Genomic DNA, 57,671 nt, shown 5'->3' with positions numbered 1-57,671 from the left:
TTGATCGCTTTTTCCGTACTAATCCCGGTTATGCTGTTGATTATACTCAGGACGATTTTTGGGAGCGGCGGGCTATCGCAGCACAATATGTCTCTCCTAAGCTTTTAAAACCTTTAATGACCGATCCTGATGAAGCGGTCAGGCGCGTGTTGGCCTATAGTGTGCCTTTGGAATGGTTGCCTGATTTGCTCAATGACCCTGATCGTGAAGTGAGAATAACGGTGGCCGATCGCTTACCGGAAAAGCAACTGGAGCTGATGGCTAATGATGCTGATTATTTAGTGCGCGAATATGTGGCTAGACGTTTACCGGAAGGTCGCTTGTTTCGTATGGTGGTTGACCAGGATGATCAAGTGAGAAAAGCAGTAGCAGAGCGCATTCCTACGGTAAGCCTGGGTCTTATGGCAAATGATAATGCCGTTGAAATACGCCGTATTGTTGCCAGGCGCATGGAGATAGATGAGCTGGAAATGATCAGTAAGGATAGTGACTGGACAGTTCGCTATGAAGTGGCACTGAGGGCTGGGCTATCTTTACTGCAACATATGCTGAATGATGAGGATGAAGAAGTGCGGCTAACCGTACAAGAAAGAATGGCAAGCTTAGAATTAAAGACGGCAGAATAAACTAAATGATACAAAATCAACATTACTTAACAACATTGGCTGACGTAAACATGCCGCCCTTGATATACGGCACGGCCTGGAAAAAAGAGCACACGGCAGAGCTGGTTGTACAGGCCATTCAAGCGGGATTTAGGGGGATTGATACCGCTTGCCAGCCGAAACACTATAACGAGCCCCAAGTCGGCGCAGCGCTGCAAAGAGTGAAAGGTGAGGGTGTCGAACGTAAATCACTGTTTATACAAACAAAATTTACCCCGCTTTCTGGTCAGGATGCTAAACAAATACCTTATGATCGTGATGTGCCACTTGATTTGCAGGTTGCCCAGTCTTTTGCAGTATCAAAATCGAATTTACAAACTGATTATGTTGATTCTTTCGTATTGCATTCACCGCTAGCTCCTCATGAACAGTTAATGACAGCTTGGCAAGCCATGGAGAAAATTCAACAAACGGGTGCAGCGAGTCAGTTAGGCATTAGTAATTGTTATGATCTTGAGGTATTAAAATTACTTTATAACGATGCAGAAGTAAAGCCCGCCATTGTACAAAATCGATTTTATAAAAACACGAATTACGATACAGAGCTTCGCCGCTGGTGTGCCAATCAGGGTATTATTTATCAGAGTTTTTGGAGTCTAACGGCTAATCCAGGGGTGCTATCAAGTCATAATGTACAAGCTATCGCCCAGAAATATCAGAAAACGGCTGCACAGATTTTTTTCCGTTACCTGACTTACTTAGGCATAGTGCCACTGACTGGTACTACTTCTATTACGCACATGAAAGAGGATCTAGCGATTTTTGAGTTTGAACTGACTCCTGAGGATTTAAGTGCGTGTGGGCTTTTTCTAAAAGAAACATAATTATTTCCCCAGGATTACCTGATATTACAGATCAGTTATCTCGATGTAGGAGAGATCGTCATCCCCGAAGTCTTGTATCGGGGATCTATTGTGTCAACCTGGATTCCTGCTAACAGCGTGCAGGAAAGACGGATTATTTATTGCTAAGGAGCGAGGGTTTAATAATACCCGAAAGTATGACGTAGGATTTTGGCATCACAGGCGTGCTAGGAAAACAGGCGCATAGCAGGCTACGCAACTGGTTTTCTAGCACGCCTGTGAAGTCAAAAGACAAGTCAGACTCGGGTATTATTGAATTCTCGCTCCTAAATATCTGTGGGTAATGAGAAGTTACGCCATTAGACTGAATTTGGTACTTTAATTTGCAAGTGCTCAATGACTTTCTCTATCACTTCTTCCGCCGTTAAATTGTCTAAGCGTATGCTCTGGTCATTTGCGGCTGCTTCAATCAGGTAGGGAAATTCTAAATCCAGACCGTAATGATCAATACGCTGGGCATAGCTATAGATATAAGCGGATAAATCCCGTTGCGTTGAAGGATAAATAATACGCACCGCTTTTTCATTGAGTTCGCTTTCGTTCAGTAGCATAAAGTTATCAGGACCGACTTCGTGCTGCAATAGGATAAGTATAGATTTGATCGTTGGATCTTTGTCCAGGCGCCAAATATTTTTTACTGTTTCTGTCATGGTTTGTAGTCTCGGGTTATTGCAGTAAAAAACAGTTTTTGAAGTATTATTGAAATAAGGAGGAATAGCCTTCTTCTTTTAAAACTTGAATAGCCGCGGGGCGTTTTAAAATAGTGTGATAATGAGCAAGGCAGTTATCAGGTAAATGAATGCCTATGCGTACTGCCCAAAATTCACAATAAAATAAAGCCGCATCAGCAATAGAAAACTTATTGCTAATAAAGCTTTTTCCTTCCAGTTGTTTGTTGATCAAAGCAAAGCCTTTTTTTACAATGATGTCGCCTTGTGCTTTAACGCGATCAACATCGGCTTCGTTAAAAGCATAATTGTCCGTGGTAAAAATACGTGTAAAACCTTGCATATGTAAGGTATTAACCACATAGTTCATGGTCTCCAGCACTAAAGTATCACCCTCTATATCACCTGGCATTAGCTGTGCTTTGGGGTAGGTACGTGCCAGCCAGTAAGCAATGGCACTAAACTCAGTAATCGCGGTGCCCTCTTTTGTAACCAGAGTTGGAATAGTGGATTTCGGATTAATCGCCATATAGTCGGGTTTGTATTGATCGCCCGCCGGTAAATTAACAATATGCGCTTCAAAGATCAGCTCTAACTCTTCCATTAGAATATGTATGCCTGTCGAGCAGGAGCCGGGGGTCATATATAATTTTAGATTTGCCATTTTGTTGGTTATTTGTGTTGTCGATTTAATCTGGAATGCTTATGGTTTTAAGCGGCAATGCTTCGTTATTAAACAAGCCGCGCTGCCTAATCATCGCCTTAAACGCTTTCATTACCGGGCGGGACAGTGTGGTTTCAGCTAATACACGTTTTTCATAGATAACGTCTTTTATGTCGTCAGTAAGATTATTGCGTGCATGGTTAATTAACTGGTGCATTTCTTCACCCATTAGCTTGCCCTGTTGCGTTTTTACTTGATCATAAAGTAATAACATTCTGTCTTTTTCTTCGGCTTTCATCTTACATTTACCATCCAGAATTTTAAGCATCACAGTAGTGACACAATCTACCTGTTCGGGAGATAAAGGATTATTAAGTGACCATTGAGTAATCGTGTCAGCTGTCGTCATTGCTAATTTTATTGGGGTATTAATTAAGTCAAATTCAAGTGCAGTATTAGTTTTATGGATTCAATTTGACAAGGCATATAGAATTCCCAGCAAGCTAGATGCCAATGTGCATTGTCAGTGGTTATTGAATGGGAAAAGCAAGTTATGGTACGAGGATTGCCTTATTATTGATCAGGCTTAGAGCATAGCCAAATAAGGTTATTTGTTGGCTTTACGACACTCATTTTAAAATAACTGAGTTCGCATGTCGTAAAGACGACTTAATTTTTCCAGACGTCTGAGTCATTGACAAACAAAGGAAATTTATTTATGCCAGAAAACACATTAGTCACATTTGCAGAATATCTATCAGCTTTAAAGAAAATGACACGGCGGCAATATGATCGCAATATTAATAAGGATTTATCACAACAAAAATGGCAAGAAATATTTAAACGTAATGTCACAGAATCACTAAAGCAAGCCTATCAGGAATCATTACTACAGATACAAAAGCTGGATCTTACTGATGAGATAATGAAGCCGCAGTTATTAGCATTATTTGAGGGTTTTATTGAAGAATTTATGCAATACACCTTACACAAACACCGTACTTCCTGCGCGTTGTCGAATTTTCCAGATGAACACAACCCCAGTCAGGATTATATTACTGAGGTGTTATTGCAGGTCAATGCTGATTGGCAGGGATTTTGCCAGCAAGTAGAGAAACTGCCGACTTTGGAAAAGGTTCAGATTTAAACTAGAGACCACAAAGTGCTAAGTATTTTCAAAATATTGACTGACTCAAAACAGCCAAGCGCTGGCTATTATTCGTATCTGGTTGCCTTGTAATTAATGCATGTAAACTCATTTAGCTTTAGTGCCGACCCGTCTTGTTATTGACAGAAGGTGGGAGTTAGAGTGTATGATCATTAGATTGAGACAGTAGTTTGTTATGTTTTAAAAGTAGGAGTCCAACATCATCAAACATATTGCATGTTCAGAGTGCTTTGAGGATCATGGGTTGCGCTTAGATGCGTGGCGCCTCGGTGTTGAAGAAAAAGCGAACTGTCCTAACTGTGGTGATTCTGAGGGTCGAAAACTTAGTGAAAAGTCACTGGAGCAGCTCGCGCACAGATTTTTCGTCTGGGGCTCACTTCATAAATATGATTTTGGCACAGCGCCAGTGATTCAATTCAATCAGCATCAAGAAACGTCGATTGATGTATCGCCGGGGCTAAGAAATGATATTCACCTATTTGAAAAGCTACTGGATGTAGGTTTCTTTCACTATAGTCCAAGATTGTGGATGGTAGGTGAAATAGAACCACTTAAAGACCTTCAAGATGAAAGAAATCAGCGCGCAATAATTAAACGAATATTTGCCGAGTACCCTACAAGACCCTTGGGTAACTCTCATCAGTTGTATCGCATTAGAAAATCACCAAGGTCTCCTGGATCTGATTCTGAATACGATAGTCCTCCTATAGAGTTTGCTAGTAGCGGTAGATTGGATGATCAGGCCTTTCCTGCACTATACACCTCTGAAGATTTAGATGTTTGTCTTCATGAGTGCCGAGTTACTGCTGAAGATGATATATATTTGGCCACACTTCAACCGGTTAATCAGCTGAAAATGTTGGATCTTACCGTGCTTATTAAAGAGGAGAATGTCACTGAATTTGAAAGTCTAGATCTTGCTATGCATATGCTTTTCTTAGCAGCTTCACATGCCTACCCAATAACAAGAAATATATCTCGTGCAGCAAAAGAAAGGGGCTATGACGGCATTATTTATCCATCTTATTTTAGCTTGCTACGTCTTGGTATTATGCCTTTTCAAACAACTTATGGGCTGTCACACAGAAGAATTCCTCAGTACCAAGACTATGAGCAGCATACTGCTATTCCAAACGCTGCAATATTTGGCCATCCGATTGCTGACGGTAAATTGAAGATAAAGTGTATAAACAGGCTGGTACTCAGTCAGGTGGCTTATGATATACGATTTGGGCCTGTCAGAAATTGAGTGGGCACAACCTAACAAGGCGCTGCTGTCGGACAAATTTGCCGCAGCGCTCCAAATTTGCCACAGCGCCTAGGCTGGGTTAGCAGCTCCACTGCGTAACCCAGCTTATTTGCTTTGTTTTTTTCAAGGTGAGCCCCCACTCAAGTTCATTACCAAGAATTTTGGAAAGCTTGTTGCAAAATATATTGATTATTCTCTAAATAACGGATTGCTTGATGCAAGCTACGGCCCTCATCATTTATAGCTGAAAATATGAGGTATTGATTAAAAAATAAATATTCCCAAAAAGGGAATATGCTACTATTAAACGATGAGGATTATAGCCAAATCGACATTGAGAATTTTTTGGGAAAGTAGTCCTGAGTATATTGATGCAAAAATAGCAATGACGGAATGGTATAACTACTCATTGAAAGCTGAATGGACTACTCCTCATAAAATCAAGGAAAATCTTAAAAATGCAAGTATTCTGAAAAACAATCGTGTTGTATTTAATATTTGTGGTAATAAATATCGAATTGTCACAAGAGTAGATTATCAATTCCAAATGATGTTAATTCGGTTTGTTGGAACTCATGCAGAATATGACAAAATTAAGAATATTGAAGAAATATAGGTGACAATATGAAATTAAAACTCATCAAAAATGATAAACAACTTAATGAAGCTTTAGAAAGAGTCAATCAACTTTGGGGTGCTAAAAGCGATACTATAGAACGTGATGAATTAGAGGTTTTATCGTTACTTATTGAAAAGTATGAGGAAGAGCATTACCCCATTCCTGCTTCAGAACCGATTGAAGCCATAAAGTTTTTAATGGCACAAAACAATTTAACTCGAAAAGATTTACAGCCCTTTATTGGTAGTATGGGGCGTGTATCTGAAATACTCAATCGAAAAAGAGACTTGAGCCTTAGTATGATAAAGCGCTTACATCATGGTTTAAAAATTCCATATGAATCTCTTATCAATTAATGAAATAACGTAACCCGGCTTTGTATATTAAATATACCTCATTTTATAGCCACTCTTTTAATGTGCTTTATGTTATGTCTTTTGCTCGAATCATCTTCAGATACGGCGCAAAAGAGCTAAAAGTAGCGCTTAGGCTGGGTTACGTTTTCCGCGCTCCGCTTGAAAATCTAACCCAGCCTACGAGCTTAATTAATGCATATAAGCTCGTTTAGTTACAGTGCCTACCCGTCTTGTTATTAACAGGCAGTGGGAGTTAGTGTGTATGTTCACTAGACCGAGATAATAACGCGTTAGAAATTATCACTCTGCATCAAATGGTTTTTCAGAAAATACTTTTTTACCGGTAAACATTGCGGAAATAAGCCCATTATTCTCTTTTAACTCTGATACCAATACTCCCAGTAAATGCAAAATAATGGCAGCCAGAAGCACGTAAAACACGTAATAATGAACGGTAATAAACGGTTTTCTAATATCACGCATTTCTTTATAAGCTGCTTCATTGATCCCTACTTTTGAATACGGTTGCACACTCTCCACCATCGAAGGATCACTAGCGATCCATTCTTTAATGGTATTACCAAAGGGAGGCATGTAGACATCGGTTCCGGCCAGGACCAGGCCTGTTATCGCTTGTGCAGTCATCAGCAAAAACAATAATCCGACCATTAATCGAGCAATAGGACTATGTCCCAGGAACCCCACTGGTTTAGCTGATTTTGCCCCTGTCATCATGGCCGACAATTGAGCACGATGTTCTGCATTAAACGGTACTATAGAATGCCAGCGCGCATAACGGTTACCGAAAAACCCCCACACAATCCGCCACGTTAAATTAGCTGCAAATACATAACCAAAGTAAACATGAACCGTTTTTAATATCAACTTGCCCTCATTACTCACGCCAAGGGCTTTATCATTCAATATCGCCACACCAATGGCAATCGAGGCTAATATGCAGAACACATTTACCCAATGAAAGATGCGAACAGAACGATCCCATACAGGATAAGCAGTTAGTTGTTGTGTCATGATTTCTCTCCTTGAGAAAATAGAAATGAATTAGGGGCACTGAGTCATTTAGATTTTGTCTGGCATACCTATAAAATAATCATTAGCTTAAACTAAAAGGCAGTGTTTGTTTTTTGCCGTTAATTTAGCTGAACGTAGCCATAATGATTGGCTGATCTTTTACATTTAATGCTTGCGTGAAGCTTTCCGACTGACTAAACAGCAGCATCCTTTGTTTATTGAAGTATAGAGGATTATAAAAGCTACGTTGATTATATACATTACAATCCTGTTAAACACGCTTATGTTCAGCGGGTAATAGAATGACGATATTGAACGTTTTATCTGTGACTTGAAAGAGCGCTTTATATTATCAATTTTGCTCGAATTATATTCAGATACGGAACAAAAGAGTTAAAAGCAGAATTGAAAATAAGATAGGCATCACCAGGGTCTTTTTGTTTGAGTTCTGCGATTTCATTTAGCAGGCGCGGAAGCATTTTAAAGAGGTTTTCAATCGTCATTGCTAGCCACGCATCATTAGTCACCCATTTATCGATCAATTCATCAAGGCGCACAAAAGTGCGTTTTAGTAGCGGGTATGTGGTTTTACTTTCGCGAATTCAAGCAATTAATGCAACACCCTGTGATTTATTTATATCAACCCCCGTTATTTGGCAAAATACTTCCCATGGAGTTCTGTAATTTAACCCTTTTCTTGGACGATGATTAAGTGCTGTAATTGCACTATCAACCTCATCTTGAGTTACCTTATCCAAAGGTTCTTTTTTAGGGAAGTATTGCCTTAATAAGCCATTGTGGTTTTCATTTAAACCTCGTTGCCACGAATGATACGGTTTGGCAAAATAAGTGCCGCAGTCGAGTGTTTTTGCAATGGCTTCATGCCCACAAAACTCACGTCCATTATCAAAGGTAATCGTGTGAACCCAACGTTTAAAAGGCTCAAGAGCATTGATAATCGCCTCTTTCGTTAATTCAGATTCTTTACGCTCAATTGAGATGGCGAAGTTGAGCTTTGAGACCCGTTCAGTCAGCGTCACCAATACGCCTTTATGTCCTTTACCGATAACAGTATCTGCTTCCCAATCACCTAAACGCGTTTTATCATCAACCACTTGTGGTCGCTCATCAATATCAACACGGCTGGGTATCGTTCCGCGATAATCATTTTTTCCATATCGCTTACGATAAGGTTTGGCTTGATGCCTCAAATAAGTATACAAATCGCCACCGGCTGCTTTGTTAGCTAAAATATAACGGTAAATAGTCTCATGACTGACGGAGTCCTTACCTTGTTGTTTTAAGCGTCCTGAAATACAGTCAGGACTCCATTTCTCTTTGATTAAAGGCGTTATTATCTGTTGTAACTCAGCCGTCATCTTGATGTTTTTGGGCTTATCAATATGGCGTTGTTTAGCTATTCTCTCAGCTTGCTTGTAACGATAACCACACTGACCTGTATTACGCGTAATTTCACGTCCAATAGTCGATTTATGACGCCCCAATGTGATGGCTATTTGATTCTTAGAAACGCCTTGTTTTAGTTGCGTATAAATGTAAAATCTTTCCTCTTGGGTTAGATGGTTAAACGTGTTCATTGAGCACCTCTTTTTAGTTTCAGGTTTTAGTCGACGGAAACTATACCATCTAACCCTTTAAAGAGGTGTTGCAGTTATTATATGAATTCGGGTTTCTTTTAGGGTTCTCAGCATAAGATAAGCTTCAAAAGCTTCGTCTGTATACGTTCTGGGCTTACTCGATTCTGTTAAATAGACGCTTTTGTATCGCGCAAATAAATCATCAAACCGGCTTATAAAGGCGGCTTCTGAGTTAAGCTCAAGAAAAGGGCGTAAGTTATCGCTTATTACCGCATAGCTTTTATCGAGAGGGCTGGTGACCTTATTGAGTTGTGCTATAAAATCCTTATTGCCAATTTCGCTTGTTAGAATGGCTTCAATGGAGGACAGCTCAGTATGAGTGATGCAAATATTAGCAAATTCTTTGGCGATAATTAGTTCAATACTCATCATTGCTTCTCTTGGCGGCAGAGTAGTAGACAGAAATTATTCTGCCAACATTTATATAACTATGAAAGGCTAAGGTATCCAACATAAGGAATAAGTATTTATTAACTTCGATATTTGATAAGGAGTGCAATAGCTTTAGCTGTTGCTGTGTATGACGAAAAAAGCTAAAGCTTTTTTACGCCTGCTCAAGTTATTAACGGCTTATTCCCAAGCTTATGTAAGATCTGAAATTTCAGCAATACAGGCATTGTCTTTCATAGCGTGTAAGGCATTGTCGAAAACCATTTGTGAGTTAAATAAAATGCTTTTTGCAATAATGTCACCTGCAGAATTTTTGATCACAAAGAAGCTTTCGCCTCCTGGTACTCTGCCTGCCGCGAGTAGTTCGCCCATCAATGAGCCGACTCGAGTATCTTTAATGCCTTGTTCTGCCTCTTCTTTATTATCATAATCACCACTCATCATAATAATTTCACTGTTGCTATTGAGATAATGGAAATAAAACTGTTTATCATCGTTGCATTTAAGCTCAAAAATTGCAGGCATAAGTTATTCTCCTGAGAATAAAAGTAGTTAGGGATTTTAATATTGAGACTTCCTAAGTTTTTTATTAAGCAAGCGATATGCCAGAACACTTGTTAGTATTTATAGGGGCTAGCGCCCTAAATCTGAGTAAATTGTTTGTTCTATAACAATTTAAAAGTGATTTATGTGGGTATTGTGACGGCTGAAGTCAGTCTATGAGGTTTATTGCAATATAAAATATGCTAGGCTGAGTCATAATTTCAATTTAGTCCCTTAATCAAGTTTATGCTTAATTTTAATGAAGTTACCACTCACGATGAAATTGAGCGTGTTGTCGATCTTGCTTATGAAATCTGGAATGCTCATTACTTGCCTATCATCGGACAAAAGCAAATTGACTATATGCTAGATACTTTTCAAAGTAAGGCTGCAATCAATGAGCAGATAGCTACAGGGTATAAATACTTTTTAGTACAACATAATCAACACAGTGCAGGGTACTTTGCGCTTGGCCCTGGTGGTGACCTGGCTAATAGACAAATTAGCAAATTATATATAAAGCTGGATCAGCAAGGCTTGGGAGTGGGTACTGCCACTATTTCATTTATAGAAGCTTTTTGTCGTGACCTGGGCGTCAAGAATATTTGGCTAACAGTTAATCAACATAATATTCGATCCATCCGTTTTTATGAGCAGCGGGGATATAGAAATGTCGGCTGTTTAATTCAGGATATTGGCAATGGTTTTGTAATGGAGGATTATAAAATGTTAAAAAATCTATCAGAAGTTTAGCTTGTTTTGTAAGGTTTGCTACAGTCTGTTTTAATATTTATTGTTTATAAAACAATTGGTTGTGAATACTTTATGACTGGCACTTAACTTGCTGTCACTATTGTATTAATACAATAGGGGCAGTATGAAACTTTTTCTTGATTGGTCTGCATACAAAGATGCAGGTATGGGCGATGCCTATGCTGATATACCTAAAATGGGTGATGATTTCGCTAAAGCGGTTGCCGTATGCATAGGCAGTCGCGCCTGCGAAAATAAGGACAGAGGCGTAATGTGCCCCAGCTTTCGCATTAGCGATAAAGTGGAATTATCTACCGGAGGGCGGGTTAAATTACTTAAGTCCGCTCTGAATGGCGAATTCGGAAAAATGCCGTTTAATCATTCAGAGCTAGCGGAGGCTATGGATTTATGCGTTAGCTGTAAAGGGTGTCAACGTGAATGCGAGAATGAAGTTGATATGTCGCTTATTAAGGCTGAATTCCTGGCGCAGCGTTATAGTGAAACAGGCGTTCCATTGCGTAGTCGCTTGTTTGCGGCTTTGCCAAAATTAATTGTTAACGTACCTTTCTTTGCTCGCTTAATTCAGTGGCGTAATCATTCCCCTTTCGCGGTTCGACTTGGAGAGCAGTTATTAGGTATTAGTGCTCAAGTTAAGCTGCCCGAGCTGGCAAAGCAGTCATTTATCGCCCCCACTGAAACACCTGCAGATCAAACCAAAACTGAAGTCGTTTTGTTTGTTGATACCTTTAATCGACATTTTAATCCTGCGGTTGCCGATGCGGCTGTAGCGGTTTTAAAAGCAGCAGGCTACCCAGTTTATGTGTTAGATAAAGCGCAGCATGATTTGGTTGATAATAGGCCTTTATGCTGCGGTCGTACCTATTTTGCAAATGGTATGATCGAACAAGCCAGACAAGAAGCCCGGCGTTTATTGGCTGCTTTAACACCCCACCTGGAAGCCAATCGCACCATTATAGGTTTAGAGCCTTCGTGTATTTTAAGTCTAAGAGATGAATATCTGACTTTAGGTTTGGGTGAGTCAGCAAGGCAATTAGCAGGCAAAGTTTTATTGTTTGAGGAATTTATAGCCAGAGAACAAACGGCTAAACACTGGACATTAAAATTCAAATCCCTGGGCGACCAAAAAATGTTGGTGCATGGTCATTGTCATCAAAAAGCCATGGGTGCGACTAAGTCAATGCGTAAAGTTTTGAAGTTAATTCCTGAGTTGAACAGTGCCCAGATTGAAGCGAGCTGCTGTGGTATGGCCGGGCAATTTGGCCTGGAAGCGGAACATGTTGAACATGCAAAACAAATGGCAGAGCAGGGGCTTTATCCCGCGATTCGGGCAGAGGCTGAAGCAAGGGTTATTGCAAACGGCTTTTCGTGTCAGCAACAAATAGTGAATGGTGGCTTTGCAAAACCGCTACATATTGCCGAAGTATTATATGCAGCTCTTGATCAATAAGCGTCTACTATGAAAAATATGATCCGGACGAATAGCTGGCTACAGCAGTCGGAAGCTTTTTATCAATATGTCGCACCAACGCCGCTAGCTGATCCGTATTTTGTACATTGCAATGAGCAAGTCGCGCAGTTATTCAGATTAAGTGCCGAACAATTAAACAGTGATAGCAACTTGCGCTATTTTAATGGCGATGAAATAGCCGCGCAATTATCGCCTATTGCCACTGTTTATGCCGGCCATCAGTTCGGCATTTTTACTTCAAAGCTGGGCGATGGTCGCACTATTTTGCTGGGTGAAGTGCTGGGATTTAAAGGCGATAAATACGAAATCCAGCTAAAAGGCGCGGGGTTAACGCCTTTTTCGCGGACTTTAAATGGACGTTATTTGTTGAGTGATGCGCTGCGTGAATATCTGGCGAGCGAAGCTCTATCAGGGATTGGTATTCCTTGTACCCGAGCTTTATGCCTATTGGGAAGTCGTACTGAAATAGGATCGGGCACGGCGGCTATTTTGGTGAGAATAGCCAGGTCTCATTTGCGTTTTGGTCACTTTGAGTATTTTCATCACCTAGAAGATTTCGGCGCTGTTCGGGAATTATTTAATTTTGTGCTGGAGCAGCATTTTCCTGAATTACTTAATGAAGTGCCAGCACAGCGACCGCTGAAATTTCTGGAAATCGTGATTATGCGTACAGCACGACTGCTTGCTTCGTGGCAAAGCGTGGGCTTCACACACGGCGTGATGAATACCGATAATATGACCTTGAGTGGAGAAACCCTGGATTTAGGTCCTTTTGGTTTTATGGAGGCGTATGATCCGGCTTTTTCGCCAAACCCCTCTGACGACCAAAACCGATATCAATTTGATCAACAAGCGGATATTGGGCGATGGAATTGTTTGGCATTAGCCCAGGCAGTAAGTTCCTTATTAGCTACGCCAACCATACCCGCCGGCTTACTGCGCTTGTATCGACAAACCTATCAACAGCTGTATTTGCAGATTATGCGTGAGAAATTAGGGCTGTACACTCAGCTTGATGGTGATAGGGAGTTTATCAACAGTTTACTTACCGTTTTAACGCATACACACGCTGATTATACTGACTTCTTTAGGAATCTTGCTCAATTTGAAACAGGCTGTAAAAGTCAGGATTTGTTTCCAGATATTGCTGATATGGATTTATTGCAAAGCTGGTTGCATCGTTATCAGGAACGATTAGCCGTGGAAAGGAGGCCCAACAAAGTGCGTAGGAAGGCTATGAATCAGATAAATCCAGCTTATATATTGCGTGAAAGTATATTGAATAGGGTCGTCCAGTCTGCTGAAAAAGGGGATTTTACGGAGTTGGATAGAGTGATGGCCTTGCTAAAAAATCCCTATCAAGAACCGCTCACGTGATGCGCTTCGTACCGCACCATCCTGTCGTTATTAATATTTAGAACGAGGCTGTAAGCAATGAAACTGCAGATTGAAAAAACGTATGTTAATGCGCTATTAACAGAGTTTCCGGGGTTGATTAAACTCAGGGAGCAATTACGTTTCGGTAATAAAGTAGAAATTCCATTTAATCATTTATCGAATTCAGAATTAAGTTATTTGCAAAATCTTTATCAGCAAGCTGGATCAGGAAAGCAGAATCAGGCAGCAATGATTTCTACCTTGAAAAAAGCAATGAACGATGATGAGCAAAAATATTCAAGCGATGATTTAGAGTTGCTGGTTCCAGACATTGCTCAATACTTGATTAATGGTGCTCAGAAAGGTTGGTTGTTTAGGGTGATGGCCTCTGGCAAAATCATGGCTTATTTGATTACTCGACTTGATTATACGCCACCCGGAGAGGAAGAATCAGGCAGAATCCTGATTGAATTAAAAGCCAATTCACGCGGTAAAATTGCCATAGAAAATATTATTCTGCGGCGTAAAGATATAGAGCAGCAATCCATCAGTGAAATCTTGCTTATGAAAGGCTATTTAAGGGAGACACCTGAATTAGTCGCCCATTACAATGAAAGTATAGAACTCTATTTTGATTGGCGTGCGCGCTATGGTGAGCAGTTTTCAGCGAAGGGTACAGGTATTTATGCCGAAGATCCAACCGCTAGCCACCGTAGCAGCGACTGGACTCGAAAAAATGTTGTGGTACTTTCATCCAGTGGCGGTAGTACACGAGTGGTTAATGATGAAAATATTATCAGTGATCGTGTTTTAGCACTGGATGCCTCGGGAGACATATTAGGTGGTTTTTTGCGCAGGGCAGGTAAAAGTAACCGTTATGATAGCAAGATAGAAAAACAGGCAGAAGAGACCAAAGAAACAATCCCTAAAGATTTATTTACTGAACTGCCGGTACATGGCTACATATTAATGTTCCATCTGGAGTTGCATCATCATGTCTGGGTTCATGTTGATGAACTAAAGCCCTATCAATATCAACCCGAACTGAAAGATAAACTGGTTCTTCCACCTGAGCAAATTGACTTGATTGACATTTTAACCGCAGAAATGGATGTGTTAATGGACGATATAGTCGAAGGTAAATCAGGGGGGACAACGTTATTATGCGCGGGGCCAGCAGGGGTGGGTAAAACATTAACCGCTGAAGTGTACTCAGAAATTATAAAACGACCTTTATATCGGGTGCATTCGGGGCAGCTAGGCTTGAATGTTGCCGAAATGGAAAAAGCATTACAAGAAACTTTGATTCGTGCGCAACGTTGGGGTGCAGTGATGTTAATCGATGAAGCCGATGTGTACATTCGGCGGCGTAGTGATAGTTTGTCTTCAAATGCGGTAGTTGGTGTGTTTTTGCGCGTCCTGGAATATTTTAACGGCTTGTTATTTTTAACTACAAATCGCATTGATGATATCGATGAAGCGATTATTTCTCGTTGTATTGCGATGATTAGCTATCATCCACCACACCGTGAAGACCGAATGAAAATATGGCAGGTGATGACAAAACAATTCGAGCTTAACGTTGAGGCTCAATTAATTGCAGATTTGGCGGATATTTTTTCCCGGGCAACCGGGCGAGAAATCAAAGGACTGGCAAAACTCGCTGCCAAGTTTTGTGCACAAAAACAGGTACAGCCTTCGCTGGATGTCTTTAAGCGTTGTTCAGTATTTAGGGGAATGGATAGTAAATCTAATTGATAAAAACAGAGGAAATCTCAACACACATAAAATACCGGGTATTGACTTAATATTTCATTTATGCCCTGTATTTTTGCATTATGCACAATAATGGTTCATTAAATCTTATGATTTCCCCAAATAATTTTTCCTTAATTCAGTTATAAGTCTTATACAGTAAGGCTTTCATGCATAGAGTTAAGGCTATAGATTATTTATATAAAATGGTGTGTTTATTGCTCGTTATATTTTTTATAACCTAATATTGAGGAATAAAAAATGAGTGGAAATGCATCTCGGCTACAAACTATTTATCAAATTACTAATCGTGAAACTATCGCTGTAGATACACCAGAGCCATTAAGTAAGATTTGGGCAAGTGATGTCTTTAATTTAGCAAAAATGGAAGAGTCGCTTTCTAAAAATGCTTTTAAGGCAGTCAAGAAAACAGTACAAACTGGTGTAGAGCTCGATCCAGCTGTTGCTGATATGGTTGCGGCTGCAATGAAAGAGTGGGCATTAACTAAAAATGTTAAGTTTTACTCGCATATTTTTTTCCCAATGACTAATATCACGGCTGAAAAACATGATGGTTTCATTGTTAGCGATGCTGATGGCAACGCGATTACTGAGTTTACAGGTAGCCTATTAATCAAAGGCGAACCGGATGGTTCTTCATTTCCTAATGGAAGTATTCGCACCACTAATGCAGCACGCGGATATACCGCATGGGATCCAACCAGTCCTGCCTATATTATGCAGACAGATAATGGTTCAACCTTGATGATCCCCAGTGTCTTCATGTCCTGGACTGGTGAAGCACTGGATAAAAAAATCCCCTTGTTACGTTCTAACCATGCCATGAACAAAGCAGCTCAGAAAGTGCTTTCTTTAATGGGTGAAACAGAGATTGCTACGTTAAACTCGAGCTGTGGTGCTGAGCAAGAATATTTTTTAGTGGACAGTAACTTTGCCAATAGCCGACCTGATTTGCTGCTTGCGGGTCGTACTCTATTTGGCGCCCCACCAGCAAAAGGTCAGGAGTTTGATGACCATTATTTCGGTTCTATTCCTATGCGTGTGCAAGTGTTCATGCAGGAGTTTGAAGATAAGCTCTATAAATTAGGCATTCCTGCTAAAACGCACCATAACGAAGTCGCGCCAGGGCAATTCGAAATAGCACCATATTTCGAATCTGCTAATATCGCAGCAGATCATCAGCAATTAATGATGACCTTGATGAAAAAAGTAGCTAAAAAACATGGTTTTCTTTGCCTTCTACATGAAAAACCGTTTGCTGGAATCAATGGCTCCGGTAAGCATGTTAACTGGTCTGTAGGTAACGCGACACAGGGAAATCTGCTAGACCCGGGCGATACTCCGCATGATAACTTAAACTTCTTATTATTCTGTGGTGCTGTTATTCGCGGTGTTGAGAAATTTGGCCCCTTATTACGTGCCGTTATTGCCTCGGCATCCAATGATCATCGCTTAGGTGCTAACGAAGCGCCGCCTGCTATTTTGTCTGTTTATCTTGGTGATCAATTGGAAAAAGTTTTTCAGGACATTAAAGACGGCAAAATAGCGACTTCTGCAAAGGGGGGGTTGATGGATCTTGGACTATCTCAGATCCTCAAGTTTGAGCGTGATCCAGGTGACAGGAACAGAACGTCTCCTTTTGCATTTACCGGAAATCGCTTTGAATTTCGGGCAGTAGGCTCTTCACAATCTGTATCAGGGCCTCTTGTCGCCATGAATACCATGCTGGCAGATTCGCTTAACTGGATTGCTGATAAACTGGAAGCTGAATTTGCTAAAGGAAGTGATAAAGCTGGCGCATCGATTGCTGTGCTGAAAGAGCTTATGGAAACCTATGGAAATGTTGTTTTCGGCGGTGATGGATATTCTTCAGAATGGCATGAAATGGCGGTAAAAGAGCGCGGCTTAAAGAATATCCCAAATACTGCGGATGCACTGCCGGAACTACTTGAGGAGCCTGTCAAACAACTTTTTGCCAGCACTGGAGTTTTGTCACCTGTCGAACTAAAAAGTCGCTATGACGTCTATGCAGAGCAATATATCCTGAGTATTCAAGTAGAAGCAAAACTAGTCGTAGATATGGCTAAAACGATGATTTACCCGGCAGCTATGAATTATCTTTCTGAACTAGCAACCGTTAATTCTAAAATGACTGAGATGGGCATAGAGTTAGATAGCTCAGTAGCCGAAAAAGTCGCAGTAGAAAGCAATGCTATGATGGCTGCTGTTGCAAAACTGAGTACAGCAATACAAAAACATGATTTTGCCTCGATTGAAGAGCATATGCAATTTTGTGCCAATGATATTCGTGGCATAATGGATGACGTTCGAGTACACGCAGATACTTTAGAGGTTGAAGTTGCAGACGATCTATGGCCTTTACCTAAGTATCAGGAAATGCTGTTCATTAAATAAGTAATACTAACTCAATTTAATCAAAAGCCTCGCTGGAATGATTTTTGGCGAGGTTTTTTTTGTAATAAATAAATGAGGCGTCAGTCATGAGTGAGCCAGACTATTCCACCACCTTGCCTTTTTCGCAAAGTGTTTTTATGCAGAACCTTGATAACAGCTTACATGCTTTGGTGAGTGGCATTGATATTTTAGAGGCTGTCAGTCCATTAAATTATTTAGAGCAAAAACAAAACTTCTTTGAAGGCTTGTATTCTATTGAGCCAAAATTTCTGTACAGAGAAAACCTGATTAATTCCTACAAATTAAAAAGGGATCTGTTTAATTTGCCATTAGATGAAATACAAGATGAGGACCTGGCAAGGTTATATCTAGATGTTGTTGATTCCTATGTTGATAAGATAGACCAGTTTAAATCCATAGGTAGCAGTGAGTTTCTCTACGACTCATTGCGATATTACGGCGAACCATCAGTTAAAGATCTGCGCAATGCCCACTTTATATTGCATTTGCCGGAAGAACCAGAAACGGATAACTGCCAGTTGATGGATGTCCGCTATATAGAAAGCGTACTAAAAGCCTTTGCGGATAAGGAAGGCTACGATTACGAATTAATACTAAACAGTTCGATGATCGCTAATGCTTTGGTTTCTGGACTAAAAATCAAGATAAATAGTTCTGCACAAGTAAGTGAAATTGAAGCTCAGGCTTTAGCACATCATGAGTTAGGTGTGCATCTGCTGACAACATTAAATGCCCGTAGCCAGCCATTAAAGATATTATCGCTAGGTTGCCCGGTCAACACTATGACTCAGGAGGGCTTAGCTATATTGAGTGAATATCTGGCCGGATGCATGACTATAAAAAGGTTAAAAATTCTTGCGCTGCGGGTGTTAGCCGTTGAGTCGATGATTAAAGAAAAAAACTTCAGAACGACATTCTTGTTTCTAAAAGAACAGCATCATATTGATGATAATCAAGCATTTACCATTACTGCGCGAGTATACAGAGGAGGTGGCTTCACCAAGGATTATCTTTATCTACAAGGCTTCCATCAGGTTTTGAATGCTTATGAACAGGCTCCGGATTTTAATAATTTACTCACCGGCAAAGTATCCCTGGACTATCTTGGCATGATAACGCGTCTGATTGAAAAGGGAATTCTTATTGCGCCCATCAGGTTAACACCGTCTTTTTTAAATCCGGTTAGTAACGATGATATTCAAAAATTTGTAACTCATGCAATTAAATGACATCGTAAATATTAAAAAACTCAGTTAATTTAAGCGATGCCATAAGGTGTAGAATCTACATAAAAAGTTGAAAAAGTATATTTTGTATACCCATTATTCAGGGCGTTCCTTGTATGGTCAGCTAAAGTTTCATTTATACAGTATCAGGCTGAACAGGCAAACGACGCAGATCCAGACAATAATCAGTTGCTGCATAAACGGGCAAGGTTTTTGCTTTTTGTTCGCTTTTAAAGCTGATAATCTTTGTGGTGAAACGCTCCTGACAGCGTTGCTTTGCATCGTCTATATTTTCTGGCAAGCCTGAGTAAGCAAGTCCTTCAGGGTGCCATTCGTGATAAGTGATTTCCAGCGCTTGATGCAAATCCGGGTGGGAAAGCACACAAACAATGCCACTTCTTGCAATAATACCTGGATGTAAACCAATATCGGGTTGAAAATTTCGATAGCGTAAGCCGATGATTTTTACCTGACTTTCCTGTGTTTGTTCCTGGCGTAAAGGGATCGCATAACCATCAAGCGACAGATGCCAGTCGTTCAGTTGTAAAGGGTTGTCTGGCGTCAGGCTCAAAGTTATTTGTAAGCGAGTTGTGCTGGCATCAATCAAACGCGAGCCTCCATTCTCTTGAGAGGCGACATCTCCGACTAATGGCCAAAATTCCAACGCCTGGTGTAATTCGATTTTGCAGTCGTTAAACACGGTTTGACCTATATGACGTACAGGTTCTTCTATGAGTAAAGACTTAATCGAATCATGTAAAGGTAAACCAGATTTCTCTAAATCGCTGAATACAGTCTGAAAATCTTGTTGCAGATAAAAAGGCAAGGCATATTTATCATGTAGCAATGAACTATGATGAACTAGTTCAGAGGCTTCATTTTGTTGACTTAACATCGCGACCAGACTGCGTAATAGCACAGCGATAGCTGTTGCAGACTCAGGACTACGCGACATGCTAAAGGCACGAAACTCGACTAAACCCAAACATCCTCGTCCAGGCAAATAAGGATTCCAGAGTTTTTCGATATTCAATTCGCTGCGGTGTGAGTTACCGGAAGGATCGACTAAAAAAGGGCTCAAACTGCGCCAGATAAGTTCCGGTGAGAGATTTTTCTGGGTATTTAAGTGTGCGACGGCGAGTGACAATTCGTTAAATGAATCGGCTAATCCCTCATCAGCGCGTGGCGATTGACTCGAACTACCAATTGAAGGAGGAGCAAACCAGTAGGAAAGGGCCGGATGATCATTGAGATAAGCAATCAGTTTCGGCAATAATTGTGGGTAACGGAAAAATGGACTGCTTAGCGGACTAGGTCCACCGAGAGTAAATTGCCCGCCACCGCCAGAATCTGAAATCACACCATTATAATGCAGCCGATAAGGGGTGAGGCCTTCCTCTTCTGCGCAAGCATAAAACAAATCACAATACTTATAAAAGGTCGCAGAATTATCTGCGGGCGCCTGATTGATTTCTATGACTGCCGGATCGGGGGTAATGGTGACCCATGCCACAGTGTCATCTACCGGTGGTGGAAATCCTTGAATCACGAGGGATTTAAGAGAAGCATTTTTAGCAGCTTGAGCAATGTAGCCCAATAGCTGCACAAATGATTTTATATCTGGCATTTCAGGAAGCTCAATCACCACAGAGGTACCGTTATGGTGAGCGCCGTTGGTAGAATGCAGTCCTATACTTAATAACAAGTCGCCGTTGCTTGCTAGTTCATCTATTAAACCATCTAAGGGAATTTTGTAAGTATGAATAGAAGCACAAGCCAGGTTTGGCTTTTGTTGGATGTCAGAATCCACCCGATTTCCATCAATGCGGAATAATATTCGATGGGCCAAATCATCGTTCACTTGAAAACAAGTTGATTGCCAGGGAGACTGGTGCAGCTCATTTAACAGTAACTGCCAAAAGATTTCAACAGCCTCGGGATTGGCAGTGGCATTTTTTTTTGAATCTGCAATCAGGCTAGGGTCAGGTGGACCTGCCCAGGTAAATTGCCTATTTCTGGCTTGAAAATAACCTATACTCCAACGAGGCAAGTCCTCACTGGCATATTGTCTACCAAGCGTATGCAATACGACTCCTCCCGGCTGACGTTTATGCACTGCATTAAGGAGTGCATAAGCATACTTTAATTTTTCCGGGCCCAAGGCCTCTGATAACCATTCAGGTTTCTCCATAAAGCGTCGAGTAAAGGTCGACTCCATACCGATCCAAACATCTACACCAAGATCTCGAATCAAGTCATCTTGTGCTTTGATGATCCGTTGGAATTCATTTTTATCCATAGAATGAAATATAAAATCAAATTAAGGGGCCAAGCCTAATAGTGTATAAGCAGTACGTTATGGGTGCAAACTATTATTATATTGAATGAAACAAGCAAAGTTAGGCGTAAGTATCAAACAAAGGGAAGTTTATATTGTGTCGATCGACACAAAGCCCCACAAATTGATTGTTAGGTTTATGACAAAAGATAAAGTGAAACTTCATTTATGGGTATTTTATCCTTATAAAACAAGGTTATATCAATAAATAATCAAATTGGCATAGCCCGTGCTAAATCCTCAATATATCTAAACTATTTTGAGGTGTGATTTATGGAACTGCCAGTACTTAACGACCAACCAGAAAGCAAAGGTGAAAGCGGCTGCTCAGCCGGATCATGTGGTTCAACCGATGATCAATTAGATCATTTGTCTGATGAAATACGAGAAAAAGTTCAAAACCATCCTTGTTATTCAGAAGATGCGCATCATTATTTTGCGCGTATGCACGTGGCTGTTGCTCCTGCTTGTAATATTCAGTGTCATTATTGTAATCGCAAATATGACTGTGCTAATGAATCTCGTCCTGGCGTAGTTTCGGAGCTGCTATCACCACAGCAAGCGGTTAAGAAAACCATGGCGGTTGCTGCCAATATTCCGCAAATGACTGTTTTAGGCATTGCCGGTCCTGGTGATCCGTTAGCAAACCTGGAAAGAACCTTTGAAACGTTTCAAACGCTTAGCCGAGATGCGCCGGATATTAAGCTTTGTGTTTCTACCAATGGCCTGGCATTACCTGATGCGGTTGAAGAGCTTGCTAAACATAATATTGATCACGTGACGATTACTATTAATTGTGTAGATCCTGAAGTAGGCGCAAAAATTTATCCCTGGATCTATTGGAATAATCGTCGAATAAAAGGTAAAAAAGCAGCAAAAATATTGATTAAGCAACAGCAAAAAGGTCTGGAAATGCTGGTTGCTAAAGGTATTTTGGTTAAAGTTAACTCAGTTATGATTCCTGGCGTTAACGATCAACATCTTGCTGAAGTCAGCCGTATAGTTAAAGAAAAAGGCGCTTTCCTGCACAATGTAATGCCTTTGATTGCAGAAGCTGAGCACGGTACTTTTTATGGTGTTATGGGACAGCGTGGCCCGACGGCTGATGAACTACAAGCCCTACAAGATTCTTGTTCGGGTGATATGAATATGATGCGTCATTGCCGTCAATGTCGTGCCGATGCAGTAGGTATGTTAGGCGAGGATCGTGGTGATGAATTTACCATGGATAAAATTGAAGATATGGACATCGATTATCAAGCGGCGATGGTTAAACGTAAAGTCATTCATCAAGCGATTGAAGCGGAAATGAATGAAAAACGTGCTTCCAAGGAAGAACATACAATAGCCTTACCAAAACTGAATACACGTCCTGTATTGATGGCAGTTGCAACCAGTGGTCAAGGTGTTATTAATATGCATTTTGGTCATGCCAAAGAGTTTTTGATTTATGAAGCTTCGTCTGAAGGCGCACGTTTTATAAGTCATCGTAAAACTGAATTGTATTGTAGTGGTGATGATTCCTGTGGTGAAGCTGAAACAGCGCTAGAAAAGAATATTCGTACTCTGGAAGGGTGTGAGGTTGTGTTGTGTTCAAAAATTGGTTTTGAGCCGTGGGAACAGTTAGAAGCAGCTGGTATACAGCCTAACGGTGAGCATGCGATGGAAGATATTGAAGCAGCCGTCATGGCTGTTTATCTGGAAATGGCTGAAGCTGGAAAACTCGATGAAACTACACAACAAAAACGCGCTAATGCTTAGGAGTGACCTATGTCTTTATCCATAATTGAGTCCTGTGTGAATTGTTTTGCTTGTGAGCCTGTCTGCCCTAGTGAAGCCATTTATGAAGCGAAACCGCATTTTTTAATTAATAGTAAAAAATGTACCGAATGTGAGGGAGATTTTGCCGACCCGCAATGCGCAACTATTTGCCCCATTGAGGGAGCAATACTTAATGCCTTGGGCGAGGCAATCAATCCTCCCGGTTCTTTAACCGGTATTCCGCCAGAAAAAATGGCCGAAGCGATGGCCGAGTTACAAGCGCATTAAGGTGTAAATGACATGGCGCAAATAATCTTCTATGAAAAGCCGGGCTGTATTAATAATGCCCGACAAAAAAAGTTACTGCGTGCAGCAGGGCATATTGTTGTCGCAAAAAACTTGTTAACAGAAGATTGGTCATCAAATACTGAGCTGCTGCGTGAATTTTTCACTGGGAAATCAGTGGCTCAATGGTTTAACCGTAGTGCGCCAGCCATTAAACAAGGCCTTTTTAATCCAGAGACTGTTGATGCTGAACAAGCTATTAGCCTGATGTTAGCAGATCCTTTATTAATTCGCAGGCCATTAATGCAAGTGGGCAGTAAAAAAAGTGCTGGTTTCAATGAGCAAGAGGTAGATAGCTGGATAGGCTTAATAGAGAGTCAGGTGCAAAGCGACCTTGAAACTTGCCCAAATAGAGAATTAAAGGATTGTCAGCATGGCTAATATTGCGACAATCTCAGCAGAGACTAATACGCCTATCGCCGTTCCTCTCTCTGAGCGTGTGCATTGGATTGGGGCTTTCGATCCTGATCTACGTAGCTTTGATATTATTCTGAAAACTGCAAATGGTACGACTTACAATTCTTATTTAATTCGAGGAAGTGAGGGTGTTGCCATTATAGACACGGTTAAGGAAAATTTTTCCGATGACTTTTTTGCTCGCCTGGAATCAGTTGCTGATTATTCGGAAATTAAAGTCATCGTACTGAACCATTTGGAGCCAGATCATACCGGGGCATTGCCGGAATTAATGTTACGCGCACCACAGGCGCAGTTGTATATATCACAAAAAGCACAATCCATGCTGAAGGCATTGCTAAAGCGAGATGGACTCAGTTTTACGGCTGTTCTTACGGGAGACAAAGTCTCTTTAGGTGACCGCAACCTGGAATTTCTGCATACCCCTTATCTGCATTGGCCAGATACACAATGTACATATTTACTGGAAGAGAAAATGCTATTTTCCGGTGATGTGTTTGGTTGTCATTTTTGCGATACCCGCTTATTTAACGATCAGGCAGGCGATTTCAGATTCTCTTTTGAATATTATTATGCGCATATTATGCGACCCTTTAAAGAGTATGTGATTCGTGCTTTGGCTTTGATAGAGCCACTACAGCCAGATTTAATTGCGCCCACGCATGGACCGATATTACGTGATCAACCGATGCGCTATGTGCATCGCTATCAAGAATTATCACAGCCATCCTTAGGTGTTCAAAACTTGCTACATGAAAAATCGATGTTGATTTTTTATATCAGTTCTTACGGTAATACCCGACATATGGCTGAAGCTATCTATGAAGGAGCCATGAGTATTGCAGGTGTTCGTGTGTCCTTGTATGACCTGGAGGGTGGAGAAGTTTCGCCTTTTGTTGACCTGATCGAAGATGCAGATGCGCTGTTACTTGGTACACCGACCATTAATGGTGATTCGGTAAAACCTGTCTGGGATTTATTATCTTCATTAGCCGTGGTCAATTTAAAAAACAAGCTGGGCGGTGTTTTCGGATCTTATGGATGGACCGGTGAAGCCGTCAGGCTGGTTGAAGACCGTTTACGAGGACTCAAACTACGAGTCCCAATAACAGGTATGCGAGTAAAGCTGATTCCTACGGAACAGGAGCTCGCAGACTGTACACAATTCGGGCGTGAGTTGGCAGAAGAGCTAATGGGTTTAAGTAAACCAAAAGTGATCGATTTTGCCGATTTATCTTGATTTTTTTATAAACAAAAACTTGGAGTACACACATGGCAAAAGCAAATGTTACCTTTGAAGATATTAACGTAACTGTATCTGTCCCAGCGGGAACCCGCGTTATTGAAGTTTCAGAGAAAGTAGGAGCAGGTATAACTTACGGTTGTCGTGAAGGTGATTGCGGTACATGCATCATGAAAGTCACTAAAGGCTGGGATAATTTATCTGAGCCATCAGTGCTGGAAGATAAAGTATTGCGTGAAAATATGGCTGGAAAACATAACCGCCTGGCTTGCCAGGCACAAGTATTGGGCGGCGATATTTCAGTAAAACCCGCTTAGACAATTAACTTAGAGGAAGAAAAAATGGCTTTAGTAACCTTTACCAACCCTGAATACCGAGATAAAACAGTATATGCCGTTGCCGGTAGTCATACTCAAAGTATTCTTAAAATAGCAAGAGAAAACAAGATTGCTATTAACTTTGAATGTCAAGATGGCGAGTGCGGTACCTGTGTCGTCAAAGTCACCAGTATTGAGGCTAAAGACAAGCCGTTAATGGGTGGCCCACTGACTGAAAAAGAGAAAACTGTTTTGCGCTCAATTGGCAAGTTAACCAAGGATGAAATGGAGCAAATGATTGTTGATGATCTACCTAGCCCATGGCGACTTGCCTGCCAAATGATTGTGCGCGACGAAGATTTACGCGTCGAATATTAATCGATGACCGCCGTGCTTCAGTTCTTAAACGGTAATCGGGAACATATCTATGACTCCCTGTTAGCAGATCAGGATGCAAATCCCAATCGACAATGGCTCGCAAAAATACTTGCCAGCTGGTTAACAGGGAAAAGTGTATTGCCCGATTACCTGGGACTGGAGCCGGCACAATTTGCATTAATGCAGGAAACATATTTTCCTCATGTTATTATTCCCGAGTCTGCACCATCCGGTAGCAAACTTGATTATGCCCGTATGCTAGAAAAAGAAGATCTGGTGCAATTACTGCTTTTCTTTAGTCCAAATAAAGATATAGAAAATGGCTGGATTATAGATTTAGTGGTTTCAGCCTGTTTAGGCAGTGATCACCTTTGGCAGGATATCGGGTTCTGGCAACGTAAAGACTTGTCAGCCTTTTTGGCGCATAATTTCCCGCACCTGGCAGAGCGCAATAACAAAGACATGAAGTGGAAAAAATTTCTGTATAAACAACTATGTGAAGCAGAAGGCTTATATTTATGTCGTGCACCTTCCTGTGAAGTTTGTGTCGATTATTCGGGTTGTTTTGGGTCGGAAGAGTGACAACATGAATTCTGAGACAGATAAGGTTTGCTTTTATACCAGTTATAGCGGAATCAAATTACCTTTAAAGTTAGTTGGCGAAATTTCACAAGAAAGTATGGGTAACCGTAATACCTATTTCGAAGGACATTTTGATGCCGACGATCGTTTATCCATCTGCCGTAAAATTGTTTATGGTGAAACTGAAGTAGAACATCGCTACAGCTATCATGACAATGGTCAACTAAAGCAAGCAATCATCACTGAAGAAGATGACGAAAATACCTTGAACTTTAGTGCTGAAGAAGCGTCCGTCGTTTTGATTGTCTAGGTGCGCTAAGAAAAAGAGCTAACCAGCACTTCTTGTAAAAGCCATGTTAGGCCTTTAACTTGGTGTTCTATTTTTAGAATAAAAAAATGCCCGGCAAGTAAATAACCGGGCTAGAATTGCATCCTTGCACACACGGAGGAAACTAGGTTAAATTCTGCAAGGTATAGACAGGGATTTTATTCGTAGTATCAATGTCCACTTTAGGTGGCTTTTGTATTTTAGCTTTGCCATATGTTAACGAGGGACGCGCTACTTTACCTTCCATCAAGTCATCAATTTGCTTACTGTCAATGGTTTCCCAGGTCATCAAAGCATCTGCCATATTATGCAGAATAGTGATATTTTCCTGTAAAATCTTGTCGGCACGTTGATAGTTACGATCAATCACTGCGCGGATCTCTTCATCAATCATCTGCGCAACATTGCTGGAAACGGAGCTGCCTTGAGCGCCTAATTGACCAAAGATAGCTTGTCCGGATTCTTCACCATAGGCTAAGGGCCCAAGCTTATCTGATAAGCCCCAGCGTGTGACCATATTTCTTGCTAGTTCAGTTGCACGCTCAATATCATTGGAAGCGCCTGTGGTGACTCGGTCATCACCGAAAATAAGTTTTTCAGCGAGTCGACCACCAAATAAACTGGAGATTTGACCTTCCAATTTGCGTTTGCTGGCACTGTACTGATCATTTTCTGGCAGAAACATGGTGATGCCCAATGCTTGACCTCTGGGCATAATACTTACTTTATAGACTGGATCATGATCAGGCATGAGTCGTCCAACGATACAATGTCCGGCCTCATGATAAGCCGTTAAACGCTTGTCATCTTCACTCATGATCATCGTGCGTTTCTCGGCACCCATTAAGATCTTGTCTTTGGCTTTTTCTAAATGCATCATTGTCACGGCCACTCTGTCGCAGCGGGCAGCTAGTAAAGCCGCTTCATTGACCAAATTTGCCAGTTGCGCACCCGAAAACCCGGGTGTACCCCGTGCAATAAAACTGACCTCGACGTCATCTGCCGTGGGGACCGATTGCAAGTGCACGTTTAATATTTGTTCTCTACCGCGAACATCAGGCAGTCCAACATTCACTTGTCGGTCAAAACGTCCGGGTCTTAAAAGCGCGTCATCCAGCACATCTACGCGATTAGTGGCAGCAATAACAATAATGCCTTCAGTGGCTGCAAAGCCATCCATTTCAACCAGTAACTGATTTAAAGTTTGTTCGCGTTCTTCGTTACTATTGCCGGCAGCGGAATTGCTTCTCTTTTTACCGACGGCATCAATTTCATCGATAAAAATAATACACGGTGAGTCAGTTCTGGCTTGCTTGAATAAATCTCTTACTCTTGCTGCACCAATACCGACGAACATCTCGACAAAATCTGAGCCGGAAATAGAAAAGAATTTAACCTTAGCTTCACCAGCTATAGCTCGGGCAATCAGCGTTTTACCCGTGCCAGGAGGTCCCACCATCAAAACTCCACGTGGTATTTTACCACCTAGTTTTTGAAATTTTTGCGGGGCCTTTAGAAAGGCGACGAGTTCTTCAACGTCTGCTTTTGCCTCTTCACATCCGGCCACATCTGCAAAAGTTATTTTGACTTGATCTTCTGCAAAAATTTTAGCTTTACTTTTTTGAAAGGTATTATTTCCACCGCCATTATTTTTTTGCATTTTCAGCATAAAAAATAACAAAAAGGCAATAAGAAGAAAGGTCGGAAACCAGGAAATAAAAATTTGCATTAGCATGGATTGCTGTTCCGGGAGAGGAGTTCTGATTTGTACTCCTGCTGCCAATAGATTAGTAATTAACTGGGGATCATCTGGATTATAGGTGACAAATTCTTCGCCGGAAGAGGTTCGAAAATTAATATATTTTCCGGTGATTTCTACCTTTTCAATCTGTCCATTGTGTATTTTTTTAACAAAATCGGAATATGCTAAATCACCCAGTTGATCAGGACTTTTATTGAAATTAGAATAGTAATAAAGGGTTATACTAAAAATTGATCCCAATAGTACGAGACTTAATAAATATTTCTTCATAATATTATCTCCAGACCAGAAGCGTGTTCGATCAACTCATTTATTAACAAACAGTTATGTTTGCAGCAATGAACGAGGGTTAAACATGTATTTAAGAAATCTACACAGGTCAGTTCCGACTAGGCATAATGTGATTTATATGCTTATATTCCATCACCAGCATAATAAGTAAAGCATTTTTGATGCCGACTTTTAAATATTTTTAAGTTGTTGATTTAATTTAAATATAAAATAAACTATGACAGTGTGTTGTCATGTTATTAGTAGTTTGCCTGGAGGTTCGCACCTTTTTGGAGCTAAATGTAACATAAGAGCAGAAGACGTAAACTTCATTAGTCACGGCAAATGCCTATTCAAGGTATCATCATTCTCGAGTTGTTTTATCGGCAATCTCTTGATGCACGAAAGATTCCAGCTATAAGCATAGGATGACGAATTATAGCTGAGAGTAGTCAGGGAGCATTATGAAAGCAATGCCCATTATTTCTTTCCGGTGCATAATCAGCTAGCTGAGCAATCGTGGCTAGTAAGACCTGCTCAATTAAACAGGCAGTTCTCCGCGTGAATAATGAATCTATTTTTGTTCCTGTAAAACTTTACGTAAAAAGCTGGTGTCTAGCGTGTCTGATGAGTTTGCTAAGCACTGTGAAGTGTTGCTGATGGCTATATGCCAGGGCAGTTATATGCAGTAAATGTAACTTCTCATTATACACTGGCAGCGGCCGCACGAATGACTTCCGATAACGGAGGAATCCCTTCTAACTTCAGTAAGCGACTTTTTAAATAACCCCAAAATGACATGCCGTGCTTTCGGCAGGTCTTCTTGAGACTGGCAAAAGTATCACGGGCTTTCCGCCCTGCATCACTTCGTGTACTCCCGCTGATTTTTCGTTTCTTGACGTAATCCCTTATATCCCGTTCGCTTAAATTGTTATGAAGTGGGAGGTAGGGTTTGTCGAGTACACGGAGGAGTTCATGTTGATTTTTCCCCATGCGCCCGAGAGCCTGGTTAAGCGTTTCGTAACAGGTTTTGGTGCTGCATAGGATTTGAAAGCGCTGCCTGATACTGCTCGCCTGTTCGGTAACAGGATTAAGTTTATAAGCTTTCAGGTCATGGTAAATCGACCAAAGCTAGTCGCGTGCGTCATCGACTGCCTTGGTATGGCTGTCATTTAAAGGAATCAGGCGATTAATTACTCGTTCGGCATGGATCCAGCACAAGGCATGATCAAAGACGTTAAACTGCCCTGCATCATCACTGATAATTGAAAAGTCAGAGGAAATGCCTTGGTCTAGCAGCCCTCCCATCAAAGCACCTTCCGTGACTATTTTTCTGTGCCGAGGTTTAACGATGCCTTGCTGATCCAGCCATTCGCACCAGTCAGGTGCCGTGTTAATGCAGACACTGATATTTTCCAGTGTCGCCAAGATTACAACAGACAGCTTATTTTGTGCCATGTATTCAATGGCACCTGTGTTCAATGTATAAAGCGTTGTTTTGCCTTGTGATAGACAGTTTAAAAAATTGATTCTGCTTTTACTTTCTGTACTACTGAACCAGGCAAAAAAATCATTGCCAATATGTGTGCAATAGCCATTTTGCCCTTTATGCCGTGCGCCAGTATCATCTGTATGAATATATTTAGAAACGGATAATCCCGTCTTCAGTAATTCATCTTTTTCGGCATGAAAATCGTCCAGATCTTCTGTTAGTATATAACTGAGCTTACCGCTCGAAATATCGACGCCTAAATCACGAATTTGTTCCAGTAGTAATGGCTGTGTGACATGTTGGTGATGGTATTGATAGAGAATAAAGGCAATAAGGCTTTTACCAAAGCTACCTCCCTGAATGTCTTCGGGAAGCTGACCTAAAATCGTAAGACCCTCTGGCGTTATATATTCTGCTAAACGATAACGAATGTTATGAGTTTGAAAGGTAATATCCTGAATAACACGATCCTGATACCCTTTAAAGCGTAAACCCTCCGGGATTTCATCCGGCTGAATAATTTGGGTTTCATCTATTTTGAGGTTGCCTTTTTTACTGCGCCTTGGGCCTTTTTTCCTTTTTGATGAGGAGTCATCACTTCCTGGGGCACCCTCCTTATCCATTGTACTCGGTTTGATTTTAGGCTTTGTGGTTTCACCTTTAAGCTTGAGTATCTCTTGTGCTAACTCATCAATCTGCTTTTGTTGCCAGGCAAGCATTTCCAATAACACATCGACTAGCGGTGTGCGATCTTCTTTGTTTATCTCTGGTAATTCAGGTTTAGGCGAGTTCATAGAATATATTGTAAAGCAACTTTTTAATATTTTCCCGTGGATAATGAGAAGTTTCCAGTAAATGGCTATACCGGTGCTATAGTGTCTGATCAGAAAACTGCTAAGGAACATACACGAAATAATATGAGCAACCTGTAGGATGGGCAAAGGTCTTTTTCGTGCCCATCTTTATATAGTACAACCATCAGTCTATCTGGGGTAGCTGATCAGAAAACCGATAAAGTGTATGCCAGGTCTATAAAATAAAGCGTAAACAAATACTCCACTCATAAGATGCTTATGAAGAGTTTACGCAACAGTATCCAGAGCTTCATGAATATCTAAGAACAAAGCGCTTAATCTCATTTGCCAATGGACAAAGTATCATAGCATGGGTTTATCTGTTTAATCATGATGTGCAAACCTTGACGCGAATAAAGTCAGGTAATTATCTTAAATTTAACAAACAGGCTTAAGTATGCAACGTTATAAAATTCTTCACCGTACCTATTACAACTTCTCAAATCCTGTCCGGCTTGGACCGCATTACTTACATCTACGCCCACGAGAAGACTATGAATTGCATGTTGAGTCTTTAAATCTAAAGATAACGCCAACAGCCAAGCTGCTTTGGCATCGTGATGCCGAAGGCAATTCAGTGGCTATAGCAAGCTTTGATACGCCTACCACTCAGTTGGTGATTGAAAGTGAAATAATTATTCAGCAATATAACGAGACACCATTGGATTTTCTGGTCTCTGATTATGCTATCGATTATCCTTTTGCTTACCCATTCAATGATCGAATGTTGTTATTACCTTATATGGCATACCCGGAGTCTGAGACGTTTAATATGCTAACTAACTGGCTTGTAAACTTTTGGCTCAGTGGTGAAAAGATTCAGACCTTTACCTTATTAGAACGGTTGAGTAGCCATATTAATCATTCATTGTCATATTGCATCAGAGAAGAGCAGGGCGTTCAGTCAGCAAAAGAAACACTACTTAAAGGAACAGGCTCGTGTCGTGATTTTGCCGTATTATTTATGGAAACAGCACGGTGTTTAGGATTAGCCTCGCGTTTTGTCAGTGGTTACCTGCATTCGGCTCCCTCAGCAACAAATTATGGGGCAACCCACGCTTGGGCCGAAGTGTACTTGCCGGGTGCTGGCTGGAAGGGTTTTGATCCCACTAGCGGTGCAATTGTGGGAGCGGATCATATTGCCGTGGCAGTCGCACGAGATCCAGAGTCAGTGCCACCGATCGCCGGATCATTTTTTGGTGTAGCCGAGTCGACGCTGGATGTCGGGGTATGGGTGACGCAGTGTTAAGGTTACTGTTTTTTCATAATATCAAAGGACTTATCTGCTTTCTTCTTTGACATACACGCCAATATCTAAATGTGCGACAGGGATCTGTAGCAATAATGTGTACAATTTCTTCAGTTTGCATTTTGCTTAAGGATTGTTTAGATGCTGAAAATGGGGTTAGGGGAATATTCAGGCCTTGCAATCACCCCATTGCGTGATTGCAAGACCTGGGTCTATTCATGTGTTTGTGTGGAATAGAAAATAAGCTGCACTGGCGGTTAGATGTCGTTTTTCGTGCAGATGACAGCCGAATTCGTAAAGGTGATGCGCCTGCGATTATGACGCTTACAATATAAACCACTTTTACTAGATTTTAGAGTCTAATCCATTGGTTTGCAATGAAGCGCAAAGGTAGAAATGGATTAGGTTGTCTAATTTTCGATCAGATGCTTATACAGACCGCTACCCTAATTTGAATGGATCTATATCTGGCGTTTGTATCTGTACAGGCTCAACTTTCCAAATGTCCTGACAATATTCACTGATGGTTCTGTCAGATGAAAATTTGCCTGATCGTGCTGAATTCAAAATAGACATCCGGCACCAGCGGGATTTATCCCGGTATACCGCATCGACCTCTTCCTGACATTGATAATAGGCATTGAAATCAGCTAATACCTGAAATGGGTCGCTATAGATTAGGTTGTTGGTTAAGTCGCGAAATGTCTCAGGATCACCGTGTGAGAAAAAGCCACTGCGAATTAAATCAATGGCTTCTTTTAAGATACTATCATTTTGATAATATTCCTGAGGTGAATACCCAGAATTGCTTAATTGTTTAACCTGTTCGGCGGTATTGCCAAATAAAAAGAAATTTTCGGCACCGACTTCTTCGCGAATTTCGATATTGGCACCATCTAAGGTGCCAATAGTTAGTGCGCCATTCATTGCGAACTTCATGTTTCCGGTACCTGATGCTTCTTTTCCCGCTGTAGAGATTTGTTCAGACAGATCTGCCACAGGGTAGATAAGTTGACCGTTACTGACATTGAAATTAGGTAAAAAGACCACTTTAAGTTTATCTCGGGTGGTCGGATCGCGATTGAGCATGTCACCGACAGAGTTAATCAGTTTAATAATTAGTTTAGCCAGGTGATAGCCCGGGGCTGCTTTACCCGCAAAAATAAAAGTACGAGGGTGTATGTCAAATTGCGGATCAGATTTAAGTCGTTGATACAGCGCAATAATATACAGAACATTTAAGTGCTGACGTTTATATTCGTGAATGCGTTTTACCTGAACATCAAAGATTGAATCCGGATCGACACTCACGCCGGTGCGATCATGCAATATAAGCGCAAAGTCATGTTTGTTAAGCAGTTTCGCTTGATACCATTTTTCCTGAAAAGTACTGTTGTTTGCTTTAGTTTCCAGTTTTTTTAACTGGCTCAAATCACTAAGCCATTGATCACCAATAACTTCAGTTATGACTCTGCTAAGTCTGGGGTTGCTCAGGGCAATCCAGCGGCGCGGAGTAACGCCATTGGTTTTGTTACTAAATTTTTGAGGCCAGAAACTATAAAAATCAGCAAGTACATCCGTTTTAAGTAATTCAGTATGTAACGCTGCAACCCCGTTGATCGCATGGCTGCCTACGCAAGCAAGGTGAGCCATGCGAAGTATTTGTCGGTCTCCCTGCTCACCCAATAGCGACATGCGGGCTATTAGTTCGCTATCAAGTAAGCATTGGGGGCGAATTTGTTCAAGAAAGCGATCATTGATTTCATAAATAATTTCCAGCAATCTCGGTAGTAAACGTCCGAACAAATCAATAGACCAGCACTCAAGAGCTTCGGGAAGTAAGGTATGGTTGGTATAGCTAAATGTACGTTGAGTCACGCGCCAGGAAATATCCCATTCTAATTTATGCTCATCGATGAGCAGACGCATCAACTCAGCAATGGCAACAGCAGGATGAGTGTCATTGAGTTGCACGGCAAATTTTTCATGAAAATGATCCAAATGGACTTTTTGTGTTTTCATGATTCGCAGCATATCTTGTAATGAGCAAGATACGAAAAAGTACTGTTGCTGTAGTCTTAATTGTTTGCCCTGAAGTGGGCCGTCATTGGGATAAAGTACTTTAGTGAGGTTTTCTGAGGCGACTTTTTCTTCGACTGCACCATAATAGTCACCTTCATTAAAACGACTAAAATTAAAAGATTCTGGCGCAACTGCCTGCCATAAGCGCAAGGTGTTTGCGGTGTTGTTTTTATAACCTAGAATTGGCGTGTCATAAGGCACGCCTTTAACCTGCCATCCGGGTACCCAATGCACTATAAAGGTGCCATTTTCAGCTTCATACCGTTCTGTGTACCCACCAAATTTAACTTCCACTGCCCAATCTGGACGTACAATTTCCCAGGGATTACCTTTCATCAACCATTTGTCGGTTTTTTCGACTTGCCAGCCATCAGCGATTATTTGTTCGAATATACCAAATTCATAACGGATGCCGTAGCCGACCGAGGGAATTTCAAGAGTCGCCATTGAGTCCAGAAAACAAGCTGCCAAACGGCCTAAGCCTCCATTCCCAAGACCCGGTTCAGGTTCTTCTTTAATGAGTTCATCCAGATTTAAGCCAAGCTCTGACATGGCTTGACGGACGACATCAGTCACCTGCAGATTGAGCAAATTGATTGCCAGATGCGGCCCCATCAGAAATTCCGCCGATAGATAAGCGACGGTTCTGGAATGTTTTTCAGTGTATTCAGAGGCTGTGCTTACCCAGCGCGCCATCAGCATATCACGCACAGTATAAGACAGTGCCATATAGTAGTCATGGCTGCTGGCTAGAGCAGGAAATTGCCCTTGAATATTAGCCAGGTTACGAAAAAAACTGCGCTTAACTTCAATTGTTGTCAGTTTTAAATTGGATACAGGCATAATATTTACAACCTCAGTAATGAATTAGAGTAGGGGGATCATTTATAAGTATTTAAGTAAATAATTAAAGCATTGTTTATGCCGCATTTTAGAGTCGTTTGATTGCGCTAAGAAAAAAGCAATACAGAGGTGCAGGAGAGTTAAATGTATAAATGGGATCGGGGTAAACTTAAATTATTTATTTGCTGTCATCCTGCGCTCAGTCAATCTCTCAATTTTCGCTGTAAATCTACATTATCGCTCTTCTTTGTTAAGTGAACTCACCTCTAATTTCTGGACTAGGATCACATCACCTTCTTTGATTTTGATGCGTAATAGATTTAATCCTTTTCTATCCACATGGCTCCCGGATATTTTATCGAAAAAATCGGTTTTCCTGGGCGCTATCCTACGTTTCCGTACTATTGGACGATCAAATCCCATAAAGCTGCTGACTGATATTGCATGGAAGGACCTGACAGGGGGTAGGCTAAATGGGTGCCCCTTTTTTCTTACTTTTCAACAAAAGCACGCTCAATGACATAATCACCGGGATCACCTATGCGAGGCGATACCATAAAGCCTCTGGAGTTAAGCAAGTCTTCCGTATCTTTTAGCATTTGCGGGCTACCACAGATCATAACGCGATCCTCTATAGGATTGAGCGCAGGTAAATTGATATCCTCAGACAACTTACCCGAGTTAATAAGGTCGGTAAGACGACCTTGATTGAGGAATGGCTCACGGGTTACCGTGGGGTAGTAAATCAGCTTTTGGCGCACATCTTCACCAAAAAATTCATTATTCGGTAGCTCGTTTTGAATAAAATCAGCGTAAGCCAATTCGCTTACATAACGCACACCGTGAATTAACACCACTTTTTCGAATTTATCGTACACTTCGATGTCTTGAATCAAGCTCATAAACGGCGCTAAACCTGTGCCGGTAGAGAGGAGGTATAGGTTTTTCGCCGGCTTTAAATCATCAATCACCAAAGTGCCTGTTGGTTTACGGCTGACCAATAGGTCATCGCCTACTTTTAAGTGCTGTAGACGTGAGGTCAACGGGCCATTGGGCACTTTAATACTGAAAAACTCCAGGTGTTCTTCGTAGCTAGAGCTGGCAATGCTGTAAGCTCTTGTGAGTGGTCGGCCATCGACTTCTAGCCCTATCATCACGAACTGGCCATTTTCAAAACGTAAGCCAGGCGCACGTGTGGTTGTAAAACTAAACAGGGTATCGTTCCAGTGATGTATGCTAAGTACGGTTTCGGTAGAATATTTGCTCATATCTTTGATCTATTAATTATTGAATTGCCGCAGTGATAGCGGGAATAGTGTCAAACAGATCGCCAACGAGGCCATAGTCTGCGATTTGAAAAATGGGTGCGTCAGGATCTTGATTAATAGCAACGACAATGCGGCTATCTTTCATGCCGTAGGTGTGTTGCACTGCGCCAGAAATACCCACGGCAATATAAAGATCAGGTGCTACGACGATGCCTGTTTGCCCGACTTGCAGTTCATTAGCCGCATAGCCTGCATCTACTGCGGCACGGGTTGCCCCTATAGCAGCGCCAAGTTTTGCGGCCAAAGGAGCGAGTACTTGTTCAAAGTTCTCAGCGCTACCGAGAGATCTGCCACCTGATACCACGACTTTAGCTGAACTTAAAGCGGGGCGATCTGATTGGGTCTGCTTAGTAGAAATCCAGCGCGTTTGTGTAAAAGGTGCTGGCACATCAATGGCGCTGATGTCAGCACTTCCGCCTTGAGTGGTTGCAGCAATAAAATGGCTGCTATGAACGGTCAGTACCTGCAGTGCATCCTGGCTTTGAATATGGGTCAGTATGTTGCCAGCATAAATCGAACGTACATAGCAATTCTCGGCTTGAATTTCCAATACATCTGAAATCATCGCGACATCAAGTAGAGCCGCTGCACGCGGCAAAGTATTGCGGCTAAATGAGGTATGCGCGGCCAAAATCACGCTATATTCAGAACTGATGCTGACCAGTAGATTAGCAATATCTTCGGCCAATGGATTTTCTAAGTGCGCTGCCTCGGCTTTGATTACCTTGGTGACGCCGCTAACTGTGGCCAGACTGGACGCAATAGTGTCCAGCGCACTACCGACAAGCAATACATGCACTGGTGCTTGCCAAAACTGTGCGGCAGTAATCGCTTGCAGGCTAGAAGGGTTTAATTGTTGGCCATCGTGTTCGGCTAATACAAGTATATTCATAGTGTAACTCCTTCATGATCGAGCAATTTCTGGAACAATTCATCAACACTGGAAACCATCACGCCTGCTTTTCTCGGAGCAGGTTCGGCGACCTTAAGCAGCTTAAGCCGTGACTCAATGTCTACTCCTAAGTCAGCAACCGGAATCGTGGTGATTGTTTTTTTGCGCGCCATCATTAAGTTTGGCAACTTGACAAATCGCGGATCATTAAGACGCAAATCAGCGGTGATGACTGCGGGCAAACTCAATGCGAGGGTTTCAGTGCCGCCGTCGACTTCACGTGTCACTAGCAATTCGTTATTTTCTAGTTGCAGGCTAGAGGCAAAAGTTGCTTGTGGGTAGTTTAATAGCGCCGCTAACATTTGCCCTGCCTGCCCGGCATCATCATCAATCGCTTGTTTTCCAAGAAGTATTAAATCGGGTTGTTCTTGTGCGATAACTGCTTTTAATAGCTTGGCCACCGCTAACGGTTGTAACTTACTATTGGTTTCTACCAAAAGGGCACGGTCGACACCCATGGCTAAAGCATGACGCAAAACATCTTGATTGGCACTACTGCCCAGTGATACCGCAATAATCTCGTTGGCTTGATCTTGTTCTTTAAGTTGTAAGGCTGCTTCAACGGCATTTTCATCAAAGGGATTAATGCCCATCTTGACACCATTAGTCGCTACATCAGTTCCGTCAGCATTAATGCGTATTTTTACGTTGTAATCGACCACGCGTTTGACCGCGACTAGTATTTTCATGACAGTTTCCTTTTTGCAATTTCTGTAAGTTGTATAGTAAAGTATGTCTATGTATTTGTTAAATGAATTATAATGATAATATATATCTATAAAACAGATAAGGGTGACTATTAACTATGAAATATAGCCTAAGACAATTGGAGGTTTTTGTTACTGTTAGCCGTGCGCAGAGCGTATCACGGGCAGCTGAAGAGCTCTCCTTATCGCAGTCGGCTACCAGTTCGGCACTGGGTGAATTTGAACGTCAGTTTAATTTGCAACTCTTTGACCGCATAGGTAAAACTTTGCGTATAAACGAAACCGGGCAACAACTATTACCACGGGCGGTCGAATTGTTAGATCGCGCACATGAGATTGAGGTTTTATTGCAAGGTAATGCCTGTTTCGGTCATATAAAAATAGGGGCGACTTTAACGATAGGGAATTATTTAGCGAACATATTGGTTGCTCATTTTTTACAACAACATGCTGAGAGCCGCATCCAGTTACAAGTGCATAATACCCGCACTATCGTGCAACAAATTTCCAACCATGAATTGGATCTTGGGTTGATTGAAGGCGACTGTCATCATGCCGACATAGCAGTGCAGCCATGGATTGCTGATGAGTTAGTGGTTTTTGCAGCGCCCGATCATCCTTGTACTAAACTGGAGCAAGTGAGTATGGAACAGTTATTACAGCAGTCGTGGATATTGCGCGAACAAGGCTCCGGTACTCGAGAGACTTTTGATCACGCTTTTCATAATTACCACGCGCGTCTTAATATAAGGCTTGAACTAGAGCATACTGAGGCAATCAAACGCGCAGTGGAATCAGGCCTGGGTATAAGCTGTATCTCGCGCTTAGCATTGAAAGATGCTTTTCAGCGGGGTAGTTTGGTGCCGCTAGCGACACCACAACTGGATTTGAGTCGCTTTTTTTATATACTTTGGCATAAGCAGAAATACCAAACTACAGGCATGCGCGAGTTTATTAGCCTTTGCCAAAAAATCAGTGCTGGTGTAACGCGCAGTGATTTAATTAACCTGACAGAATTTTTTAAAGGACAAGCATAAAATGAAACGTGACGTAATGCATTACGATATTTTGATTGTCGGAGCCGGTCCTGCGGGACTGTCTGCGGCTATACGAGTAAAACAGTTGGCGTTAGAAAGCGGCAGAGAAGTCAGCGTCTGTGTCTTGGAGAAAGGTGCGGCAGTCGGTGCGCATATTGTCTCTGGTGCAGTGTTTGATCCCATTGCACTGCAAGAACTCATTCCTGACTGGCAAGCATTAGGTGCGCCACTGAAGACAAAAGTGAGTCAAGATCAATTGACTGTGCTGGGTAAAAATCAGGCTTGGGTGATTCCCCACTGGCTATTACCGCCATTGATGAGCAATACGGATAATTACATCATTAGCTTAGGTGAGCTCTGCCAATGGTTGGTTGAACAGGCAGAAGCATTAGGCGTGGAAATTTACCCTGGATTTGCCGCGCAACAAGGTTTGTATAATGAGCAGCAACAGCTGGTTGGTGTGATTACCGGCGATATGGGACGGGATGCCAAAGGAGAGCTAGGTCCGCAATTCACTGCCGGTATTGAAATCAGAGCTGAATATACACTGATTGCCGAAGGCGCTCGCGGCTCGTTGACTCGTGAATTAGAGCAATATTTTGATTTGCGAAAAACGTCATCCGCTGAAAAATATGGTCTGGGATTTAAAGAAATCTGGCAGATTCCTGCCGAGCAACATCAGCCAGGATTAGTGCAACATAGTTTGGGTTGGCCGCTTAGTGCAGATACTGGCGGCGGGTCTTTTGTCTATCACTATGGTGAGCAACTGGTGGCTGTAGGGTTTGTGGTGCATTTAGATTATGCCAACCCTCACTTGTCACCGTTTGATGAATTTCAGCGTTTTAAAACCCATGACACTATGCAGGCTTTGTTGCAAGGAGGTAACCGCCTAAGCTACGGCGCACGAGCGATTAATGAAGGCGGTATACAAGCCTGGCCGGAGTTGATTTTCCCCGGCGGGGCTTTTATTGGCTGTAGTGCAGGCATGGTTAATGTGCCTCGCATCAAAGGCAGCCACAACGCCATGAAATCCGGTATGCTGGCTGCAGAGGCGGCGTTTTTTGCGTTGGGTCAGCCTGTCGCACAAAGGCTATTGCATGACTATCCAAGTGCATTACGCACATCATGGCTGTGGCATGATTTAGACACGGTACGCAATATCAAGCCCATGCTATCAAAGTTTGGAACCTGGGGCGGCTCATTACTGGGTGGCATAGAGATGTGGTTAGCCGCCTTTAAGATACGCCTGCCATGGACTTTGCAGCATCAGTTGGCCGATCATGCATGTACACACATGGCTAAGGATATGCCAAAAATTGATTACCCCAAGCCTGATGGTGTGTACAGTTTTGATAAACTGAATTCAATTAGTCTCAGTAATATTGCCCATGAAGCGAATCAACCTTGTCATTTGCAGTTATTGGATCCTACTGTCCCAATACGGGTTAATCTGGCATTGTATGACGCACCGGAACAGCGCTATTGTCCAGCCGGTGTTTATGAAATTATACAGGTGGATGGAACGCCTGCATTGCAAATCAATGCGCAAAATTGCATACATTGCAAAACTTGCGATATCAAAGATATGACGCAGAATATTGTATGGGTACCCGCTGAAGGTGGCAGTGGACCGTCTTATACCCGCATGTAGTTATGCCATTCACAATCAATATTGACTTTTGATGCTACGATTCAAGAAGAAATGGACAGATGAAACTGAAATTATATGCTGGCACTTTGATCACTGCAAAGGCCTTACAGTCAAAGGTATCAACTTATTGAATGCGCTTTGCTTTAATGACGATATTTCAATTCCTGTAGCTTTTGAAATCGTTCGGAAGCCTACTCAGTATGGTGATATTGCCACACGGAAGATAAAACGCTCCAGTACATTTTGTAGTGATGATATAGACGCCTCTTACTTCAACGATGTCCTTATAATGCAACGAATTAAGTAAACAGGAAAGAGGAATCTAAGATGAATACTAGCGTGATTGGTTTAGATAGCGCAAAAAATATATTCCATTTTTACAGCATAAAAGGTAATGAGAAAGTTCTCAAATGAAATTAAAGCGTATAAATGGGGTCATGGTAAATTTAAATTATTTTTCCGCCAACCATTGGTCTCTCCGTTTATTTGCTGTCATCCTGGGCTCAGGCAATTTCTCAATTTCCGCTGTAAACCATACTGATCCCAGTTATTCTGCTCAGTTATTCTGAAGGAGCGTCTGTATTATTTGGCGTACTATTGCCAAACACAGAACGTATGTGTAAGTCCCTTTGTGGAAAAGGAATTTCGATACCATAGTCACTTAAACTGGTTTCAATTTCCCACATATAAGCCGCATGAACCGTTCCTGGCTTTCTGACTGCTTCCTGGTTAATCCAGACGACTAACTCAAAATCCAGACTGTTTTCGCCAAAATTAACCAGCCAGCATTGTACCATTTCACCGCGCTTTGATTGATGCGTAAAACGGACTCTACTAGCGGCTTCCAGTACTGCTTTTTTAACTAAATTTTTATCAGTGCCATAGGCAACACCAAAAGGCACATGAATACGGCGATTTACTTCACGCAACGTCCAGTTTGTCACTCGATTACTCACCAATACTGAGTTTGGCACAATCATATCCACATTATCGTTGGTATTAATCAAGGTACTGCGCACATTAATGCCTTTTACTAAGCCGGTTACCCCGGATTCTATCTCGATAAAGTCGCCCACTTTCAGCGTACCTTCAAATAATAAAATCAATCCGGATACAAAATTATTAACTATGGACTGTAAGCCAAAACCGATGCCCACACTCAGTGCCCCGGCAACTAAAGCCAAATTTGTAAAATCAAGCCCGATTGACGATAAAGCGATAATAATCCCGATCAATAAAATCAAATAATGCGCTAATCGACCCACTGTATATAGTGCCGATGCTCTGGATCCCTCCATATCTTTGCGCTCAGCAATGCGCAATAACAACCGCTGAAACATAGCGGAGACAATTGAAGCGAAGATTATGATTAAAATGACTCTGACTAAACCAAAGGCAGACACTGGAGTGTCGCCTATTTGAAACAAAGGTTCAATCCACCAGGCAATAACGTCAGTTTTTAAACTTCCTAAAACGTTACCACTCCAATTAACCATAATCCCCAGGTTACCAGACTGTTGCGCTATTCGATTTTCAATCTCCGTGATCAATATAGCTAATTTATCCCTTTCCAGTTCAAATTGTTTTAAATCTGCTAAAGCTTGCTGGGTTAGTTTAATTCGTTGCTTATAGATTTTTTTTAGTTGCTGGGAATTATTGTCCAGCGCTAAAGCCAAAATAGACGTTTGCACTTGACTCATTTCATTAGTGGTATCAGTACGCCAGGCTGCGACTTTCAGCTTCAATTGAGCACTTAACTTTATGCGTTGTTCATTGCTTTCTTGCAACACAGACATGGGTTGCCGCTTATCGTCCAGCAAAAGTATAGCCAGATCTTTTTCTGCATTTAAAGACGCTATTTTGATCATAATAATGGCGTCAGTAATCAATGCATTGGTCACTTCCTGATCATCTAAACGCGCCTGAGCCCGCTGTAAAGGATTTTTACCCAATAGCCCGATAGTTTCAGACTGCTCCTGACTCAGGTGGATTTTAATTTGCGACTGTTGTATGGCTAACTGCTGTAATGCTTGTTCTATGGTTTGTAAAGCACTCTGGTCAGCAAATAATCGAACGGTAATCACTTCGCTGAATGCAAGCAGTCTATTTAACTGTATGCGCTGTGCTGCAAGTGTTTGCTTATCCAGTTTTAATTGTGCCTCTCTAACCGCATTACTACTGCGTGCCTCCATCATTTCTAAGCCAGGTAAAAGTTTTTTATCACGATTCCCTTTCTGTTCCATATAAGCCAGCAACAGATTATTAATACGTTTGGCAATTAATTTTACTTCATTGCGTTCGCGGTTAAAACGCAACGTTTGATTATCGACATCAATTTTTTCGCTTTGCAAATAAGTGGCAAACGTTAACCATTCCTCTATTGAATAACGTTCTTTAAAATTATCTGGTGCACTTTCTTTCTGATAATCAGCTTCGGCAATAGATAGTTCCTGAAGAATCTGCAAATTGCCAACAAATTTGTCAATATGATGCTGGGCTGTAGCCTGAAGTGTCTTATCAGGTATCTGTTTGATTAATTGAGTATATTTTTGCTGCGCCTCTTGACGCCGTCGTTCCAGTATCTCGCCGGTTTGCGCAAAATACCCCCACCATCCAGGACTTAAGCTCCCTGGCATGGGTAGTGTTTTTACTTCTTGCGTCGTTGTTTCGTTTGACTTAGAGGTAAAATCGTCTTCTTCAGCCAGGCAGGAGCCTGTCATACCAAGTAATAAAATCAAAATGGTGAATTTGATCATTATAGCCATTTCACTTTACGAAAAATTATCAACAAAATAACGGCTAGTAATATCATCATACTTATTAAAAAGTAGTAACCGTATTCATAATGTAATTCCGGCATATGTTCAAAATTCATCCCATAAATGCCTGCCATAAATGTTAATGGTACAAAAATCACCGTCACCACGGTCAAAATCTTCATGATATTATTCAGATGATGCGATGCCAGTGAAATATAACTATCCATTAAGTCAGTGGCGAGTTCCGAGTATAAATTAGCTAAACTACTGGCTCTTTCCAGGCGCTCATAAATATCAATAATGTCGTGTTCAAGGGATTTTTCTATGGGATAGTCAGTACTGTCTTTTAATTCACTAAATAATTGCACTTGATAGGTCAAATAACGACGCATTTTTTTAAGCGCGAACGATATTCACTTAATTCATGTAACAACGTATCTTTAGGATTCGCTTGTATTTCATCTTCCAGCTCATCCAGTCGAGGTTCTAATTTCAGTAACACATCTAAATAACGATCAACAATTAAACGCACCAATTCCAATGCCTGAGACTGCGTCCCCTGGTTCCATATTTTATTGTTGGAACTTACTTTACGCTATAAAGCATCAGTACTTAGAGACTTATTTGAGTGACGTGTAATCAAAAATCGATCGGCAACAAAAATAGCCACTTGAATGGTTCCAAAATCGATATTTTCTGAATCCGCATCCAGGCCTTTCAAGAGCAAAAATACGACATCATCAAAGCGCTCAAGCTTGGGTGGATGGCGTATTTTTTGTGCATCTTCAATCGCTAAAGGGTGTAAGCCAAATGTCTCTTCCAATAAGCGACTTTCTTTCTTTAGTGCATTATCCTGTAAATCCACCCATATTTTTAAACTTGTATTGCTTGCCCAGCGTTCAATTAGTTCAGCACCACCCATCTCAATGCTCTGTGAGATAGGGTCAAAAAGTTGTACTCTAATCATTTGCAATTAAACTCCAAAATAAAATTTCAGATCAATATGTATATAGACCCGAACCAGCTATATAAATGCGGTCAGGGTAAACTTAAATTATTTACTTACTTACTTTTTTCTTCTACCAGCTAACAGGTTTCTCTATCTATTTGCTGTCATCCTGGGTTCCGTCAATAACTCAATTTTCGCTGTAAACCGTTCATCTTTGTTATTAAACTTTAATTTTATCCTGATCCTCGTTATTTCTGACCATTTGATTTTGCCCCCTTTTATTAAAGCAAAGGCAGAAGGGAAGTATAAAGGGAGCAAACCGCCAGATACATGAATTGTTAGGGCAGGGCTTAACCAGGCAAGCGGTTGCGGATCAAATGGGTAGCTGATTACCCATAACTCTCAGCTATAATTCGCCATTCCTGCATATTTCTATCAGGAATCTAGTAGGTTAAGCATAGATTCCCGATATAAGACTTCGGGAATGACGATGTTTTTAACATACTGATATTTAGTTCTTTATTCCACTGTGGCTGAGAGTTGAGGGTAATTAGTAATGGGTATCGGGGTGACTAGTGTTTATAGGGTGTTGCAACGACGGCAATAGGTTATATAAAGTATTTAACAATATTAACAAGGATCACAATAGCAACAAATATGGCTATAAATGTAACAAATCTTTGAATACTGTTACTCTGCCTGTTAACAACAACTTGAGCAGCACTGACACCTTTAATATACCCATTTATTGCCTGAGTTCTCCCATTTTCTGAGGTGATAACTTGATAAGAAATAGCATCACCGACCTTTGGTTTACGACTTAAGCCTTTTAATTCTGATGCATGAATAAAAATATCAGGCTTGCCTTTGGCTTGCCCGATAAGACCAAAGCCTTTATCTTTATTCCATTGACGTAATTTTCCAGTATATACAGTATCGCTCATGTGATTGCCTAATTTATAAAATTTATTGGCTATTTTAACGCAAAATCCAATTAGCACTAGTAGATGTTCGCTTAGCTGGGTGCTTCGCTCTATTTCCCATAATGAAGTCCGTTGCCTGGATTAAATTCAATTATAATCTGCCTGTTGTAACTGATGCCGACCTTGCTATGAGTGAACAATCCATACTGCCTTTGCCTAACCAACCAAGCGACTATCGCCCGATAGGCGTATTCGATTCCGGTGTGGGCGGCATCAGTGTACTTAAACACATACACGCACTTTTACCGCACGAGCAATTATTTTATGTGGCCGATAGCAAATACGCACCCTACGGTAATAAAACGCCAGCAGAAATTACCGCACGCTGCTTTGCTATTGCTGATTTTTTAATTGCAAAAGATGCAAAAGCCCTGGTGGTGGCATGTAACACCGCCACTGCGGCAGCAATTGAAGCTATGCGTGCAAAATACAAACTGCCAATTTTTGGTATGGAGCCCGCTGTTAAGCCGGCTGCAGAAGCCAGTAAAAATGGCGTCATCGGCGTGCTGGCAACGGTCGGCACGCTCAAAAGTGCACAGTTTGCGGCACTGCTGGAAAGTTACGGCCGTAATGTCAAAGTCGTCACGCAAGCCTGTGTAGGCCTGGTGGAGTGTATTGAGCGTGGAGAATTAAATACCGCACATACCAAGGCTTTAATTCAGCAATACTGCGCACCATTACTGGCAGAAGGCGCAGATACCATTGTGTTAGGCTGCACGCATTACCCTTTTGTACGCGAAATGATTAACGATATTACAGGAAAAGAAATCACCCTGATAGATACCGGCGCGGCTGTTGCCAACCAGTTAAAGCGTCGCTTGAAAGCAGCGGATTTACTATTGGTTAATGAGCAGCCAGCAAGTGTGCATTTTTGGACAAATAGTACAACGGCAGATGCGAAACAGGTGATTACTCAGTTGTGGGGCGAAAGTGCAGAAGTAAACATTTTATAGGGCGTAATAGAACAGTGTAATACGCTGCATATAAATGGGGTATGCGGCCGAGCAAGGTCGGTTAATCACCAGATAGTTAACATTGAGCAGGCGGTGGAAATGCCAAATGTTTAGCACGATGGACGCAAGCCAGTTGGTCGTGTGCAGCGAGGTTTAAATAAAAGTATTATCGAAGCATAGGCTAGCTTATCGGGAGAACCCATCTACTCGACCCGCCAGTTTGATTTTTAGTCAGGCCAACTAATATTACGTAAACCGTTAATATTGGCTGTAGATTTCATTTGTCCATCAACGTGCGTGTTAACTCTTGAGGCTGCAGGACGGCCGCAACTGAGTACAAAGCTTGATGGGCGACCTTGCTGGCTTCAGGCCTGCGCTTCAGCAGAAAAAAATTGAATCCATTACTCTATGCTGTTTACTGACTTCTGACTTCTGCCATTTCCGGCAGAGACAGGATTTAGATCCTGGGCATTTTTTTGAATGTTTTCTACCAGATCCATGATTTGTTGGTCCAACATAAATCTTATTTCCCATTCCTTGGCCAAATCGGCTGGCAAGTTTGCAATACGATGGTGTTCGATGTAGCTTTGTTTCAGGCGGGCGTGAATGTCAGCAGGCTGATTCCAGGTCTTTTGTTGCTCGCCTTCCAGGGTCAGTGCAGCATACTCTAAAGCAGTTGCTAGCGACGTGTCGAAAGCATGGCTATGTTGCTGCAGTTCATCAGGAAAACTGCTGAATTGCTGGCCGCTTAACAATCGATAGCGCTTCCTGACCTGTAACAAAGCAGACAAGCTGCTGGTGTCTCTGATAACCGTTCTAAGCGCTGTTCTTTCGTGAACCTTGGCAATTAATCGAGCATCCGGTTCCAGTACTGCGTGAGCTAACAGATCGTGTCCGGCAGCCAGGTCCTTTTCCGCCGACAAACGCAATGGTAGTATGTAGTTCAGCATATAACTCAAGTCAGGTAGACGGGTAGTGAACTTGGCCAGTGAGCGCAATGCTGACACACTGTGATGTCGAGCAAGCACTACCGAACGCCGTGGCCACAGCGCATAGTCGAGTACCGCCATCACGATCAGACCGAGCAGAATCCCAATAACCCGGTCTCGCGACAAATAGAGATCAGTGACTGCACCGAAATCATGCAATACAAACAGTGCGAATGAAAAACCGAGTTGTCTGCCCATATAGGCTATGCGTTCACTACCGGCGGTAATCCATGCCGCAATGGCCCAAAATGGAGCTGTTGCGAATGCAAAACCGACGATAGTATCTAGCTGGGGTTGGAATACCATCACATAAAAATATGCGCAAACCCCACCCAGCGTTGCGCCGGACAAGCGTAATATCGATAAGCGATAGTCGGCACCAAGACTGGTTTGCGCTGCAACTAAGCAGGTGGGTATCGCTGTATTAATATCTGGCCAGTCTAGGCCCTGAACAATCAGCATGCAGAGTATGGCACCAAGAGAAAATTTAATCCCGAATTGTAGACTGTCGGCGTGCGTTGCCCAAAATTCATAGCCAAACCAAGCCGGAAACCAGTTTTCAGCTACGCTGCTATCAGTTTCTGAATCTATGCTGATATTTTGCTGTTTAGTCGCTGGCTGATGTAGCTGATGCATCAATCCGGCAATGCGTTGCAGGGCGCTCCACAGCGCTGTTAAGACCGATGGATTGCTTTGCTGAGAATAGCTGTACAGCACATCTTCAGTCAGCAACAGGGATATCTGCTCAGAAACATCACACGATTCTTCCACACCTTGCTGCAGCGTCGCACAGGCATCTTGCAAAGCCAGGTAGACATTTATTTTTTCTGAATTCATCGGTTGGGCCCGATACTCTGTTGCCAGAACCTGGTTCAACCAGATAGCAAGTTGGCGCAAGCCATCAATTTCCAGCAGCAAGGCTAAATAAGTATCATGCTGATTGCGCATGGCGGGATATATCAATTCAGCGTTTGACAGTAACGCCAGTATTTTGCCGAAGCTGCCGGCATCGGAATGCTTCGACAACACTACAGGCCTATGGCTATGGATGCCGCTGTCGGCCAAACGCGTACTAAAAATATGTTCCACTGCTGCCAGTTCTGCCGCGATACTTGCTTTTAGCTGTTTCCTGGGATCTTGTGGTTTGATGATCAGATGTACCATTGTCCATGACCCCAGCGCCAGTACGCCAATAATCGGGATATTCCACAAGGCAAGGTAGATATTTTCATCAGGCATACTTGGAGTATAAAGGACTGCCACCGAATACCACAGCGCAATGCCGGTAGGCCAGGCGATCAAACGAGCGTGAAATAGGGCGATAGTCAATATGATGAAAGAAAGTGTTAGCATCAACCAGGCATTATTGCCGGCAAACATGAGCGTAAACACTGATACCAGGGTGGTAACAATGAGATAGCCAAGCTGACGCAGTCCGAATGCCAAGGATTGACCAACATTAGCATACGCGTCATAACTTAAACAGATCAGTAATGCAATCGCCCCTAGAGGTGGAATGTGCAGCGTCTGGCTAACTAACGCAATGATCAGTGATACCACGAACAAACGTGTTGCAGCAATACGGCGTCCCGGAAAATCTGTAAGCTCAGCTTTCAGAAATTGTGCCAGGCTGGTTCCAAACCAGAATTTACTGCGGCTTTTGTGTGGCGCAGAATTTGGCTCACCGTCGCTAATATTCATTGTGTAATCTGGGGTTTTGCGGATTCTTTTTTATCGGCTGGTAAAATTTCCGAAATATCGGCAGGCTTATTCAGGACGGTGACAAAGGCGGTCATACCCATGCGCAGAGGATATTGGGAATCGCGTTCCGAAATCTCAATTCGTACAGGGAAGCGAGATGCCAGAATCACCCAGTTCAGGGTGCGCTGAACTTCTGGCAATACGCCCTGTTGCTTTATATTGTCGGGTGAGTTGGCCCAGCCAATCCCCGTCACTACACCCCGATAACGTTTTCCGGGGTAACCCACCAGAAATACCTCTGCTTCCTGCCCCGGATGTATGGATTGTAAATAAGTTTCCTTGAAGTTAGCGATAGCATACCAGTGACGGTTATCGACCAAGGCAAACAGTTGGGTGCCTGCTTTAGCATATTCGCCTTCGCGGGTGTTCAGGTTGGTGACATAGGCATCAAAAGGTGCCCGCACAAAACAGTATTCCACATCGAGTTCAGCTGCGGTAACCATCGCTTTGGCGGCTTCGATACGAGCATTGATGTCGCCGACCTGGGCAATCAGCGATATGGCTCGGCTACTATTGCGTTTGGCTTCTTCAATTGCACTACGAGCTGAGAGTTCCTTGGCTCGTGCATCTGATAATGCTGCGCGTGATGCATCATAGCGAGATCGAGCCTGCTTGAACTGATCCGAGGTGACGTACTCCTTTGCAACCAATGGTTCAATGCGCTCCAAATAGTTATGCAGATACTCGTCCTCAGCCTCAATTCTGCTGACTTCGGCGCTAGCGGCAGCACGCTGATGCTGTAGTCGTTCGATGGCTATTTCCGCAGAGCCGCTGGAGGCACGGCGCGAATCCACCTCTTTTTCCGTCAATAATAATTCAGCCTTGGCCTTGGCCAGTCTGGCCTGATAAGGACGAGGGTCGATTACATACAGCAGATCACCTTTTTTAACGTACTGATTGTCTTCGACATGAAACTCCACAATACGGCCACTCACCTCGGGAGCGCTGCCGACAATGTTGGCTCGCACCATGGCGTCGTTGGTGCGAGGGTTTTGATAGTTGATACGCCAGACCAGAGCGCCCGTTGCTAATGCGCCCAACACGATTAAAGTACCAATGATACGCCCTAATAGGATGCGCTGATTTAGCTTGTTAGCGTGAGCACTTATTTGACTGTTTCCCATGGTGGACGGTACCTGTGTTTACGTTGAGTAAAATAACAACCAGATGACAAATGTGCATAACGCCCATAAACTTGGAGCAATCAACAGTGGCGACCCCATATAGGGCGCTAACCGGTATCGCACTAATTGCCACATCAGCACCATACTGACTGCGAGTCCAGCTAGAATACAAACGATCCAGGCTGGCCAGAACGAACCCTCAAGACTCAGTACCGGATCGCAAGCGGTCAAAAAAAACGTAAAAATAACCGGCATCGCCATTTTCATCATTTCTGACTTCAGCATCATAATGCGTACCTACACGAAAACAAAATAATCAAAAAATGGAAAAAAAGCATTCGATTTATCGGAACCTCTGATAATGTACAAGGCAGGTTTTTTCCTCACCTAGCGCATTGGCTTTACAGCGAGAACGAATTGCTTCTATTCCTCAAATTCGTCAACCATTACTTCGCTGTCTCCTCCATGAGCAGCGCGTATTTCTTCATACAATCTCACCAGGTTCGCTTCAAGTGTCGCCAACTTTTCGGAAGTAGGGCAGGGTCAGGCTAAACTTATGGACGTGTTAGCGGCGTAAGACAAAAACGCCTGATGGATCTTTAATAACTGACGAAATACGATTGGAAAAGTGGAGGCAGAGGACATAAGTTAAAAAAGAAAATCGTTCTAATTAGAATTTTATAATAGCAGTAAGTGTTTGTACGCTCAAGAAAAACCTAACGCTGAGTTTTGGCAGTATGCTCTTTTGCGCAACGTACTTTGTCACTACGACTGATTAGACATATCTCTGTGCAGTGTGTCTTTTGCTCACTATCGTGCAGTGCGACCAAATGCTTGATTGTCTGTCTCTTGTCCTATCTGCCCGCCAGACGTGTAAACCAGCGTTGCTGCAGATTGTAATAAGGTGGCGCGACTGTCGATTTCGGTAAATCTGGCACGAGCCAAATCCTTTTGCGCGGAGAGGAGTTCTATCACTGTGGAAAATCCGTGGAGATATGATTCTTGTGTGGCGACATAAGATTCTTCGGCCGCTCTCAATAAAGCCAAGGCAAATTCACGTTTCTCCAACGCGGTTTTGGTATCGGCATACGCTTTCCAGATATCGCGTATAATTTCCAGACGCAAGACTTCAACTTGGGCATGGGAAGATGCTTCCCGGGCTTCGGCCTCATGCACAGCGTTACTGCGTTCAAAGCCATCGAACAAGGTCCATTCCACATTCAGCATTATTGTGCCGACAAGATTATTGGACGAATAATTTTCATTGCTGGACGGCGTTGTATGAATATCTCCTCAGTATTGATTCCCTAGACTGCCTGTTAGAGATAGCTTAGGCCAGAATTCGGCTCTCGCTTTTTTTACTTCCGCTTCTCGTGCCCGCAACTCCGAAAGACGCGCCATCAGATCGGGACGTTGCTCTAAGGCCTGGTCAACAATTTTTTCAACCGATGGCTCCAGCCCTATCGGTAGCGGTAGCTTACTCAAGTCTATTAGATACAATGAATAAGAAGGCGAAATGCCTAAATTCGAAGTCAGATCAGCCAGCGTCTGAGTGACTGAACCGCGAGCATCTTGCAAATCATAGTTGGCTTTTGCCTGCTCCTGAATCGCTAATAACAAACCAGGGCGCGTCGCGAACCCTCTGGTGAGCTTCGCCTGGATTGATGCAGCATTGACGCTGGCAGCGTCAAAGGTCTGCTGCGCTGCCGTTACTTTAGCCAAAGCAGCCTGATAGGCAAAGAAACTACTAGCAACCCGATAGGCAATTTCCTGGTGTTTGCGAGTAAAGGCAAAATTGGCGGCACTCAGGCGCTGCGTACCGGCGTCGACCAACGCTTCTCGACGACCAAAATCGAACAGTGTCCATGCCAAATCCAGACTGGCACCAGAAGCATAGCCACGACTAACCAGTACGCCTTCGGGAATAGGGAAGCTGGATTTAAAATATTGTCCGAAAGCCATGGCTGTTAAAGTCGGATACCAGCGACTACGATTTATTTCCAGCCGAGCGGCAGCGGCTTTTGCCTCTTCCCAACTAACTCTTGTTTCGGGGTTAGTGAGCAAGGCCAGATCAACCAAAGCAGGCAGGTCGTAGGTTGATTGGGTATCGATTTGGCTTTCTGCCGGCAAACGGTTGGATTTGAGGGGATATTGCGTACCGTTTGTGGCCTGGTAATCATGCCAATAAACGGCAGTCGGCACTTGCGGTTCATCTATCAGAGCTACATTGGGAGGCGTGCACGCTGTTAACGTCACTATGACAGGTGCCATCAAGTATTTAATAAGCAGGGAAAAATATGACCCCCTTGATGGCAGGTGTTGGCACCAATAGCGCAGGAATTTCATTAAAGTTGAAAACATTTTCTACAAATTTCGATTATGTGTTGAAGTAAAGACGTTTGTGAAATGTCACCAGACAATAATTTTGTTGTCATCCTGGGCTCAGTCAATCACTCAATTTCCGCTGTAAATCGTTCATTACCATTCTTCTTTGTTATTAAACTATAGTTTTTACCTTAAGCCCGGTTATTACCGTTATTATTCCGTTCTCTGGTTTTTATTGATCAGTATTATGAATATTGGTGCGCCACTGCGCGCCTCATGTCTAAATTGTGCAACGCCATGTCACAAAACTCGATTCGCCACGGGGCGAATTATTCTTCATCTGAACTTTTATTGATCTCATTGCGTGCCGTGATAATGGCCTGATACAAGCGTACGAAGTCTGCTTCCAGCGCTACAATCTCTTCTGGCGCATAATTATCAAATAAGCGGGTGATATGTTGCAGATGCCTGGGAAAAGTACTTTCATACAAAGCCTGACCCGCTTGAGTCAGCTGGATAATCTGACTGCGGCCATCCTTCTTCGAGGCAGTGCGCTGTACAAGTCCTTTATCCTCCAATCGACTGACAACGCCGGTTAACGTTCCTTTGGTAATCAGAGTCTGCTCACCCAATTTTTTTGAGGACATACCTGAGGTGTTGCCTAAGGTAATGATAATGTCGTATTGCGGCAATGTCAGATCAAGCTGATGAATATGGCAAGCTGCATAAGATAAAAATGCCTGTTGTGTGCGTAATAATTCACGTAACACGGTAGGAAAAATAACAGGTTCGGTCATGCAGGCACTCCAATAAATAAGATTTTAATTAGAACTAAATAATAGCCTCAATCCGCTATAACCTCAATAGTTTAGTGTTTATTGTGCCAAGCCATACCAATAATGCTCAGTATTGTATTCATTTACGTTGATTAACGGCACGATACCGGCCATTTTATTTTTTTCGGCAACGATTGCCGATAGAGAGAGGACATGTAAGCGTTCAAAAAGGACGATCTATAAAATCATAGTTAAACAGTAAGGCTATAATATATAAGTCTTTTTTAGCTTTTTATCGTTTTAAGTAGGTTTTAAAAATAAACATCTTACAAATAATTGTCCGTGTTAGTACTAAATTAGTTCTAATCAGAACTATATGTGTTACACTTTAACCATACCTAGCGAAGAACCTGAATCGTTAAGGCATTTACACCGCGTTAGGTAGAGTGACTATTTTTTACTTATTAAGAGGTTTTATCCCATGAATACATTCCATAAAATTCTATTTACAGTTATTTTTGCTGTGACAGCATCAAGTGCTTTTGCGGTTGCTAATCCAAGCTATACAGAAGTGAGAGCCGCTATTGTTAATACTTTGGCTAAAGTCCAGGAGGCGAGAACGGCACTGGACAACGGTGCAGAGACAGAAATTGTTATCGATATGGTGACTGAGGCTCGTCAGATTCAAAAAGACATTGCTAATAATGTGTTGGATGTCAAACGTAATCGAGCTAGTAGTGTATTGAAAAATGCACGTACCGCACTTAAAAATGGTGAGTTGGAATTTGTAGTGGTCAAGTAAATTCGTACATAACGATCGGTTTTTTAAGCGGCTTCTTTCTCCGCTTGGATTGGGGTTAAATAATTGTTATAACTATGTACACGGAAACTATTGTAATACTTGATGTATTGCATAATATCTTTCTCTGCCTGTTCATAAGATGAATAAAAAGTCTTAGGCATCCATTCAGATTTAAAGCTTCTAAAACAACGCTCCATCGGTGCATTATCCCAACAGTTACCACGCCGACTCATGCTTTGCTTGATCTCATATTCCGACAATTGCTGCTGGAATACCTTACTGGTGTAATGGCACCCCTGATCAGAATGAAACATCAAGTTCTTGGGCTCTCCTCTAGCCGCATAAGCTAATTTTAACGCTCGTGTAGTCAATACTGAGTCAGGACTAGTTGAGCAAGCCCACCCCACGATACGGCGCGCATTTAAATCAATCACCAATGCTAAATATATCCAGCCTGTACCCGACCAAATATAGGTGACATCACCACACCAAACTTGATTAGCCAGTTCGGTAGAAAATTCACGGTTTAAGTGGTTATCCGCTATGTTTGATGGCTTTTCAGCCACCTTGTAACGATGTGCGCCTGGCTGTTTACTTGTCAGCTCCGCTTCTTGCATTAAACTCCGTGTTTTGAAGCGTCCAACAGATTCACCTTGCTGTTTTAATTGAGCAGAAAGGGTACGACTCCCCGCTGAACTGCGGCTCGCTTCATGTAACGCAATAACCTTGGATTTTAACCTGTCTCGCTCAGGATCTACCTTGTTTGCATGCTTACGGTGGTAGTTGTAACTACTACGACTCATCTCAAATGTTTGCAATAATTCGCATTGTTTGTATTGCTCTCTTAACTCATCAATTAGCATTAAAATTGATACACGTCCGATATTAAGAGAGCTGAAGCCTTTTTTAAAATCTCTTTCTCCCTCTTTAGTTTCTTTATCTGACTTTCCAAATCTTGAATCTTTTGCTGATCAGAAGTAATCGCTCGGCTTCCTTTTGGCGTAACACCATGACGCTCTTCTTTTAATTGAGTGACCCAACGGCGCATTGCTGTAGTTCCAACGCCCATAGCTTCGCAAGCATCATTTATGGAATATGCCTGATCTAATACCAGACTGGCCGCTTCATGTTTAAATTCTGTTGTATAACTTTTTCGTTTACTCATTGGTCTGCATCTTTGATTAAGGGGTTATTATAAACTCCTATCGTTTAGTACAGGATTATTAGACCACTACAATTGGCAAAAGCATCACTAGCGGATGCGTTAAGTCGATATGAACAAATTCAAGTGCTTTATGAGGCAGCGCATTAAGCGAAGGCCATTTCAGGAGTCGATACTTGTCCCACAGCGGAGAAGCTCGACTCCACCTGAACTCTATAAATAAGGTCAGGGTAAACTTAAATTATTTCCTTCCTTCCTTCCCCAATCATCACAGGGCTCTCCGTTTATTTGCTGTCATCCTTGGGTCCTGTCAATCTCACAATTTACACGCAGCAAAAATTGATCCGCTGCAGCTGTATGTTAAAGACTACCTTCCTTAAGATTTGGTTTTATTGCAACGATTTCGATCAGGCTAACACGCTCCTCATCAAGGTTGCGATGCAGGTTATAGGCCTTGGTCTGAATGTCGTTGCCGACTAGCAGATAGACACCCAAAACAGGCAGATTTGGCTCTCCCTCTGGTTCTTTCACATTTGCAAAAGCTTTTTGTGCGAGATCCGTCTTGTCATTCCATACTTCGATATCATAACCGACTGATGTTATCAAATGACGGAATAATTCTAACGGCACCAGGAAACTCATGGAGCTGTCTTGCGCCCACGGCACTGGAAAGTGCAGTGGTGTGTTTGTATTACCGCATACCTCATACAAAACGGCACGTCCGCCGGGCTTGAGAACACGATAAGTCTCCTTTAGCCACGTCAGTTTATCTTCGACATTCATATTCATCTGGAGTGACCAGACACCATCAAAAGAGCTGTCCCCAAAGGGTAATTCCAGTGCACTGCAGGCATGGAATGTTACCTGATCCTGCATACTGAGTAATTTCGTTAATTCCTTTGCGGCATCAATATATTCATTACTCAAATCGATACCTGTTACGCGGCATTTCGTTGCATGAGATAAACGACGTGTAGAGCCACCAATACCGCACCCCACATCCAGTATGTGCATGTCTGATGTGAATTCAGCAAGTTTAATAAGCTCTTTGGTTGCGACGTCACCACGGATATGAAACTCATCCACGGGTTGAAGATCATCGAGTGTGACTTTCGACAAATCCTTGCCAAGCTTATCAAGTCCATCAATGATCTTGCTATACAAATCATTCGGCGAGTAATAACTGTATATATGCTTAATATCTTTAGCCATGATCTTTAATTGCTTATAAATGGAGTCAGGTAAATCTAAATTTTACCCTGACCTCAGTTATTCACCCCCAGTTATTTCGGAGTAACAATGTTTTTGTTGAAACTGGGCGACGGCTGACGATTCTCTTTTGTAGCTTATTCGTCAATAAATTAGCAATTCAGGACCTGATCCTTTTCTTCTGTTCAATTGAAAGCGGCCACTTGAAATAAATGAATTGAGATTTTATGACTGGCAACCGTCAGCCAATTACGGACCGCCACATTATAGGTGCCAGTGACAGCAGTTGAGTCGATAGCTGACTGTTAGTTTAGCTATAGATGCTTGATTACAAGAGCTGGTAGCGCTTTTTATTACTGAAGACAAAGGTACATTTCTCGATATCTCGTTTAGTTTTCTCTATAATAGCACCAGTTTCGATAGTTTGTATCGTTCAGTTTAAACATGCTAAAATTGAGCTTGTTTCATACTATAGAAGATAAAAACAATGCCTTGGGAAAAATCATTCAACGAAGACGAAGCGGTCGACAAAGCGATGAAGGTGTTTTGGGAGAAAGGCTTTGAGCTCGCGTCCCTTGCCGACCTTATTGCCAGAACGGGCATCACTCGGGGTAGTCTCTATAACGCCTTTGGCGGTAAAGAGCAATTATTCATCAAGGCCCTGCTGAAATACGACAAAGAGAATCGCCGAGCGATGCTTGCGGAACTGGAAGCCATGGATGACCCCAAGCATGCCATTGCCGTACTTTTCGACGGTATCGTCAACGAAACCATCGCCGATACTGAGAAAAAAGGTTGTTTTATTATTAATACGGTCTCCGAGCTCGCGACACACGGCGAGGAAGTGAATCGAATCATTCACAACGGAATCCGCGAATTCGAAGCATTCTTTCGACGCTGCATCGAAGTGGCACAGGCACGCAACGATATTCCCAAAAATCTCGATCCTGCGGCTACCGCTAAAGCGCTGCTGGCCATGGTGGTTGCCATCCGAGTGCTCGGCCGTGGTGT

The 57,671-nt window shown here is 42.2% G+C and carries 51 protein-coding genes and 4 pseudogenes (2 of these 55 only partly in view); 28 read left to right on the top strand and 27 right to left on the bottom strand.

Translation table 11 applies throughout. From position 1 onward, the window contains the following. Both AU255_RS15660 and AU255_RS15655 read left to right on the top strand, forming a co-directional pair. Positions 1–626, top strand: partial view of a 4Fe4S-binding leucine-rich repeat protein gene (locus tag AU255_RS15660; protein ID WP_080523863.1) — the 3' portion only. The gene continues 145 nt to the left of window position 1, outside the view; 626 of the gene's 771 nt are visible here — the last part of the coding sequence; the start codon falls outside the window, past its left edge; the stop codon is at positions 624–626. A gap of 5 nt (positions 627–631) precedes the next feature. Beyond that, positions 632–1,489, top strand: coding sequence for an aldo/keto reductase family protein (locus AU255_RS15655; RefSeq protein WP_080523862.1), 858 nt, complete (start codon positions 632–634; stop codon positions 1,487–1,489). A 338-nt stretch (positions 1,490–1,827) separates the two neighbouring features. Here the strand turns inward: AU255_RS15655 and AU255_RS15650 are convergent, their stop codons facing one another. The 3 genes from AU255_RS15650 to AU255_RS15640 are packed head-to-tail and all read right to left on the bottom strand — an operon-like array spanning position 1,828 to position 3,269. After that, entirely contained in the window at positions 1,828–2,178 is a 351-nt protein-coding gene (locus AU255_RS15650; protein WP_080523861.1) for a hypothetical protein, read from the bottom strand. 46 nt (positions 2,179–2,224) lie between these two features. Beyond that, positions 2,225–2,860: a glutathione S-transferase family protein gene (locus AU255_RS15645; protein WP_080523860.1), complete on the bottom strand. Its 636-nt coding sequence runs from the start codon at positions 2,858–2,860 to the stop codon at positions 2,225–2,227. A gap of 25 nt (positions 2,861–2,885) precedes the next feature. Continuing rightward, on the bottom strand, positions 2,886–3,269 hold the full coding sequence (locus tag AU255_RS15640) for a hypothetical protein (RefSeq protein WP_080523859.1): 384 nt from the start codon (positions 3,267–3,269) through the stop codon (positions 2,886–2,888). Between the two features lie 309 nt (positions 3,270–3,578). Between AU255_RS15640 and AU255_RS15635 the strand changes: the two genes are divergently transcribed. The 4 genes from AU255_RS15635 to AU255_RS15620 all read left to right on the top strand — a co-directional run bounded on the left by AU255_RS15635 (position 3,579) and on the right by AU255_RS15620 (position 6,252). Continuing rightward, the gene (locus AU255_RS15635) at positions 3,579–4,007 is read left to right on the top strand and encodes a hypothetical protein (RefSeq protein WP_080523858.1); all 429 of its coding nucleotides are present in this window, start codon (positions 3,579–3,581) and stop codon (positions 4,005–4,007) included. Positions 4,008–4,272: 265 nt separating this feature from the next. Next, positions 4,273–5,277 (top strand): RES family NAD+ phosphorylase, encoded by a 1,005-nt coding sequence (locus AU255_RS15630; RefSeq protein ID WP_198942658.1) that lies wholly within the window; start codon positions 4,273–4,275, stop codon positions 5,275–5,277. A 310-nt stretch (positions 5,278–5,587) separates the two neighbouring features. Further along, positions 5,588–5,893: a type II toxin-antitoxin system HigB family toxin gene (locus AU255_RS15625; RefSeq protein WP_080523856.1), complete on the top strand. Its 306-nt coding sequence runs from the start codon at positions 5,588–5,590 to the stop codon at positions 5,891–5,893. An 8-nt stretch (positions 5,894–5,901) separates the two neighbouring features. Further along, entirely contained in the window at positions 5,902–6,252 is a 351-nt protein-coding gene (locus AU255_RS15620) for a helix-turn-helix domain-containing protein (RefSeq protein WP_080523855.1), read from the top strand. A 300-nt stretch (positions 6,253–6,552) separates the two neighbouring features. Here AU255_RS15620 and AU255_RS15615 read toward each other — a convergent pair whose 3' ends face one another. From AU255_RS15615 to AU255_RS15595, 5 genes are all read right to left on the bottom strand, one after another. Next, a complete protein-coding gene (locus AU255_RS15615; protein WP_080523854.1) occupies positions 6,553–7,284 on the bottom strand; it encodes a cytochrome b/b6 domain-containing protein in 732 nt (243 codons plus the stop codon). Positions 7,285–7,628: 344 nt separating this feature from the next. Continuing rightward, on the bottom strand, positions 7,629–7,841 hold the full coding sequence (locus AU255_RS15610; protein WP_080523853.1) for a hypothetical protein: 213 nt from the start codon (positions 7,839–7,841) through the stop codon (positions 7,629–7,631). Between the two features lie 45 nt (positions 7,842–7,886). Continuing rightward, on the bottom strand, positions 7,887–8,882 hold the full coding sequence (locus tag AU255_RS15605; RefSeq protein WP_143735847.1) for an IS30 family transposase: 996 nt from the start codon (positions 8,880–8,882) through the stop codon (positions 7,887–7,889). A 57-nt stretch (positions 8,883–8,939) separates the two neighbouring features. Then, positions 8,940–9,311 (bottom strand): hypothetical protein, encoded by a 372-nt coding sequence (locus AU255_RS15600; RefSeq protein WP_080523852.1) that lies wholly within the window; start codon positions 9,309–9,311, stop codon positions 8,940–8,942. A 213-nt stretch (positions 9,312–9,524) separates the two neighbouring features. Then, a complete protein-coding gene (locus AU255_RS15595) occupies positions 9,525–9,857 on the bottom strand; it encodes a YegP family protein (protein WP_080523851.1) in 333 nt (110 codons plus the stop codon). Between the two features lie 264 nt (positions 9,858–10,121). On the opposite strand from AU255_RS15595, the gene AU255_RS15590 reads away from it, so the two are divergent. The 6 genes from AU255_RS15590 (at position 10,122) to AU255_RS15565 (ending at position 18,935) form a co-directional block, all read left to right on the top strand. After that, positions 10,122–10,628, top strand: coding sequence for a GNAT family N-acetyltransferase (locus tag AU255_RS15590; RefSeq protein ID WP_080523850.1), 507 nt, complete (start codon positions 10,122–10,124; stop codon positions 10,626–10,628). Between the two features lie 124 nt (positions 10,629–10,752). Beyond that, positions 10,753–12,096, top strand: a complete 1,344-nt coding sequence (locus tag AU255_RS15585; RefSeq protein WP_080523849.1) for a (Fe-S)-binding protein — start codon at positions 10,753–10,755, stop codon at positions 12,094–12,096. Between the two features lie 9 nt (positions 12,097–12,105). Next, a complete protein-coding gene (locus tag AU255_RS15580; RefSeq protein WP_080523848.1) occupies positions 12,106–13,494 on the top strand; it encodes a protein adenylyltransferase SelO in 1,389 nt (462 codons plus the stop codon). A 57-nt stretch (positions 13,495–13,551) separates the two neighbouring features. Beyond that, positions 13,552–15,252: an ATP-binding protein gene (locus tag AU255_RS15575; protein WP_080523847.1), complete on the top strand. Its 1,701-nt coding sequence runs from the start codon at positions 13,552–13,554 to the stop codon at positions 15,250–15,252. 258 nt (positions 15,253–15,510) lie between these two features. Continuing rightward, on the top strand, positions 15,511–17,685 hold the full coding sequence (locus AU255_RS15570; RefSeq protein WP_080523846.1) for a glutamine synthetase III family protein: 2,175 nt from the start codon (positions 15,511–15,513) through the stop codon (positions 17,683–17,685). An 86-nt stretch (positions 17,686–17,771) separates the two neighbouring features. Then, entirely contained in the window at positions 17,772–18,935 is a 1,164-nt protein-coding gene (locus AU255_RS15565; protein ID WP_080523845.1) for a flavohemoglobin expression-modulating QEGLA motif protein, read from the top strand. A 133-nt stretch (positions 18,936–19,068) separates the two neighbouring features. Here the strand turns inward: AU255_RS15565 and AU255_RS15560 are convergent, their stop codons facing one another. Next, entirely contained in the window at positions 19,069–21,231 is a 2,163-nt protein-coding gene (locus AU255_RS15560) for a transglutaminase family protein (protein ID WP_080523844.1), read from the bottom strand. Between the two features lie 312 nt (positions 21,232–21,543). On the opposite strand from AU255_RS15560, the gene nifB reads away from it, so the two are divergent. The 8 genes from nifB to AU255_RS15520 are packed head-to-tail and all read left to right on the top strand — an operon-like array spanning position 21,544 to position 26,623. Beyond that, on the top strand, positions 21,544–23,031 hold the full coding sequence (gene nifB / locus AU255_RS15555) for a nitrogenase cofactor biosynthesis protein NifB (RefSeq protein WP_080523843.1): 1,488 nt from the start codon (positions 21,544–21,546) through the stop codon (positions 23,029–23,031). A gap of 9 nt (positions 23,032–23,040) precedes the next feature. After that, entirely contained in the window at positions 23,041–23,319 is a 279-nt protein-coding gene (locus tag AU255_RS15550) for a 4Fe-4S dicluster domain-containing protein (protein WP_080523842.1), read from the top strand. A 12-nt stretch (positions 23,320–23,331) separates the two neighbouring features. Further along, on the top strand, positions 23,332–23,757 hold the full coding sequence (locus AU255_RS15545) for an ArsC/Spx/MgsR family protein (protein WP_080523841.1): 426 nt from the start codon (positions 23,332–23,334) through the stop codon (positions 23,755–23,757). After that, positions 23,750–25,033 (top strand): FprA family A-type flavoprotein, encoded by a 1,284-nt coding sequence (locus AU255_RS15540; RefSeq protein WP_080523840.1) that lies wholly within the window; start codon positions 23,750–23,752, stop codon positions 25,031–25,033. Before AU255_RS15545 ends, AU255_RS15540 begins: the two co-directional genes overlap by 8 nt. Positions 25,034–25,065: 32 nt before the next feature. Further along, entirely contained in the window at positions 25,066–25,353 is a 288-nt protein-coding gene (locus AU255_RS15535; RefSeq protein WP_080523839.1) for a 2Fe-2S iron-sulfur cluster-binding protein, read from the top strand. A gap of 24 nt (positions 25,354–25,377) precedes the next feature. After that, positions 25,378–25,731, top strand: a complete 354-nt coding sequence (locus AU255_RS15530) for a 2Fe-2S iron-sulfur cluster-binding protein (RefSeq protein WP_080523838.1) — start codon at positions 25,378–25,380, stop codon at positions 25,729–25,731. 3 nt (positions 25,732–25,734) lie between these two features. Next, entirely contained in the window at positions 25,735–26,313 is a 579-nt protein-coding gene (locus tag AU255_RS15525; protein ID WP_080523837.1) for a nitrogen fixation protein NifQ, read from the top strand. A 4-nt stretch (positions 26,314–26,317) separates the two neighbouring features. Next, the gene (locus AU255_RS15520) at positions 26,318–26,623 is read left to right on the top strand and encodes a DUF6156 family protein (RefSeq protein WP_080523836.1); all 306 of its coding nucleotides are present in this window, start codon (positions 26,318–26,320) and stop codon (positions 26,621–26,623) included. Between the two features lie 142 nt (positions 26,624–26,765). On the opposite strand, the gene ftsH is transcribed toward AU255_RS15520, so the two are convergent. The 3 genes from ftsH to AU255_RS15510 all read right to left on the bottom strand — a co-directional run bounded on the left by ftsH (position 26,766) and on the right by AU255_RS15510 (position 30,959). Further along, complete coding sequence (gene ftsH / locus AU255_RS15515) at positions 26,766–28,673, bottom strand: ATP-dependent zinc metalloprotease FtsH (RefSeq protein ID WP_080523835.1); 1,908 nt, start codon at positions 28,671–28,673, stop codon at positions 26,766–26,768. Between the two features lie 705 nt (positions 28,674–29,378). Beyond that, on the bottom strand, positions 29,379–29,720 hold the full coding sequence (locus AU255_RS20475; RefSeq protein WP_269844828.1) for an IS66 family transposase: 342 nt from the start codon (positions 29,718–29,720) through the stop codon (positions 29,379–29,381). Between the two features lie 84 nt (positions 29,721–29,804). Beyond that, a complete protein-coding gene (locus AU255_RS15510) occupies positions 29,805–30,959 on the bottom strand; it encodes a transposase (RefSeq protein WP_198942657.1) in 1,155 nt (384 codons plus the stop codon). A gap of 284 nt (positions 30,960–31,243) precedes the next feature. Here AU255_RS15510 and AU255_RS21465 point away from each other — a divergent pair. Both AU255_RS21465 and AU255_RS15505 read left to right on the top strand, forming a co-directional pair. Then, positions 31,244–31,414, top strand: a pseudogene (locus AU255_RS21465) (hypothetical protein); the annotation flags it as partial. A gap of 2 nt (positions 31,415–31,416) precedes the next feature. Further along, positions 31,417–32,268 carry a transglutaminase family protein gene (locus AU255_RS15505; protein WP_080523834.1) on the top strand — a complete coding sequence of 284 codons (852 nt, stop codon included), beginning with the start codon at positions 31,417–31,419 and terminating at the stop codon, positions 32,266–32,268. Positions 32,269–32,709: 441 nt separating this feature from the next. On the opposite strand, the gene AU255_RS15500 is transcribed toward AU255_RS15505, so the two are convergent. The 5 genes from AU255_RS15500 to AU255_RS15480 all read right to left on the bottom strand — a co-directional run bounded on the left by AU255_RS15500 (position 32,710) and on the right by AU255_RS15480 (position 38,162). Further along, entirely contained in the window at positions 32,710–35,193 is a 2,484-nt protein-coding gene (locus AU255_RS15500) for a glycogen/starch/alpha-glucan phosphorylase (protein ID WP_080523833.1), read from the bottom strand. A gap of 234 nt (positions 35,194–35,427) precedes the next feature. Continuing rightward, positions 35,428–35,616 (bottom strand): recombinase family protein, encoded by a 189-nt coding sequence (locus AU255_RS15495; protein WP_143735996.1) that lies wholly within the window; start codon positions 35,614–35,616, stop codon positions 35,428–35,430. 68 nt (positions 35,617–35,684) lie between these two features. Then, positions 35,685–36,461 (bottom strand): ferredoxin--NADP reductase, encoded by a 777-nt coding sequence (locus AU255_RS15490; RefSeq protein ID WP_080523832.1) that lies wholly within the window; start codon positions 36,459–36,461, stop codon positions 35,685–35,687. 16 nt (positions 36,462–36,477) lie between these two features. After that, complete coding sequence (locus AU255_RS15485) at positions 36,478–37,413, bottom strand: electron transfer flavoprotein subunit alpha/FixB family protein (RefSeq protein WP_080523831.1); 936 nt, start codon at positions 37,411–37,413, stop codon at positions 36,478–36,480. Next, positions 37,410–38,162: an electron transfer flavoprotein subunit beta/FixA family protein gene (locus tag AU255_RS15480; RefSeq protein ID WP_080523830.1), complete on the bottom strand. Its 753-nt coding sequence runs from the start codon at positions 38,160–38,162 to the stop codon at positions 37,410–37,412. The genes AU255_RS15485 and AU255_RS15480 overlap by 4 nt, the downstream gene beginning before the upstream one ends. A gap of 116 nt (positions 38,163–38,278) precedes the next feature. Here AU255_RS15480 and AU255_RS15475 point away from each other — a divergent pair, with 116 nt between their 5' ends. From AU255_RS15475 to AU255_RS21560, 3 genes and pseudogenes are all read left to right on the top strand, one after another. Next, positions 38,279–39,217 carry a LysR family transcriptional regulator gene (locus AU255_RS15475; protein ID WP_080523829.1) on the top strand — a complete coding sequence of 313 codons (939 nt, stop codon included), beginning with the start codon at positions 38,279–38,281 and terminating at the stop codon, positions 39,215–39,217. A 1-nt stretch (position 39,218) separates the two neighbouring features. Beyond that, positions 39,219–40,868 (top strand): electron transfer flavoprotein-ubiquinone oxidoreductase, encoded by a 1,650-nt coding sequence (locus AU255_RS15470; protein ID WP_080523828.1) that lies wholly within the window; start codon positions 39,219–39,221, stop codon positions 40,866–40,868. A gap of 21 nt (positions 40,869–40,889) precedes the next feature. Further along, positions 40,890–41,127, top strand: a pseudogene (locus tag AU255_RS21560) (IS701 family transposase); the annotation flags it as partial. A gap of 301 nt (positions 41,128–41,428) precedes the next feature. On the opposite strand, the gene AU255_RS19900 reads toward AU255_RS21560, so the two are convergent. The 3 genes and pseudogenes from AU255_RS19900 to AU255_RS15445 form a co-directional block, all read right to left on the bottom strand. Further along, positions 41,429–43,624, bottom strand: a complete 2,196-nt coding sequence (locus tag AU255_RS19900; RefSeq protein WP_158083152.1) for a mechanosensitive ion channel family protein — start codon at positions 43,622–43,624, stop codon at positions 41,429–41,431. After that, a pseudogene (corA, locus tag AU255_RS20905) lies at positions 43,624–44,549 on the bottom strand (magnesium/cobalt transporter CorA). The gene AU255_RS19900 and the pseudogene corA overlap by 1 nt, the downstream one beginning before the upstream one ends. Positions 44,550–45,184: 635 nt before the next feature. After that, positions 45,185–45,520 (bottom strand): cold-shock protein, encoded by a 336-nt coding sequence (locus AU255_RS15445; RefSeq protein ID WP_080523824.1) that lies wholly within the window; start codon positions 45,518–45,520, stop codon positions 45,185–45,187. A gap of 167 nt (positions 45,521–45,687) precedes the next feature. Between AU255_RS15445 and murI the strand changes: the two genes are divergently transcribed. Continuing rightward, a complete protein-coding gene (gene murI, locus AU255_RS15440; protein WP_080524175.1) occupies positions 45,688–46,512 on the top strand; it encodes a glutamate racemase in 825 nt (274 codons plus the stop codon). A gap of 401 nt (positions 46,513–46,913) precedes the next feature. On the opposite strand, the gene AU255_RS15435 is transcribed toward murI, so the two are convergent. The 5 genes and pseudogenes from AU255_RS15435 to AU255_RS15415 form a co-directional block, all read right to left on the bottom strand. Then, complete coding sequence (locus tag AU255_RS15435; RefSeq protein ID WP_080523823.1) at positions 46,914–49,202, bottom strand: FUSC family protein; 2,289 nt, start codon at positions 49,200–49,202, stop codon at positions 46,914–46,916. After that, positions 49,199–50,386, bottom strand: coding sequence for an HlyD family efflux transporter periplasmic adaptor subunit (locus AU255_RS15430; RefSeq protein WP_080523822.1), 1,188 nt, complete (start codon positions 50,384–50,386; stop codon positions 49,199–49,201). Before AU255_RS15430 ends, AU255_RS15435 begins: the two co-directional genes overlap by 4 nt. A gap of 18 nt (positions 50,387–50,404) precedes the next feature. After that, positions 50,405–50,674: a YtcA family lipoprotein gene (locus tag AU255_RS15425; RefSeq protein WP_080523821.1), complete on the bottom strand. Its 270-nt coding sequence runs from the start codon at positions 50,672–50,674 to the stop codon at positions 50,405–50,407. 522 nt (positions 50,675–51,196) lie between these two features. After that, positions 51,197–52,588 (bottom strand): annotated as a pseudogene (locus AU255_RS15420) (TolC family protein). A gap of 452 nt (positions 52,589–53,040) precedes the next feature. Further along, entirely contained in the window at positions 53,041–53,508 is a 468-nt protein-coding gene (locus AU255_RS15415) for a MarR family winged helix-turn-helix transcriptional regulator (protein WP_080523820.1), read from the bottom strand. Between the two features lie 460 nt (positions 53,509–53,968). Between AU255_RS15415 and AU255_RS15410 the strand changes: the two genes are divergently transcribed. Further along, positions 53,969–54,289 (top strand): hypothetical protein, encoded by a 321-nt coding sequence (locus AU255_RS15410; protein WP_080523819.1) that lies wholly within the window; start codon positions 53,969–53,971, stop codon positions 54,287–54,289. Positions 54,290–54,312: 23 nt separating this feature from the next. Here AU255_RS15410 and AU255_RS15405 read toward each other — a convergent pair. After that, a protein-coding gene (locus AU255_RS15405) for an IS3 family transposase (protein WP_143735993.1) occupies positions 54,313–55,454 on the bottom strand; the annotation gives its coding sequence in 2 pieces (ribosomal slippage) (positions 54,313–55,199 and positions 55,199–55,454; 1,143 coding nt in all). 357 nt (positions 55,455–55,811) lie between these two features. Continuing rightward, positions 55,812–56,663, bottom strand: a complete 852-nt coding sequence (locus AU255_RS15400; protein WP_080523818.1) for a class I SAM-dependent methyltransferase — start codon at positions 56,661–56,663, stop codon at positions 55,812–55,814. Positions 56,664–57,147: 484 nt separating this feature from the next. Between AU255_RS15400 and AU255_RS15395 the strand changes: the two genes are divergently transcribed. Next, on the top strand, positions 57,148–57,671 hold the 5' portion of the coding sequence (locus AU255_RS15395; protein WP_080523817.1) for a TetR/AcrR family transcriptional regulator. The gene runs 58 nt beyond the window's last position; only the first 524 of its 582 coding nucleotides appear in the window; it begins with the start codon at positions 57,148–57,150; the stop codon falls past the right edge of the window.

The organism is Methyloprofundus sedimenti, assembly GCF_002072955.1.
Taxonomy (GTDB): Bacteria; Pseudomonadota; Gammaproteobacteria; order Methylococcales; family Methylomonadaceae; genus Methyloprofundus; species Methyloprofundus sedimenti.
This window is presented reverse-complemented; position numbering and strand designations above follow the sequence as displayed.

What these genes read in the sequence shown, in the direction of transcription:
- AU255_RS15655 (WP_080523862.1), top strand. Translation starts at nt 632, where the DNA reads ATGATACAAAATCAACATTACTTAACAACATTGGCTGACGTAAACATG.
- AU255_RS15650 (WP_080523861.1), bottom strand. Translation starts at nt 2,178, where the DNA reads ATGACAGAAACAGTAAAAAATATTTGGCGCCTGGACAAAGATCCAACG.
- AU255_RS15645 (WP_080523860.1), bottom strand. Translation starts at nt 2,860, where the DNA reads ATGGCAAATCTAAAATTATATATGACCCCCGGCTCCTGCTCGACAGGC.
- AU255_RS15640 (WP_080523859.1), bottom strand. Translation starts at nt 3,269, where the DNA reads ATGACGACAGCTGACACGATTACTCAATGGTCACTTAATAATCCTTTA.
- AU255_RS15635 (WP_080523858.1), top strand. Translation starts at nt 3,579, where the DNA reads ATGCCAGAAAACACATTAGTCACATTTGCAGAATATCTATCAGCTTTA.
- AU255_RS15625 (WP_080523856.1), top strand. Translation starts at nt 5,588, where the DNA reads ATGAGGATTATAGCCAAATCGACATTGAGAATTTTTTGGGAAAGTAGT.
- AU255_RS15620 (WP_080523855.1), top strand. Translation starts at nt 5,902, where the DNA reads ATGAAATTAAAACTCATCAAAAATGATAAACAACTTAATGAAGCTTTA.
- AU255_RS15615 (WP_080523854.1), bottom strand. Translation starts at nt 7,284, where the DNA reads ATGACACAACAACTAACTGCTTATCCTGTATGGGATCGTTCTGTTCGC.
- AU255_RS15605 (WP_143735847.1), bottom strand. Translation starts at nt 8,882, where the DNA reads ATGAACACGTTTAACCATCTAACCCAAGAGGAAAGATTTTACATTTAT.
- AU255_RS15600 (WP_080523852.1), bottom strand. Translation starts at nt 9,311, where the DNA reads ATGAGTATTGAACTAATTATCGCCAAAGAATTTGCTAATATTTGCATC.
- AU255_RS15595 (WP_080523851.1), bottom strand. Translation starts at nt 9,857, where the DNA reads ATGCCTGCAATTTTTGAGCTTAAATGCAACGATGATAAACAGTTTTAT.
- AU255_RS15590 (WP_080523850.1), top strand. Translation starts at nt 10,122, where the DNA reads ATGCTTAATTTTAATGAAGTTACCACTCACGATGAAATTGAGCGTGTT.
- AU255_RS15585 (WP_080523849.1), top strand. Translation starts at nt 10,753, where the DNA reads ATGAAACTTTTTCTTGATTGGTCTGCATACAAAGATGCAGGTATGGGC.
- AU255_RS15580 (WP_080523848.1), top strand. Translation starts at nt 12,106, where the DNA reads ATGAAAAATATGATCCGGACGAATAGCTGGCTACAGCAGTCGGAAGCT.
- AU255_RS15575 (WP_080523847.1), top strand. Translation starts at nt 13,552, where the DNA reads ATGAAACTGCAGATTGAAAAAACGTATGTTAATGCGCTATTAACAGAG.
- AU255_RS15570 (WP_080523846.1), top strand. Translation starts at nt 15,511, where the DNA reads ATGAGTGGAAATGCATCTCGGCTACAAACTATTTATCAAATTACTAAT.
- AU255_RS15565 (WP_080523845.1), top strand. Translation starts at nt 17,772, where the DNA reads ATGAGTGAGCCAGACTATTCCACCACCTTGCCTTTTTCGCAAAGTGTT.
- AU255_RS15560 (WP_080523844.1), bottom strand. Translation starts at nt 21,231, where the DNA reads ATGGATAAAAATGAATTCCAACGGATCATCAAAGCACAAGATGACTTG.
- nifB (WP_080523843.1), top strand. Translation starts at nt 21,544, where the DNA reads ATGGAACTGCCAGTACTTAACGACCAACCAGAAAGCAAAGGTGAAAGC.
- AU255_RS15550 (WP_080523842.1), top strand. Translation starts at nt 23,041, where the DNA reads ATGTCTTTATCCATAATTGAGTCCTGTGTGAATTGTTTTGCTTGTGAG.
- AU255_RS15545 (WP_080523841.1), top strand. Translation starts at nt 23,332, where the DNA reads ATGGCGCAAATAATCTTCTATGAAAAGCCGGGCTGTATTAATAATGCC.
- AU255_RS15540 (WP_080523840.1), top strand. Translation starts at nt 23,750, where the DNA reads ATGGCTAATATTGCGACAATCTCAGCAGAGACTAATACGCCTATCGCC.
- AU255_RS15535 (WP_080523839.1), top strand. Translation starts at nt 25,066, where the DNA reads ATGGCAAAAGCAAATGTTACCTTTGAAGATATTAACGTAACTGTATCT.
- AU255_RS15530 (WP_080523838.1), top strand. Translation starts at nt 25,378, where the DNA reads ATGGCTTTAGTAACCTTTACCAACCCTGAATACCGAGATAAAACAGTA.
- AU255_RS15525 (WP_080523837.1), top strand. Translation starts at nt 25,735, where the DNA reads ATGACCGCCGTGCTTCAGTTCTTAAACGGTAATCGGGAACATATCTAT.
- AU255_RS15520 (WP_080523836.1), top strand. Translation starts at nt 26,318, where the DNA reads ATGAATTCTGAGACAGATAAGGTTTGCTTTTATACCAGTTATAGCGGA.
- ftsH (WP_080523835.1), bottom strand. Translation starts at nt 28,673, where the DNA reads ATGAAGAAATATTTATTAAGTCTCGTACTATTGGGATCAATTTTTAGT.
- AU255_RS15510 (WP_198942657.1), bottom strand. Translation starts at nt 30,959, where the DNA reads ATGAACTCGCCTAAACCTGAATTACCAGAGATAAACAAAGAAGATCGC.
- AU255_RS15505 (WP_080523834.1), top strand. Translation starts at nt 31,417, where the DNA reads ATGCAACGTTATAAAATTCTTCACCGTACCTATTACAACTTCTCAAAT.
- AU255_RS15500 (WP_080523833.1), bottom strand. Translation starts at nt 35,193, where the DNA reads ATGCCTGTATCCAATTTAAAACTGACAACAATTGAAGTTAAGCGCAGT.
- AU255_RS15495 (WP_143735996.1), bottom strand. Translation starts at nt 35,616, where the DNA reads ATGGGATTTGATCGTCCAATAGTACGGAAACGTAGGATAGCGCCCAGG.
- AU255_RS15490 (WP_080523832.1), bottom strand. Translation starts at nt 36,461, where the DNA reads ATGAGCAAATATTCTACCGAAACCGTACTTAGCATACATCACTGGAAC.
- AU255_RS15485 (WP_080523831.1), bottom strand. Translation starts at nt 37,413, where the DNA reads ATGAATATACTTGTATTAGCCGAACACGATGGCCAACAATTAAACCCT.
- AU255_RS15480 (WP_080523830.1), bottom strand. Translation starts at nt 38,162, where the DNA reads ATGAAAATACTAGTCGCGGTCAAACGCGTGGTCGATTACAACGTAAAA.
- AU255_RS15475 (WP_080523829.1), top strand. Translation starts at nt 38,279, where the DNA reads ATGAAATATAGCCTAAGACAATTGGAGGTTTTTGTTACTGTTAGCCGT.
- AU255_RS15470 (WP_080523828.1), top strand. Translation starts at nt 39,219, where the DNA reads ATGAAACGTGACGTAATGCATTACGATATTTTGATTGTCGGAGCCGGT.
- AU255_RS19900 (WP_158083152.1), bottom strand. Translation starts at nt 43,624, where the DNA reads ATGATCAAATTCACCATTTTGATTTTATTACTTGGTATGACAGGCTCC.
- AU255_RS15445 (WP_080523824.1), bottom strand. Translation starts at nt 45,520, where the DNA reads ATGAGCGATACTGTATATACTGGAAAATTACGTCAATGGAATAAAGAT.
- murI (WP_080524175.1), top strand. Translation starts at nt 45,688, where the DNA reads ATGAGTGAACAATCCATACTGCCTTTGCCTAACCAACCAAGCGACTAT.
- AU255_RS15435 (WP_080523823.1), bottom strand. Translation starts at nt 49,202, where the DNA reads ATGAATATTAGCGACGGTGAGCCAAATTCTGCGCCACACAAAAGCCGC.
- AU255_RS15430 (WP_080523822.1), bottom strand. Translation starts at nt 50,386, where the DNA reads ATGGGAAACAGTCAAATAAGTGCTCACGCTAACAAGCTAAATCAGCGC.
- AU255_RS15425 (WP_080523821.1), bottom strand. Translation starts at nt 50,674, where the DNA reads ATGATGCTGAAGTCAGAAATGATGAAAATGGCGATGCCGGTTATTTTT.
- AU255_RS15415 (WP_080523820.1), bottom strand. Translation starts at nt 53,508, where the DNA reads ATGACCGAACCTGTTATTTTTCCTACCGTGTTACGTGAATTATTACGC.
- AU255_RS15410 (WP_080523819.1), top strand. Translation starts at nt 53,969, where the DNA reads ATGAATACATTCCATAAAATTCTATTTACAGTTATTTTTGCTGTGACA.
- AU255_RS15400 (WP_080523818.1), bottom strand. Translation starts at nt 56,663, where the DNA reads ATGGCTAAAGATATTAAGCATATATACAGTTATTACTCGCCGAATGAT.